We start from the raw sequence: 56,355 nt of genomic DNA on the forward strand, positions 1-56,355 counted from the left end.
GTCATCGAGAACACCACCACGGCATCCCCCAGCAAGTCCTCATGCCCCGCCAGCACCCGACGAACAGCATCACCCTCCGGAACCACACCCACCAGGCCGGCAGCCTCCGCCAGCGCCCCGTACACCCGCTCAACCTCGACCGAACCCGCCACCACAACCTCCACACCAGGACAGCAGCCAGAAACCTTCGGGGCTGCGAAAAGGGACGAGACCGCACACGAACACCAAGGGAGCGCCCGTCAGGACCGGGCCGGGGGAAGGACGAACCAGCCTGCCGCTGCGACGACAGCCCGCATCCACGGCATCCACCCCAGGCTCGGCCACGCCCCTTGGCCGGCGCTAGTCCACCACTTGGCGGCGGCTTGGCGGCCACCTGGCAGCTGGCTCCGGAACCGGCAGCGGGAGAAGGCCGGTCGAGACCGTCAGCTGATCACCACGTCCAGACCCCTCAGGTCCGCCTGGATGTCGATGGACGCGATCAGATCGTCGGCGAACGCGAAGCGGAACACCACACGCGGTACGCCCTGGTGGACGTAGGCCAGGCCCGCGTGACCGTCGATCAGTGCCGGTACGGGGGCCCACGAGAGCTTGGCGAAGGCACGTGTCACCGCGTCCGCGCCGCGGATCTCCTCGGCCATCCCCATCCCGGTCGCCAGGCCGATCCGTACCGCCGGCTCGTCGGGGCGGACCACGATGTCCGGGGCCAGCGTGGCCAGCAGCGCCTCGAAATCGCCCTCGCGCGAGGCGGCGAGGAAGGCCCGGACGAAGCCGGCCTTCTCCCCCTCGCCGCTCTCGGTGTCCTCATCGGCCGCCGCGGCGCCCCGCCCGGCGGGCGAGGTCTCGCCCTCGGCTCCGCCCTGGCGCTGGATGCGGCGCCGCGCCCGTGACGCCAACTGCCGTGCCGCGGCGGGCGATCGGTTGACGATCGGCGCGATGTCCTCGAACGGCACCGCGAACATGTCGTGCAGCACGAACGCCAGACGCTCCGCGGGCGTCAGGGTGTCCAGGATCACCAACATCGCCGCGCCCACCGAATCGGCGAGCAGCGCCTCCTGCTCCGGATCGGCCGCCCCCTCCACCCGCGGGGAGGCGTCGCCGTCCGGGACGTCGACCAGGTCCTCGCGGCGCGACTTCCGCGACTGCAGCATGTTCAGCGATACCCGCGCCACGATCGTCGTCAGCCAGCCGGACATGTTCTCCACGGCGGACGCGTCCGTCCGCGACACCCGCAGCCACGCCTCCTGCACCGCGTCGTCCGCCTCGGTCATCGAGCCCAGGACCCGGAACGCCACCGCGCGCAACCGCGGGCGATCCGACTCGAACCGCGATGCCAACCACTCGTTCCCCGTCACGACAGCACGCTCCCAACAGCAGACGATTCCGGCACAGCCCGGCTCACGCGACTGACAGTCCAAGCCCACCAAACGCGACGCCCTCACCGCAACCACGCAGCGCGACACGCGCCGTGACGCATTCGCGCCGACGCCCGATGTACACCCGCCGTTCGGCGGAGTCGGGCAACCTGCGGCCATGAACGTGCATCCGGCCCCGCTCGTGCCGCCTCTGAAGTCCGTCGACGAGCTGATGGACCTGCTCGCGGACTGCGAGGACGCGTGGGACACGCCCGACCGCACCGGGGACCCGGTCGACATCCTCCACCACGGGCTGCAGGTCGCCGCGGTCCTCGCGGGGCGCTACCCGGACGACGAGGAACTGCACGTCGCCGGGCTGGTCCACGACATCGGCCACCGGCTGCGGCCGGGAGACGAGGCCGGGCACGGCGAGCACGCCGCGCAGGCCGTCGCCGGGCTGCTCGGGGAACGGGTGGCCCGCCTGGTCGCGCTGCACATCCCCGCCAAGCGCTACCTCGCGGCGATCGACCCGGGCCTCGCGCTCTCCCCGGAGAGCGCCCGGACCCTCGACTGCCAGGGCGGGCCGATGTCCCCTGCCGAGGTCGCGGCCTTCGAGGCCGGACCCGACTTCGCGGCCGCGGTCGCCCTCCGCCGCGGCGACGACGCGGGCAAGGTCGTCGGTCTGGCCGTCCCCGGCCTCGCGCGCTGGCGGCCCGCCGTCGCCCGAGTGGCCGCGGCGGCTGCGGGCCGCTAACCCGTGATGGCCGGGTTCGCCGCCATGACGTCCTCCGCCGTCCGCCACAGTCGCGGCAGGTAGTGGACGACCTCGCCGGCCCGCTCGTGGAGGTCGCGGGTGGAGGCGATGCCGAGGTCGGCGACGGCTGACCGGAACGCCGGCATGCGGGCTTCGTGGAGTTCGGGAGCGTCGGCGGACAGGATGGCGTGGCAGCGGGCGAACGTCGCGATGATCCAGAAGACGGCCTCGCGGTGGTCGCCGGATTCGATCAGGGCCTGGCTCCCGTCGATCGCGATCGGCCGCGCGCCGGGCGTGATGTCGCTGCTGAAGAAGAAGGGCGTGCGCGCGGGGCCGAGCGCGGCTCCGGCCGCGGCCGCCGCGTCGAACGTGACGGCGAGTTCCCACAGTTGCTGCCGGACGCGGTCGGCGGGCAGCCGTTCGCATCCGAGCAGCGCCAGCAGGTCCTCGTGGGTGCCGGGGTGGCCGTACTCGGTGAGGACGTCGCGGGCGGCCCGGTAGCGCAGGCGCACGGTGGGGTTGCGCAGCGCGGCGACGAGCAGCACGTGGCAGGTCACGCCGGTCGGGAACAGCCAGGACAGGACCTGTTCGTGGAACGGGGCCGCGGGATCGACCGCCGCGAGCCGCGTCTCGACCCGGTGCCGGGCGTCCTCGCACCTGCGGCGGACCCACGCCCGGCGGGCGAACCGCGGGGCGACGTAGGCGTGCAGCTCCCGCAGCCGGCCGGTGGGGTCGTCGATGACCGCGTCCGTACGGAAGCCTCCGGCCAGATGATACGACGTCAGGACATCATCGGGAAAGGCGAGTTCGGCCCACGGCAGGTACGTGATCTCCAGGAGGGCACCGTCGTGCAGGAGTTTGCCCGGCTTGGGCGGGGCCTGGTCGTCGGTGGTCACCACGACGACGTCGACGTCCGATGAGGCCGGCAGCTCCGCTTCGCCCGGCACCCCCACGGTCGAGCCGGTGAAGTACGCGCCGGCGAAGCCGGGTCGGGGCCGGGCGTACCGCGTCACCCAGTCGTTTGCCGCTGCGCGGGCGTCCCCGACCTTCACCGTCCCGTCCGGTCGGGCTCGGGCGATCGCCTGCGGCGCGGTCGCGTGTCGCGCAAGGCCGGGTCCTCCTCGATCGGGGTCACCGTCAGGTGTATCGCACGGCGGTCGGGGTCACCGTCAGGTGTATCGCACGGCCCGGGGGCGGCCGCGGCGGACGACGCGGGCGACGGTGGCCAGGACGCGGTCGGCCTCGGAGCCGAAGGGGTTGTCGGCGATCATGTAGGTCCACGTGGAGGAGGGCCGGCGCAGGCCGAGGTCGGCCAGGTCGGCGGCGTCTGCGGCGGCGTGGTCGAGGGTGTCGCGGATGGCGTCGGCCGCCTCGTCCGACACGCGCCGGAAGTCCTCGGTGGCCAGGAGGTTGAACTGGTCCAGCGGGTTCTGGCGTCCCAGGACACGCAGGTGGATCCCCTCGCGAGCCTCGGCCAGCAGGTTGAGGTGCCGGCTCCACCCTCGGTCGAGGTGGTACAGCACGACCTCCCGCGCCAGCGCGCGCCGCTCCGCCGTCCCGGTCCACCGCCGCACCCGCTCGTCGCCCTCGCCCCAGATCCGGGCGAGGTGGTCCGCCAATGCCGCGTCGTCGGTGAGGAGCAGATCGCGGACGTCGAGGACGATCCGCCGGTGCCGGTCCGTCGCCGTGTGGTAGCGGCGTGTCGTCCGGTGCAGCTGCATCACCTTGCCCTCGGCGACGCGCTGGGCGTGGGCGTACAGCTCGGTGAAGCGGGTGTCGTCGATCAGGCCGTCCGGGCCCACCGAACGGGGACCGATGCCGAGGACGATGTTCTCGGTGACCACGTCGTCGTCCATGCTCGTGCAGAACACCGAGCCGCCAGGGTCGCCCTGGCGGCCCGACCGGCCGCGCAACTGCCGGTCCAGGCGCGCGCTGTCGTAGCGGCCCAGGCCGAGGACGAGCAGTCCGCCGGCCTCGGCCGCACCGGGGCCCAGAACGATGTCGACGCCGCGGCCGGCCATCTGCGTGGAGACGGTGACCGCGCCGAGCTGCCCGGCTTCGGCCACAATCGCCGCCTCCGCGGCGTCGTTCTTCGCGTTCAGCAGCACGGCCGGCACGCCCGCAGCGGCCAGGAGCGCGGCGAACCGCTCGGAGTCGCCGACGCTGCGGGTGCCGACCAGTACCGGCCGGCCCGCGGCGTGGGCGGCGCGCACCCGTTCGGCCGCGGCGGCGTCGCGCTGCGCCGCGGTCGCGTAGAGGCGGTCGGGTTCGTCGACCCGGACGCACGGCAGATGGGTGCCGATCACCCCGGTCCTCAACTGCAGGTCCTCGGCGAGGCGTTGGGCGGCCTCGACCGCGGTACCGCTCATGCCGGTGAGCACGCGGTAGCCGCGGACGACGGTCTCGACCAGCACCTGGTCGAGCACGTCGGCGGGCGCGGTGACCGCAAGGCCCTCCTTGCGTTCGATGGCCGCGTGCAGGCCGTCCGGCCAGCGCTGCCGGTCGGCGACGCGCCCGCGCGCGTCGTTGACGAGCCGCACCACACCGTCGGTGACGACGTAGTGGACGTCCCGCTGGACGACGGCCTCGGCGTGCAGCGCGACATGGGCCGCGGCCAACAGGTCGGCGTGCTCCGCCGCGTAGAGCTGGACGCCTCCGAAGTGCCGCTCCACGGCCTTGATCCCGGCCTCGGTGAAGGACGCGCTGCGCCGGTCGCCGTCGACCTCGTAGTGGACCCCGGCGGTCATGCCGGCGACGAGCGACGCCAACGCGCCGTCGTCTCCGCCGGGTTCGCCGTCGCCGGCGATCACCAGCGGCACCATGGCGTCGTCGAGCAGGACGGCGTCGATCTCGTCGACCACGACGGAGTCCAGGTCCGGCACGATCCGCTCGGCCGCCGCGGTGCGCTGCCGGTCGCGCAGCACGTCGAAGCCGACCTGGTGCACGGTGGTGTACACGACGTCCGACCGGTAGGCGGCGTGCCGGTCCGCCGCGTCCATCCCGTCGACGACGGCGGCCACGCGGAGGCCGAACGCCGCGAACAGCGGTGCTCCGGCTGCCGCGTCGCGGCCGGCGAGGTAGTCGTTCGCGGACAGGACGTGCACCCGGTGCCCGTCCAGGGCGAGGCCCAGCGCGACGAGGAAGCCGACGAGCGTCTTGCCCTCGCCCGTGGCCATGTCCACCACCCGGCCGCGCAACATGGCAGCCGCAGCGAGCAGTTGGACGTCGAAAGGGTCGAGCCCGAGGTGGCGGCGGGCTGCCTCGCCGGCGAGGGCGAGGAACGCGGCGAGGCTCTCGTCGTCGTCCGCGCGGCAGGTCGTGAGCTGCGCGGCCCGCTCGTGGAAGTCGTCGTCGGGGAGGTCCCTGAGGTGCGCGCGGCCGCGCACGACCGCGTCGACCACGGGCGTGAGACCACTGAGGTCCTCGGTGCCGGGTTCCTCCCGCAGCCGGCGTACCAGTGCCTGGGAGCGCCCCCACCAGGACTGCGCGTCCCGGCCCCGCCCCGCCCGATCGCCGCCGCGATCCCGATCCCGCCTCAGCCCGCCCATCGACCCACGCTAACCAACGGCGTTGCGCCGGGGAAGCCCATGCCCGAGGGTGGGGCCCGGCATGGGGGGTGCGTGGGGTGTCCCCACGCGGAGGGGGTGGGCGTGGAACCGCTGGTGATCGAGTCCGTCAGGTACACGGAGCCGTGCGGGGCCTGCGGGGCGCGCATGAAGTGCGTGGGCACGCAGACGCTGGTGGACGGCCGGCTGCGGTGGGACGTGGAGTGGTCGTGCGTCTCCTGCGGCTCGATCGCCGCGGCATGCGGCGGCGACATGCCGGCCGCACGGCGGAAGCAGATGCTCGCCGCGTACGGGCCGACCCGGTTGCGGGTCGACGGTCTCGTGACCGCGGGGGACCGCGTCGTGGCCCTGAGGGTGCTGCGGAAGGCCCTCGACCTGGATCTGACCGGCGCGAAGGCGAAGCTGAGCGCCGTACTGGCCGGCGACGTCACGGGCACGCGCCCGGAGGTCGAGTGGCTGGCGCGACGGCTGCGGGGCGCCGGGGTGGCCGCGGAGGCCGTTCCCCCGCAGGAGGAACGCTCGGATCGCGCATGACCTCTGCGTGGATGGCCTCGCGGCCCGTTGGCGCGCGGAAGCCGGCGGCGCGTCGCCCCGATGGCCGGTCGGCATGCGGGCGGGAGGGCGACGCGGACGGCCCGGGTGCGCCGGTTCGGAGCGTACGCGCCGCACAATGTGGCGCATGACCCGTTCCTCCTCCGGCTCCGCCTCGGGCTCGTCCCTCTCCCTGTGGTCGAAGGACTCCTACCTGTCGATCGGCTCGGTGGGTTCCTTCCTCTCCATCGGCTCGGTGGGCAGCGCGCTGTCGATCGGCTCGATCGGTTCCTGGCTGTCGGCCGGCTCGATCGGCTCCTCGGCGTCGCTGCTGTCCTTGGCCTCCCACGCCAGCCTCGGCTCCGCGTTCTCCAGCGGTTCCCGGTGGTCCTTCGCCGCCCGCCGCCCCTACGGCACCCCCACCTCCGCCGCGACCACCGCGACGTTCGCCCTCCTCGGTGCGGCCGGCCTCGCCACCGCGACCGCTCTCGTGCTCCGCACGCGCCGCGCGAGCCTGTGAGGTTCCCTCACGCCGGCAGGCCGGCCGGGGCCCGCCCGCCCGTGCCCCGGCGAGGGACGCCGGCCAACGGCCAGCGTGCCAACGGAGTCTGACCGGCCCGCACGCGGGCTGCTGCTCCCCAGGCCCGCGAGACCGTCCCGATGGCCTCGACTTCGCTGACGGCGTGGGGAGTTCCCGGGATGCGGGCAGAATGGGGGGATGGCGGACCATGCGGCGCTGTACGGGCTCATCGGGGCGGTGGGCGGGGCGATGCTCGGGGCCGGGGGCGCGGTGGTCGGGCCGCTGCTGCTGCACCGGCGGGAGTCCGGGGAACGGCGGGAGGCGGAACGGCGCGAGACCGATGAGCGGCGCGAGACGCAGCGCCGCGAGGCCGAGGAGCGCCGGGAGACACTGCGGCTGCAGGAGGAAATGGCCCAGCAGCAGCGGCAGTTCGAGTTGCGGGTGGCCGAACTCGAACGCCGTGCGGAGTCGGAGCGCGAGCGCACCGCCGACCTGCGGGCCCGGCAGGAGGCGGTGACGGCCCGGATGGCCCGCATGCGGGCGGCCACGCGCGAGTGGCACCTGGTCCTCGCCGACGCGTACTCCACGCTGAGCCGTGGCAAGCCGGTCGACCCCGCGGCGTTCGAGGCGTCGTGGCGCAAGGCGAGGTCCGCGGTGAACGAGGCGTTCGACGAGGCCCTCCGTGACGGTCTGTGGTTCTCGCACGCGCGGGCCTTTCGCATCCTGGCCCCGAACAGCCCGGCGATCATGGCGCTGACCCCGACCGACCAGGGCATCGACGTCACGGAGATCGGCAACTCCCTGGCCGGTGCCACCGACGCGGTCGAGCGCTGCGTCGCGGCCGGGGTTCCGCTGCCCGGGGAACTCGACGAGCCGGCCCGGCGCGAGCTGCGCCGGCTCGACATCGCCCGCAGCGCGCTGACCGCGCACATCATCGGCCGCCTCGGGGCGCTCGGGGTGTCCGTGCGCCTCCGCAGCGACGAGTGACGTCGGGCGCGCCCTCCCGCGGCCCGGGCGCGCGGCCCCGCGGATCCCCCGCCGGACGCCTGCGGAACGCCTCCGCCGCGCCACGGGTGGCCTGCCCGTATCCCCGTCACCGTCCCTCCCGGGCCGCCGTGGGAAAAAATCTCCGCGGGGATGTCGAGAATCCGTGGCCTGCTCCGTCCCCGGAGTGAAGGCGGCCACAATGGGTCGCACAGCACCGAGGAGATCACCATGGCCAAGTACCTGCTGCTGAAGCACTACCGGGGCGCCCCGGACGCCGTGAACAACATTCCGATGGACCAGTGGACGCCCGAGGAGATCTCGGCGCACATCGGGTACATGAACGACTTCGCGGCCCGGCTGGAGAAGACCGGCGAGTTCGTCGACGCCCAGGCGCTGGCGCCGGAGGGGACGTTCGTCCGGTACGACGGTGAGGGGCGCCCGCCGATCACCGACGGCCCGTTCGCCGAGACCAAGGACGTCATCGCCGGCTGGATGGTGATCGACGTCGACACCTATGAGCGGGCGGTGGAACTGGCCGGGGAGCTGTCGGCCGCTCCGGGGGCGGGCGGCAGGCCGATCCACGAGTGGCTGGAGCTGCGCCCGTTCCTGACCGAGACGCCCACCATCACCGAGTGACGACACCGATGGACGAGGCCCTGCTCCGGAGCCTCACACCGAGCGTCATCGGGGTCCTCGTCCGCCGCGGAGCCGACTTCGCGGCGGCCGAGGACGCCGTGCAGGACGCGCTGGTCGAGGCGGTGCGGGTGTGGCCGGCCGAGCAGCCCGCGGACCCGAAGGGCTGGCTGGTCACCGTCGCCTGGCGCCGGTTCCTGGACGCCACGCGGGCGGACGCCGCGCGTCGCCGGCGCGAGGAGCGGGTCGACGAGGAGCCGGAGCCCGGGCCCGCGCAGGCGGTGGACGACACGCTGCACCTGTACTTCCTGTGCGCCCACCCGTCGCTGACACCCTCGTCGGCGGTGGCGCTGACGCTGCGCGCCGTCGGCGGGCTCACCACCCGGCAGATCGCGCAGGCGTACCTGGTGCCGGAGGCCACCATGGCGCAGCGCATCAGCCGCGCCAAGCGCACCGTCTCCAAGGTGCGGTTCGACCAGCCGGGCGACGTCGGCACCGTGCTGCGGGTCCTGTACCTGGTCTTCAACGAGGGCTACTCCGGCGACGTCGACCTCGCCGCCGAGGCCATCCGGCTGACCCGGCAGCTCGCCACCTCGATCGACGACCCCGAGGTGGCGGGACTGCTCGCCCTGATGCTGCTGCACCATGCCCGCCGGTCCAGCCGGACGGCGCCCGACGGCGCCCTCGTGCCGCTGGCCGCGCAGGACCGCGGCCGCTGGGACACCCGGATGATCGCTGAGGGCGTGCGGATCCTGCAGGCGGCGCTGGCCCGCGACCGGCTGGGCGAGTACCAGGCCCAGGCAGCGATCGCGGCGCTCCACGCGGACGCGCAGGCCGCCGAGGAGACGGACTGGGTGCAGATCGTCGAGTGGTACGACGAGCTGGCGCTCCTCACCGACAGCCCGGTCGTGCGGCTCAACCGCGCCGTCGCCGTCGGCGAGGCCGACGGCCCGCGCGCCGGGCTGGCCGCGCTCGCCGTCCTGGACGACACGCTGCCCCGCCACACCGCCGTGGCCGCGTACCTCCACGAGCGCGACGGGGACCTGGCGACGGCGGCCCGCCTGTACGCGGAGGCGGCCCAAAGGGCCCACAACCTCGCCGAACGCGACTACCTGACGCGGCAGGCCGCCCGTCTCAACGCCGCCCGGTCGCACTGACGGACCGCGAGCGGGCGCCCGCACGGGGTCCGGCCGGCCCCCGGGATCCGTCTCCTCGGGTTTGCGCCCGGGTGGTCGACTTGGTCAGCCCGAGCCGCGGGGTGGGGGCGGCGTCACGCCGCCGATGGGCGCGGAACGACATTGCTCCATGCGAGTGACGCCGGGGGCGTCCCGCCCGGACCGGCCGTGACGGCTAGGACGCGCGCGTGGACGCGGCCGCCGACTGCTCGGGCGCGGATACCGCGGACCAGGCGAGAGGGTCCGCCGCCTGCATCCGTACCGCCGCGGCGCGGGCGGACCCCGAGCGCAGCACGGCCGCCGCACCCGCCGCGGCGAGGACGACCACCGACGCCAGGATCAGGGCGCGGTGGTAGCCGTGGTGGAGCATCGGCGTGACGACCAGCGGGCCGAGGATCTGGCCGACCGAGTACCCGGCGGTCAGCAGCGCCACGGACCGCGGGAACCGGAGTTCGGCCCCGGCGGCCAGCGCGAGGGTGCTGATGCCGATGAAGGTGCCGCCGAACAGCACGGCGGAGACCAGGGCCGCCGTCACGCCTCCGGTCAGGGCGGGCAGCGCTATGCCGGCCGCCTGGATGACGAGCGCGACAAGCAGCAGGTCGGCGCGCGCGTACCGGCGCCCGAGCCAGGACCAGCAGGCCGAGGACGGCACGGCAGCGAGTCCGACCAGCACCCACGCGCCGCTGCCGATCCAGCCGGGCGAACTCTGCCCGATCGCCGCGACCAGGAACGTGCCCGCGACGATGTAGCCGACACCCTCCAGCGTGTACGACGCGAACAGCACGCTGAACCACCGGCCCGCCCCGACCCGACCGCGCCCGGCCCCCGTCGCTCCCCCGGACCGCTGGCTCCCACCCACGCTGACCTGCCCTGCGGACCTGAACCCACGGCCCACGCCCACCCGACCACGCCCGGCCCCCGCCGCTCCCCCGCACCGCTCGCTCCCACCCACGCTGACCTGCCCTGCGGACCGGCCGGGTGACACGGCTGGCGCACCGTCGCCGTCCCGGCTCGTCCCCTGGCGCGGCACTGCCCCGCCGCCGGGCGGCGCCGGCTCCCGCACGGGCTCGTTCGGGGCAGGCGCGGGCTCGGGGCGCAGGCTCCACGCGGCCGCGGAGAGGGCTGCGGCCAGGGCGGCGGACGCCCACCAGGCGGCCCGCCAGCCGGCGGCGGAGTGCAGCGCGAGGACCAGCAGCCCGGACAGGGCGATCCCGGCGCCCACGCCGCCGAAGGCCCAGCCGGGCAGGTGGGCCGGGTGGGCGCGCAGGTGGCTGTGCAGCGAGGTGACGGCGATGACGAAGATCAGCGCGCTGGCGATGCCGGCCAGCAGCCGCAGCACGAGCCAGGCGGTGGTGCTGTGCGTGGCGGGCATCGCGGCGAGGGTGCCGGTGAGCACGAGCAGGGAGGCGCGCAGCACCGCGGGCGAGCGGACCAGTGCGGGTGCCAGGATGCCGGCGAGTGCGCCCGCCAGGTAGCCGGCGTAGTTCGCGGTGGCCAAGTGCGCGCCCGCGCCCGCCGACAGCCCGGCCTGGGCCTGCATCAACGGGATGATCGGGGTGAAGACGAACCGCCCGACGCCCATTCCCGCGGCCAGTGCCGCGGCGGCGCGGGCGACGTGGCCCCAGGCCGAGTGGGTCGCGGCGCCCGCCCGGGCCCCGGTCGGGTCCGGGTCCGGTGCCGCGGAGGCGCGCCGGCCCGTGGGGCGGCCGCCCTCGGAGGGCTGGCTCATGCGTGGCCCTCGCCCCAGCCCGGGTCGTTCGGGTGGGGTTCGAGGGGCGTGACCGTGCAGCTCATCCAGGGGCTCAGCGGCAGCGTGCCCAGTACCTTCTCGTGCAGCTCCTCCTCGTCCGCGGCGCGCCAGATGCCGATGCTGCGCTTCTCGCCGACCGGGCGCCACAGCCGGCCCAGCTGGTCGTGGGCGGCCAGTTCCCTGGCGCGGACCCGCTCGGCGGCGCGCCGCCGGTCAACCTCGTCCTGGCTGGTTCCCTCGGGAATGGTGGTGGTGATCTCGACCAGGAACTCCCGCATGGTGCTGCTCCCTTCGGTGAGGTGTTTCCGGGCGACGGACGCCCGGGCCGGGCGCCTTTACGGGCGGCCGGTGCGCTCGGATTCCGGCCGTTTCACGGTCGCCCCGGGGCGGCGCCCGGCCGGACCGCGACGCCGCGGCGGCTTCGCCGCGCCCGGGGCCGCCCGGTGCGGCCGCCGTGTTCTCATCGTCCGCCGGTCCCGGGGAACCCGCCACGACCGGCTTCCTTCCTGGTGCGAGGCGCAGCCTCGCAGCGACGTAGCATGATCGGCGTGGAGCTCCGCCAACTTCGCTACTTCGTCGCGGTCGCCGAGGAGCTGAACTTCGGCCGGGCCGCCGACCGGCTGCTGATCGCTGGCCCGTCCCTGTCCCAGCAGATCAAGGCGCTGGAACGCGACCTGGGGGTGCGGCTGTTCGACCGGGACCGCCGGTCCGTGGCGCTGACCCCGGCGGGCTCGGACCTGCTCGCGCAGGCCCGGGCGCTGCTGGAGCAGGCCGACGAGCTGCGGCGGCGTGCCCGGCGGCTGGCGGGCTCGGAACCGGTCAGGCTGGGTTACGTCAACTGGCTGCCACCGCGGCTGGCGGCCCGCACCTCCGCGGTGGCCGAGGTGCACCTCGACGCCTGGGTGGCCCCCTCGCACACCCAGGCCGCGCGGGTCGCCGACGGCAGCCTGGACCTCGCGGTGTGCTGGGTGCGGGCCGAGGACCTGGAGCGCCTGGGACTGAACGCCCGGCTGGCCGGCGCCGACCGCTTGTACGCCGTGAGCAGGGGCACGGACTCCGGCGAGGTCGCCGCCGGGGACACCGCGGTGCTGCTGGACGACGACACCACCTCGTGGTGGTCGTGGAACGTCTTCGCGGAGCAGCTGGCCGGGGACACCGGCGCCCGAGCGGTGCGCATCTGCGACAACGGCATCACCGGCCCGGCCTTCTTCGACCACGTGCGCGGCTCGGCCCTTCCGGTCGTCAACTGCCCCAAGGGACAGACCACTCCGCTGCCGCCGGACCTGGTGCAGCGGCCGGTCTCCGGGCCGAAGGTGCTCTGGACGTGGTCCCTGGTGTGGCGCAGGAGCGAGGTCCGTGCCCCGGTCCTCGCGGTCGTCGACGCGCTGTGCGACGGTGTCGACGGCTCCGGCCTGCACGCCCCGGACGTCTGGCTCCCCGAGGGCGACCCGTACCGGACGTGAACTGTGCTGCGGCGGCGCGCCGGTGGGCGTGCCGCCGCGCCGGCCGGAGAATGGCGGTTCCGGTCGGCGCGGCGGGGGGTACGACGCGGCGGGTGCGCCGCTCAAGCCCGGGGCCTCACCTGCTCTGCTGCACCGTCACGGCGAACAGCTTCAGCCGTGACTGGTCCGGCAGGGTGAGCGACCGGACGGTCTTGCCGGGGTCGAGCGGGAGCGTCCGGGCGTACACGTCGACCGCCGGGCCGTCACGGCCGACGCCGGCGCGGTACCGGTAGGGCGCCGCCACCGCGATGTCCTCGCCGGCCTGCGGACCGGCCGCCCAGTCGCTGAAGTGCACCGGGAGCGAGGCGGTCGAGCCGTCCGTGTAGGTGACCGCGACGGTTCCGTCGACGGCCCCTCCGCTGGCAGCGCCCAACACCCGTATCCCGCTCGCCTGCAGAGCCGGCAGAGCCAGCGACTGCCCTTGTGCGGTGACCGAGTTGAGCGCGCCGTCGGCTCCCGAGGGGAACACGAACGGCGTTCCCGCCAGGACGACGGGACCGGCGGCGGGCAGCGTCTCGGCGGCGTAACTCCAGCCGAGGCCGTCGAAGTTGCCGTCGTCGGGGTGGGCGGAGGACGCGATGGAGTCGTGGTCGTAGGCCGTGCTGAGGTCGAGCGTGCAGGCGTCGTCGCTCGGCCCGCAGCCGAGGCGTTCGACGTCGAGGGTCGCCGTCGTCGTGGCCGAGCGGCCGTCGTCGGTGCGCACCGTGAAGGTGACCTGGTGCGTTCCGGCGCTCGTACCGGCGGGAACCTGCACCTGCGGTGCGAGGTCCACCTGTGCGAACCGGCCCCTGCTGTCCGCGGTGAACGCCTGCTGCAGGTGGACGCCGTCCAGGTCGACGTCCAGCGTTCCGCTGACGGCACCGGGCGCCTGCACGAAGGCGCGCGCGGTGAAGGAGACGGTGGCCGGGCGGCCGGCGATCGCGACGGTCCGGCCGGGGGTGGCGGACACGCTGAGCGAGTACCGCGGCGGGAGGGGCGGTGCCGGGTGCACCGGGCCGGGGTGGCCGAGTGCGGCCAGGTCGATGGAGTCGGCCATGGCCTGGTAGCCGGCGTCGCCGGGGTGAAGGTGGTCGCCGCTGTCGTACCGCGGCAGCATGCGGTGCGGGTCGGCGGGGTCGCGCACGGCCTTGTCGAAGTCGACGACCGCGTCGAAGACGCCGCTGTCGCGGATCCAGTCGTTGACGCCCTGGCGGGCGGCCTCCTCGGTGGCGTCATAGGTGTTCCAGCCCTCGAAGGGCAGGACGGTGGCGCCGAGGACCCGCAGTCCCGCGGCGTGGGCCCGGTCGGCGATCTCCTGCAGGCCCGCGATGATCTTGGCGGGGTCGAGCTGGTGCGGGGTCTGCTGGATGTCGTTGATGCCCTCCAGCACGATCAGCGTCCGGGCGCCGGCGCGTTGCAGCACGTCGCGGTCGAGCCGGGCCGTCGCCTTCACGCCGGCGCCGTCGAGGAGGACGCGGTTGCCGCTGATGCCGGCGTTGAGCACGCCGAACCCGTTGGCGGGGCTGTCGGCGGAGTGCAGCCGGGCGGCCAGCCGGTCGGGCCAGCGGCGGTTGGCCCCGGACGTGGACTGGGCGCCGTCGGTGATGGAGTCGCCGAGCGTGACGACGGACCCGGCCTGGGCACTGGCCGGCTCCACGTCCACCTCGGTGACGTAGTGCCAGGACTGGGTGGTCAGCGGCAGTCCGCCCGCGGCGAGGTCGCCGGCGTGGTCGGTGCCGTCGGTGGAGTAGTACGACGTCGTCAGTCCGAGGTCGTGGTAGGTCACCGGTCCCGACGGGTCGGGGGTGAAGGTGGTGACGAACAGGTCGGCGGTGTCGGCGAGCGGCAGGTCGACGGGGTCGCTGTAGAGTTCGGCGCCCGCCGGGACGGTCACCGAGCCGCTCCCGCCGAACGTCACGTCCCGCAGGGTTCCGGGGGCGATCTCCGCGCTGCCGGGGAGCCGTTGCAGGCCGACGGTGGTGTGCGCGAACAGGACGGGCTTGGTGCCGAAGGCGTTCGACAGCTTCACGCGGATGCGCGGGCCACCGAGGCTGGTGTGGACGAGGTTGCGGATGGTGTAGCCGGCGTAACCGCTGCTGCTGACACCGCCGTTGGCGGCCGCGGACCACGTCCCGACCCAGCTGGGTGCGGCCGCGGCCGGGGCCGCGGTGCTCGCCGCGAACGCGGCGGACGACGGGTTGAAGCAGGCGGCGACGAGTAACAGGACGAACAGCGTTGCGTATCTGCGCATGGACGCTCTCCCTCCGAGCTCTGCGCGATGGTGATGGTGCTGGGACACGCTCCCTGGCAACGTTGTCAACGCTTCTGACGGGCAGAAGGTAGCAGCAGCGCCCTGCGGGGCCAAGGGCACGCGCACGGTGGAAACCGACGGGTGTCAGTGGGGGGTGCCAGGATGCGGGCATGGATGCTGCGGAGATCGTTCGGGGACTGTGGGCGCGCATGGAGGACCGGGACTGGGCCGGGGTGGGTGCCCTGCTGGCGGAGGACGCCGTGGTGGAGTGGCCGGTGAGCGCGGAGCGCATCGTCGGGCGGGAGAACTACGTGCGCGTCAACGCGGAGTACCCGGAGGGGTGGTCGATCCGAGTCCTGCGGATCGTCGCCGACGGGGACCAGGTGGTGTCCGAGGTCGAGGTACCGCACGCCACGATCGGCCTGCACCGGGCGGTGTCCTTCTGGACCGTGCGCGACGGGCGGATCGTCGCGGGGCGGGAGTACTGGAGCGAAGTGGGCTCGGATCCGGCGCCGGAGTGGCGGGCCGGCCTCGTCGAGCGGATATGACCACCGAGCGCCGCCCGGCGGGCTGCGCTCAGGGCTGCTTCCGTTTCCGCTTCCGCTTGTGGTCCGGGAGCCTCAGGCGCCGAGCCGGTCGGCCAGGCGTGCCAGGGTCGCGCCCAGCGGCAGGTGGACGCGGAACGCGGCGAGGTCGTCGCCGCGGGTGGTCCCCTGGTTGACGATGGCGACGGGCTTGCCCTGCTTCGCCGCGTGCCGCACGAACCGCAGGCCGGACATCACGGTCAGCGACGACCCGAGCACCAGCAGGGCCGCGGCGGCGTCCACGAGGTCGTAGCAGCGGGCCACCCGGGGCTTGGGCACGCTCTCGCCGAAGAAGACGACGTCGGGCTTGAGCGTCCCCGTGCCGCACACCTGGCAGGCGACGGTGCGGAACCCGGCGACGCGTTCCAGCGGCAGTTCCGCGTCGCCGTCGGCGTTCACCTGGGCCAGCGTGCCGCGGAATCCCGGGTTCGCCTGGTCGAGCAGCTCGTCCAGGTGCCGGCGCGAGCTGCGGTTGCCGCAGCTCAGGCAGAGCACGCGGTGCAGGCTGCCGTGCAGTTCGACGGCCTGCGCGGTGCCGGCCGCCCGGTGCAGCCCGTCCACGTTCTGGGTGATGACACCGGTCACGAAGCCGGCGTCGGCGAGCCGCGCGACCGCGCGGTGGCCGGTGTTGGGCCGGGCCGCGGAGATGCTGTCCCACCCCAGGTGGCTGCGCGCCCAGTACCGCTGCCGGTCGGCCTCGCTCGCGGTGAACTGCTGGTACGTCATCGGCACGCCTTTGCGGCGCCGCCCGGTCTCCCCCCGGTAGTCCGGGATCCCGGACTCGGTGGACAGCCCCGCGCCGCTGAGCACGACGACCCCGCCCCCGTCCACGAGCCCGGCCACACCCTCGAACGCCTCCACGGCGGCGAGGGGCGCACTGGTCTCCATAGAAGCAGCGTACGACGCCCGGTTCCCTGTCCACCGCCCACGCCCGCCCCTTTCCGCCTGCCCCACCCGCGCATAGGATCTGGCCCCTGCCGGGAGCGCGGTTGCTCCCCGGGCGGGAATCACCCGGTGGGGGGCCTTTCCTGATGACCGCATCGCTGCGGGCCGCGCGCGCTCTCGCGCTGCTGGCCGGCTTCCATCTGCTGGGCCTGGCCCTGCTGGCCGCTCTGGCGGTCACCGACTGGCTGCTGGTGACCGTCCTGTTCACCGCGTCCACGGCCTACCTGGTCGGAGGCTCTCTCGTGGCATCGGTGATGGTGGCGATCCCGATCCTGCGCGGCATGATCGCCTTCCTCACCGCGGGGCTGCGGCGACGCGGGCCCGGCGGGGTCGTCGTCGGCGAACGGGACCAGCCCGAACTGTGGGCGCTGGTGCGGCGTGCGGCCGCCGAGGCCGGCACGCCGCCGCCGGCCACGCTCGTGCTGACCGGCGAGGTGAACGCCGGCGTGAGCGAACGGGCCCGGCTGCTGGGCCTGCTGGCCGGCCCGCGCACTCTCGCGGTGGGGGTGCCGCTGCTGGCCGGCATGACCGTGCCGCAGATCCGCGGCGTGCTGGCCCACGAGTTCGGGCACTTCGCGCACCACGACACGCGGCTGGCGGCCGTCACCATGCGCGGGCGCGCGGCCGTCGCGACCACCGTGGAGGCGTTCCACGGCGGGACGAGCCGGGCGCAGGCGCTGGTGGGCAGCCTCTACGTGCGCTATGCGCGGTTCTTCCTGCGGTCGTCGCAGGGGGTCGCGCGCCGTCAGGAACTGGCTGCGGACCGGGCCGCGGCCAGCCAGGTCGGCCCGGCGACGATGGCGGCCATGCTGCGCCGCCTCGGCGTGCTGGGCGCCGCCCACGGCTACTACGCGGCGACCTGGGCTGCGGCCGGCGTTCCCGTCGGAGTGCTGCCGCCGTCCGGCGAGGTGCACGGCGGGTTCCGCCGGCTGCTCGCCGCCCGCGGCCCGGACGGGCTCGCCGCGCTCGCCGCGGACCGCCCTGCCCGCAAGGACGACCCGTACGACTCGCACCCGCCGCAGCGCGAACGCCTCGCCGCACTGGAGGCACTCGCGCCGGCCGGGCCCGCGTACGACCCCGACGGCCCTCCCGCGCTGGCGCTGCTGCGCGACGAGGACGCGGTCATGGCCGCCCTTGAAGAGCACACGCTGCCGGCCGAGGCGCAGGCGCTGCCGCGCCTGGCCTGGCCGGAGCTGGTGCTGCGGCGGTCGGTGGCCGACGCGGAAGGCTGGGCCGCACCGCTGCGGAAAGCCGTCGAGCGGGCCCGGCGCATGGCTCCCGTCACCGGGCGGCCGACCGGAGCGGGAGTCGCGCAGGAGGCGGAGGCCGAGGTCGGCGGGCCCGGCGCGCTGCCGGATCTGGCGGCGGTGCTCGACGCGATCGACGACGGCCTGCTGTGGATGGCGGTGGCCGACCGGATGCCCAAGCCGCCGCAGGCCGCCCGGCTCACCGGCGCCTCGGCGCGCAACTTCATCCGCCCGCGGATCTGGGACGCCGTGGCGGGGCTCCTCCTGCTGCACCTGGTCGGCCGGGGGCTGGCGGAGCCCGACACGTCGTGGTCGGCCGACCCCGGGCTGGTGCTGCCCGACGCCTGGGAGAAGGGCATGGACGCCGCCGTCGACGCGGCGCTGGCCGACACCCCGGACACGGCGCCGCTGCGCGCTCTGCTGGCGGCCCCGCCGGACGCCTGACCGCTGACGCCTGACGCCTGACGCCTGACGCAGCGGCGGTCGCCTCAACCCAGCGCGTCCGGCGAGGGCGTTCAGGACCAGCGGATGCCGAGGGCGGTGCTCTCGTCGGGGTGGGGGCCGCGGTCGACACCGAGGCGGCGCAGGGCGGCGTTGACCGGGCCGTCGGGGCCGGGGGCACGGTGCGCGAAGGAGGCGGTGACCCTGCGGTCGACGAACAGCACGCTGGACTGGAGGTCGCCGTCCACCTCGATGAACAGGACGGGGGCGGCGTAGGCGTCGGGGAAGCCGACGGAGCGCATCACCGTGGCCATGAACCAGTCGAGGTTCGCGGCCGAGTCCGGGTTCGCGGCCAGGGCGCTGCCGATCCGGCTCCAGTCGTCCTCGCCGAGGACGATCAGCGCCATTCCCTGGGCGAGGGCTTCGCGGTGACGGTCCGCCAGATGCGTCTCCGCGTCCCGCGCGACGGTCACCAGGGCCGTCCAGGGGTCGTCCCCGCCCGTCATCCCCGCACCCACCGCCTTCCCGCGCCGCAGTCCACGGGGGACGGTACGGCGCCGCCGGGCCGGAGGCAATCACCCCGGAGGGGGCGTGCGGGAGGTGTCGGGCCGGGCCGGAGCAAAAAGTAAACGGTCCGGTAGAGTTTACTTTTGTCGTGCTACCGATTCCGACTTTGCGGAGAACGCTCATGATCGTCATCACCGCCCCCACCGGGAACATCGGACACCAGGTGCTGGACCGGGTCCTCGCCTCTGACCGGCCAGTGCGCGTCGTCGTCCGCGACCCCGCGAAGCTGCCCGCCGCCGTGCGGGACCGCGTCGAGGTGGTCGCGGGTTCGCACGGCGACCCCGCGGTCCTGGACGCCGCCTTCGCCGGCGCCGGCACCGTGTTCTGGCTGCTGCCGACCGACCGGCGGGCCGCCACCGCCGAGGACGCCTACACGGGCTTCACCCGCCCCGCGGCCGAGGCGCTGCGCGCGCACGCGGTCGCCCGCGTCGTGGACGTCACGGCGCTCGGCCGCGGCACCCCGTGGGCCGGGCGGGCCGGGCACGTCACCGCGTCGCTGGCGATGGACGACCTGATCGCCGGCACCGGCGTCGCCTTCCGCGCCCTCGCCCTGCCCGGATTCATGGACAACCTGCTGCGGCAGGCCCGCGCCATCAAGGAGCAGGGCGTGTTCCTCGACATGCTCCCGGCCGACCTCAGGCTGCCCGCGGTGGCCACCCGCGACGTCGCCGCGGTCGCCGCGCGCCTGCTGCTCGACGGCTCGTGGACGGGGCAGGAGAGCGTGCCCCTGCTCGGCCCCGAGGACCTGTCGTACGCGGACATGGCGGCCGTCGTCTCCGAGGTGCTCGGCACGCCCGTGGTGTACCGGCGGATCCCGGCGCAGGCGCTCCGGGAGTACCTCACCGGGGCCGGCTCCTCGCCGGGCATGGCCCAGTCGCTGCTCGACATGATGACCGCCAAGGAGAACGGCCTGGACGCGGGCGTCGTCCGCACGGCCCGGCAGGCGATCGACACCCCCACCACGTTCCGGCAGTGGTGCGAGGACGTGCTCAAGCCCGCGGTGCTCGCCGCCTGATCGCGGGTGCCCTTCCGGCACTCCCGGCGCCCGCGGCTCGTTCGGGGGCGCCGGAACCCCGCGTGCGGTGACGCCGCGTGGGGATCCGGGGGCTGAGGCACCGTTACCCTGGGCGCGTGCACATCTGCTTCGTCTGCACCGGGAACATCTGCCGGTCACCGACCGCCGCCCTCGTCTTCGCCGAGTACCTGCGCAGGGCCGACCTCGACGACGCCGTGCGCGTCAGCAGCGCCGGCACCGGGCCCTGGCACGCCGGCGAGGGCATCGACGGGCGCGCGGGCGAACTGCTGGCACGCCGGGGGTATCCCGTCGAGCACGTCGCCGCGCAGGTCGGCGCCGAGCACCTGGACGCCGACCTGCTGCTGGCGATGGACAGCGGCCATCTCGCCGCGCTGCGCGGCATGGTCGACGACCCGTCACGGGTGCGGCTGCTGCGGTCCTTCGACCCCGGCGCGGACGGCGACCTGGACGTGCCCGACCCCTACTACGGCGGCCCCGGCGGTTTCGACGAGGTGCTTGACCAGGTCGAGGCCGCCATGCCCGGCCTGATCGACTGGGTCCGCGCGCAGTCCCGGCCGTGACCGCCCGCGGGCCGGCCGGACCCGGCGAGGGCGCGGCGGCCGCGGCCGCCCGGCTGACCGGGCGTCCGGTCTCCCGCGTCCGCCCGCTGTCGCGGGCGCTGACCGAGGCCGTGCTCGACGGCGGGCAGGCGGTGATGGTCAAGCGCGGGGACGGCGCCGGCGCGGTGCGGGCGGAGGCCGCGGGGCTGCGCTGGCTGGCCGCGCCCGGCACGGTGGCCGTGCCGCGCGTGCACGGGTACGACGAGAACTGGCTGGTGATCGACCTGGTGGCGCCCGGCCGGCCGAGCCGGGAGTCCGCGCGCGCGTTCGGTGCCGGACTGGCCGCGCTGCACGCCGCGGGTGCCGGGGCGTTCGGCGCGGCGCCGCCGGGCGGACCGGAGGAGGCGACGATCGGGCTCGCCCCGCTGCGCAACGTCCGCGGCGACGACTGGCCGCGCTGGTTCGCCCAGTACCGCCTGCTGCCCTACCTGCGCACCGCCGTCGACGAGGGCACCGTGCGCCGCGGCGAGGCGACGGTCGTCGAGGAGGTCTGCACCCGGCTGCCGGAGCTGGCCGGCCCGCCGGAGCCGCCCGCCCGGCTGCACGGCGACCTGTGGAACGGCAACGTGCTCTGGGGCGGCGACGGCCGCGCCTGGCTCATCGACCCCGCGGCGCACGGCGGCCACCGCGAGAGCGACCTGGCGATGCTGCGGCTCTTCGGCTGCCCGCACCTGGACGAGGTGCTGGACGGCTACCAGGAATTGGCGCCGCTCGCCCCCGGGTGGGCCGGCCGCGTCGGACTGCACCAACTCTTCCCGCTGCTGGTCCACGCGGTGCTGTTCGGCCGCGGGTACGCCGAGCAGGCGCTGGCGACAGCGCGCGGCCTGCTGCGGACCTGAACGCACCGCCACCCGCACCGGCCGTAGAGTGCGGTCGGGGCCCGGGCGGACGCGCCGCGGCGGCGCGGTGCACGACGACGTGCGCGCGGTCGCACGACGCGCGCCCGGCTGTCCCCGCGGCCGCACAGGCCGGCCCGAACGACCGTGCAACCCAAGGACCATGCCGTGGAGATCTGGATCAACCCGCAGTGCTCGAAGTGCCGGGCCGCCCTGTCGATCCTGGACGAGGACGGCACCGCGTACACGGTGCGCCGCTACCTGGACGACCCGCCGACCATCGCGGAACTGGAGGCCGTCCTGGAGCGGTTGGGGCTGGAGCCCTGGGACATCACCCGCACCGGCGAGAAGGCCGCGGCCGAACTCGGCCTGCGCACCTGGGAGCGGACGGCCGCCGGCCGCGCCCGCTGGATCGAGGCGCTGGCGGCCCATCCGATCCTCATCCAGCGGCCGATCATCACCGCGGACGACGAGACGGCGGTCATCGGCCGCACCGAGGAGGCCGTTCGCGAGGCGCAGGCGCGGAGCGCTCGGGCCTGAGCGCCAGCGATGAGCGGGCACGGCTGAGCGAGCGGGGATGACCGGGCGGCCCGGCGTGGCGAGGCCGAGTGCCGCCCTGCGGGATCCGGCCGCCGCAGGATTGCGGCACTCCCCCCGGTGCTCCCGCCCGGAGCGTCAGGCCCGAACGGCCGTGAGCGTGCCGTCGGGCCGGGCGTCGACCCGGGTGCCGAACGGCCGGCTGTGCCCGTCGAGGACGTCCCGCAGCCAGGCGGTGTCCTGCGGAGAGGCGGGCACCAGCCGCATCCTGCGCGCCTGCAGCGGGACGATCCGCAGTCCGGTCAGCCGGCCGCTGCCCGCCGCGACCCGCACCAGGAAGAGCAGGCGCAGGTCGTCGCGGTAGCCCTCCTGGCCGGCGATCCCCTCGTAGTCGTCGACGAGGTCGCCGCAGCCGTAGAGCACGAGCCGGTCCCGGTAGACCTCCAGCGGCCGCGGGTGGTGGGAGGAGTGGCCGTGGACGATGTCCACGCCCGCGTCGACCAGCGCATGGGCGAAGCCGGCCTCGGCCCGGGACACGCCGTAGCCCCAGTTGGGCCCCCAGTGGACCGAGGCGACGGTGATGTCGCCGGGCCGCCGCGCACGCCGTATCCGCTCGGCGAGGGCGGCCGCGGCGGCCGGTGACGGCTCCGCGACGACGTCGACGCCCGCCCGCTGCCCGGTCGCGGCCCAGTCCGGCGGGATCCCGCTCGACGGCATCCCGAAGGCGAGGACCAGGACGCGCCCGCCGGTGGGCAGCGGCACTTCCGCCGGCTGCCGCGCCTGCGCCGCGTCGCGGCCGGCGCCCGCGGTGCGCAGACCCGCCCGGGCCAGCGTGTCGAGGGTGTCCCGCAGGCCGCGGGGCCCGAAGTCGAGGACGTGGTTGTTGGCGAGCGCGCACACGTCGGGCCGGACCGCGGCCAGGCACGGCAGGTTGGCGGGGTTCATCCGGTAGTGCACGCCCTTGCCCGGCGCGAAGTCCCCGTCCGCGGTGACGGCGGTCTCCAGGTTGACCACCCGGGCGTCGGGCGCGGCGCCGTCCAGGACGGTCAGTGCCTCGCCCCACGGCCAGCGGAACCCGACCGGCCGCGGGATCGGCCCGTTCGCCTCCTCCGCCAGCTCGACGTAGGTGAGGGCGTCCCGGACGTACGGCTCCCGCAGCGCCGGGTCTCCCGGATGCGGGAGGACCTGGTCCACTCCCCGGCCGAGCATCACGTCGCCGCCGAGGAACACGGTCACGGCTCCCTCGCCCATGTCTCCACGCTAGGCCGGTCGCCGCCGGGACGGGCCGGGACGGACCGGGCGAGGCGGGCTCCGGGCGTCCGCGGCGCCGGCCTGCTCTGTTTGGGCTGGCGGCGGGCCGCGCACCGCGCTGGGCGACCCGAGGCCGGGTTGTCTGGAGGGGCGACGGCCCGGGGGCGGTCACCCGCACGGGCCTGACGCCCTGAGCGCCGACGGGAAGGGGTGGCCCGGCTGCAGGGAGGGATCCGCGACGTGAACGCGCACAGCCCGCCTCCGGGCGGCGGTCCCGAGCGGCGCCGCGCCGTCGCGGTGGGCGTGCTGCCCTCGTAAGCCTCGGTGGGGGTGTTCGCGCCGCTCCTGCCGCTGCTCTGCCGGCTGGTGCAGGGCTTCTCCACCGGCGGCGAGTACGCGGGCCCGACCACGTACATCGCCGAGTACGCGCCGGACCGGCGGCGCGGGTTCCTCGGGAGCTGGCTCGACGTCGGGACGTTCGTGGGCTGTTCGCTCGGCTCGGGGCTGGTCACGGTGCCGATCGCGGCGGTGGGCACGGCTGGTCGCCCGCAGCCGCACCTCGGCCGGGCGGCAGGCCCGCGACCTGTGGATCAGGATCCGCCGGCACCGCCGGTGACGGCGCGTCCGGTGGCGCCGGCTCACTTGTGCGCGTGGGCTCCGACGTAGAACAGCAGCCACAGGAAACCGGCGAACAGGTGCCCGGCGACGACGTAGACGAAGACGCGCAGCATCACGCCGCGCTCCTTGTACTTCTCGCTGCCGGCGCCGGGGTCCCGGGGCACGGGCGCCTGCCGGGGGGTGGCCTCGCCCTGGGAGTCGCTCATCGTGCGCCGACCGGCGGCAGGAGCCGTACTTGCATGGACTTTCCTTCTCCCAGCGGTAGCGGTTGGGCGACGAGGGAGCCGCCGTACTCCGCGGCCAGTTCCGTGACGACCCGCAGGCCGCCGCCCACGGCGGCCGGTGCGAGGTCGGGGATCCGCGGGTCCTGGTCCTCCACCGTGATCACCAGCTCGCCCGGGCCGGCGGTGACCCCGATGTCCAGGGTGGGCGAGCGGTCCGCGGCATGCTGCACCACGTTCGTCACCAGTTCGCTCACCACCAGCAGGACCGCGTCGCTGAACGCGGTGCGCGAGGTGTAGCCGAACTCGGCAAGCGCCGCGGTCACGTCGTGGCGGGCGGCGGTGACCGCCCCGCGTTCCAGCGACAGCGTCAGGTGGAAGTGACGGACCTCCGGCCGCCGGCCGCCCGCGGCGGCTACAGGCCTCACGAGAACACCCACCTCCAGCGCCTGAAAATCTCGCCATCATCATAACTGGCAAGTTGAAGAATTCTTCAACTTGCCACGATGTGTGAGCCGGGCGACAGTCCTGACCGCACTACGGCTGGCTCACGGGAACGTCGATGGGGCAGGGAGATCGCGGGCGGGTGACGTCACGAGGCGGACATCACGAGGCCGCCGTCTCGCCGGTGCCGGCCTCGCGCAGTTCGGCCAGCAGGTCCTGCTGGCCGACGATCAGCTCGGTGAGGATGCGGCGGGCGGTCCGCAGCAGGTCGGCGACGTCACCGCTGGCCAGGGAGTAGACGACGGTGTCGGCCTCGCGGACCGAGGTGACGATTCCCGAGCGGCGCAGCACCGCCAGCTGCTGGGACAGGTTGGACCGCTCGACGTCGATGTCCGCCAGCAGGTCCCGCACCGGCTTGGGCCCGTCCTGCAGCAGTTCGAGCACCCTGATCCGCACCGGATGCCCGAGCATCCGGAAGAACTCCGCCTTCGCCTGGTACAGCGGGACCGGCACGACTCTCAACTCCCGCCTCTGTTCATTCCGCCCTGCTCGCACCCATCGTAGGGGCTTGTTCACTTGAAGGCTTCTTCATGTGACTGTATGCCCGGAATCTTCCGCGTTCGCGGGGTCAGCCGGCGGCCCTGAGCTGCGCGGCGATCTCCGTGAGGCCCCGCCGTTCGGCGTGGGTGAGCGCCGTGACGCCGTCGCCGTCGGCGAGTTCCGGGTCGGCGCCCGCGGCGAGGAGCAGGGCGACGATCTGCTGGTGGGCGGTGCCGCCGTCGCCGAGGATGACCGCCTCCAGCAGGGCGGTCCAGCCGAGCCGGTTGACGTGGTCGACGTCGATGCCGGTCTCGCGGAGCACGGCCTCGACGTAGTCCACGTGCCCGCGTTCGCTGGCCGGGATGACACAGACGCCGCCGAACCGGTTGGTCAGCTTCAGGTCCGGTCCCGCCGGGAGCAGCACCCGCATCATGGCGACGCTGCCGGTCACCCCGGTCACCAGCCACGGGCTGTCGTGGCGGTCGTCCTGGGCGTTCGGGTCGGCGCCGGCGGCGACCAGCACCTCGGCGGCGGCCACGTGGTCGCCGAGGGCGGCCAGCAGCAGCGGGGTGCGCCGGTGCGCGTCGCGTGCCTCCACCGCGGCTCCCCCGTCGAGGGCGGCGCGGATCAGGTCGGGGTCGCCGCTGCTCGCGGCCTCCAGCAGCGCGCGGTCGGGGGCGTTCATGCGGTGGGGCTCCTTGCTGGGGTCGGGGTGTGCGGGTCGGACGGGCGAAGTCGCCGGGGCGGGGCGCCGGTGGCGCGCGGACGCGCCGGGCCTACGGCGCACGGTACCGGGACCGGCGGCGGGCTCGTCGGCCCGCCGCCGCCCGGCGCCGCGCGCCGCCCGGCTCCCCGCGACCGGGATTACCTGCCCAGGTCGGCTACGCCGGCCTGCGCGAACGTCTCGTCCTGGTCGCCCGACGGGGCGCCGGCGACGCCGATGCCCGCGACGGGCGCGCCCTTCGCGGTGACCGGGGCGCCGCCCGCGAGGAACAGGGTGCCCGGGATGTCCTTCAGCGTCGGGGCCTGCGCCAGGCGCTTGGCCAGCTCGGAAGTGGGGGCGTTCCAGGAGACGGCGGTGAACGCCTTCTTCTGCGCGGCCTCGTACGACTGCGGGCCGGCGCCGTCGCCGCGCAGAGTGACCAGGGTGTTGCCGTTGCGGTCCACGACGGCGACGGTGACGTGCTGGTTCGCCTTCTCCGCGGCATGCAGGGCGGCCTCGGCGGCGTGGGTGGCGGCCGCGATGGACAGGTGGTCGGTCTGCACCAGGGCGCCGTTCTTCGCGCCGGCCTTGGCGGCGCCCGCGGCGGCCGGCGCCGCCGCGGGCGAGGACGCGCTCGCGGACCAGGCGCCGAGGCCCCCGACCGTGACCGCAGCGGCCAGCACGCCGCCGGTGAGGACGCGGGTGCGCATCGAGAGCTTCTTGATCTGCTGCATGGGACGTGCTCCAAGGGATCGCAGGGGTCGGTCGGAAGGACCGCGCGGCCGGACGCACCGGCCGGAACGGCTGGGGGGAACCGCCGGGCCGAAGCACCCGCCGTCCCGCTCCGGTCTCCAGCCTGGGCCCGCAATCCCCGCCCACCCGTCATCGGACGGGGCGGAGAGCGCGGACCGCGCGGTCGACCCCGGGGTCGTCCGATCGGACGACCCCGCGGGCCCCGGAGCCGGGGACAATGAATCTGTTCGTCCCTGTTCACAGGCTTGGGAGGCGGTGCGCGGTGCACGCGAGCGGTGAGCCCGCCGCGCCGGACGCGCGCTGGCCGGCAGTGGTCATGCACGCGACGTTCTTCCTGTTGCTGGGCACGGCGATGGCCCGGTTCGCGTACCGGCACGGCGGCGAGGGGCGCGAGCCCGCGGTGATCGCGCTCGCCGCGCTGCTGGCCGTGCTCTACGCGGCCGGCCTGCACCGTCATGTCCTGCCCGCTCCCCGGCTGCCGGTGCCCTGGCCGCCAGTGCCGCAGCTGCTGTGGCTGGGCGCGGTCGTGGTGGTGTGGTCGGTGCTGGTGACGCTGGCGCCGAGCTTCGCGTGGGTCGCGGTCCCCCTGATCTACGTGGCGCTGCGCACGCTGCCGGCGCCGGCGGCGTTCGTCCTCGTCGCGCTGCTCACCGTCCTGGTGACCGCCGCCCAGCTGTCGCTGGCCCCGCGCTTCGACCTGGACCTGGTGGTCGCGCCGGCGGCCGTCGTCGGCTTCACCACTGCGGTGTTCGTCCTCATGCAGCGGCAGGACGCCCGGCAGCGGACCCTGATCGACGACCTGATCCGCACCCGCCGCGAGCTGGCCGCCACCGAGCGCCGGGCCGGTACGCTCGCCGAGCGCCAGCGGCTGTCCATGGAGATCCACGACAGCCTCGCCCAGGGCCTGTCCAGCCAGCGGATGCTGCTCCAGGCCGCCGAGCGCACCTGGGACGCCGATCCGGCCAAGGCCCGCGGCCATGTCCACACCGCCGCGTCGATCGCCGAGACCAACCTCGCCGAGGCCCGGCGCTTCGTCCACGACCTGGCCCCCGCCGACCTCGCCGAACGCGGCGGCCTGCCGCAGGCCCTGCGCGCCCTGGCGGACCGCGAGGGCGGCGACCGCCTCATCGTCCGCGTCCACATCGACGACCACACCGGCGTCCCGCTGCCCGGCGGCGTGCAGTCGGCGCTGCTACGCATCGCCCAGGGCGCCCTGGCCAACGTCCGCGAGCACGCCGGCGCGGGCACCGCCGCGCTGACGCTGACCACCCTCGACGACCAGGTCGTGCTGGACGTCGCGGACGACGGCCGCGGCTTCGACCCTGCCGCCGTGCCAGACTCCCCCGGCGGCGTCCGCGGCCACGGCCTCCCGGCGATCCGCGCCCGGCTGCGGCAGCTCGGGGGCAGCCTGACCGTCGACTCGGCGCCCGGCGAGGGCACCGTCCTCACCGCCGCCATCCCCCTGGAGGAACCGCAGTGACCGCCACGACCCCGGTCCGGGTCCTGCTCTGCGACGACCACGCGGTCGTCCGGGCGGGCCTGCTGGCCCTGCTGGACAGCGCGCCCGACGTCGAGGTCGTGGCGGAGGCGGGCACCGGGGAGGAGGCGCTGGTGCTGGCGGCGAAGTACCGGCCCGACGTGGTGCTGATGGACCTGCAGCTCGGCGCGGGCATCGACGGCGTGGAGACGACCCGCCGGATGACCGCGGCCGGCGACGGCCCGCACGTCCTGGTGCTGACGACGTACGACACTGACGCGGACATCACCCGCGCCATCGAAGCGGGCGCGACCGGCTACCTGCTGAAGGCCGAACGCCCCGAGGAGCTGTTCGCCGCCATCCAGGCCGCGGCGCAGGGCCGCACGGTTCTGTCTCCTCCGGTGGCCAGCCGGGTGATGGCCCGGATGCGCCATCCGCGGCCCACGCTGACCGGCCGGGAACGCGAGATCCTCGCGCACCTCGCCCGCGGGCTGAACAACCGCGACATCGCCGCCGCCCTGTTCATCGGCGAGACCACCGTGAAGACCCATCTGCGCCGCATCTACGACAAGCTCGGCGTGGACACGCGGGCCGGTGCGGTCGCCGTCGCCAAGGAGCAGCGCCTGCTGCCCTGACCGGTGCGGGCGGCCCGAGCGGCCCGGCGGGTCAGGCGGCGGACCCCGTGCGGGCCGCGGTGACCAGGGAGGTGAACAGCCGGAGGTCGGTGAGGTCGGTCTCCGGATGCCACTGGACGGCGAGGACGTGGCGGTGACCGTCCGACTCCGCGGCCTCCAGCGTTCCGTCGTCCGCCACGGCGACCGGCCGCAGCCCGTCGCCGAGCGCGGCCACCGCCTGGTGGTGGTAGCAGGACACCTCGGCCCAGGCGCCGAGCACCGCGGCGAGCCGGGTGTCCGCCCGGACATGGACGGTGTGGCGCACGAAGCGTGCGGGCACCTGCTGGTGGCTGCCGTCGGGCAGGTGCTGGCGGAGGGTGCCGCCGAGCGCCACGTTGATCAGTTGCAGGCCGCGGCAGACGCCGAGCACCGGCAGGTCCCTGTCCAGTGCCGCGCGGGCCAGGGCGAGTTCCCAGGCGTCGCGTTCGGGGTGCGGAGGTCCGGCGTCCGGTGTCCCGGTGGCGGCCGCCCCCGGGACACCGGGCGGCGCGTCAGCCGCTGACGCTCGGCTGCCCGTTCTCGATGTGCCCGACGAACCGCTGCGACCAGGTGGCGTCGGAGTTCGCCGTCACGGTGTGGTCGTACCAGCCCTGCCCGTAGGTGAGGGAGCTGAAGGTGTCGGTGGCCGTCGTGCCCGCCGCCACCTGGTAGGTCCAGGGCCCGTCGGAGCGGTAGGCGTTCGCCTTGATGGTGAAGGTGACGGTCGAGGAGCTGTTGTTGGTCATGATGAACTGGAGCTTGGTGGTGCCGGAGACGCTGACGGCGGAGGCGACGACCAGGAGGTCCTTGCCGGGCTTGGTGGCGTCGCCCTTGAAGCGGCGCATGAAGCGGTTGGGGCCGAAGACCGAGAGGTCGTACACCCCGTTGCCGAAGTTCGCGCCGACGTTGTAGTAGTCGGTGCTGCTCCGGCCCGGCGGCACCGTGTACTGCCAGGGACCGCCGGTCCGGTGGCCGCCGTTGGTGTAGACGGCGAAGTGGCAGCCGACGGTGCCGCCGTTGCTCATGGCGATGTGGGCCTGGATGCCGGTGCCGGAGACGGTGAAGTCGGCCAGGTCGGCGGTGGGCTGGTAGGGCAGCGCGCGGGCCTTGCGGGTGCCCGCCTCCTGGGCGGGCTGGGCGTTGTTCGCCGGGGTCGGGTTCGGCAGTCCCGAGCACTGGCCGATGTCGACGGTGGTGGCGGTGGACGGCAGCGAGGGCAGCCCGAAGACCGGGCTGGCGAAATCGAACATGCCGGTCAGGTCGCCGCACACCGAGCGCCGCCAGTCGCTGATGTTGGGGCAGGTCGCGGGCTTTCCGATCGCGGCGGTCCACTGCTCCAGGAAACGCAGCACCGAGGTGTGGTCGCTGACCTGGGAGTTGACGTAGCCGCCCCGGCTCCACGGGGAGATCGCGATCATCGGCACCCGGATCCCCAGGCCGATGGACACCCCGCTGATGAACTCGCCGGCGGTGCCCGCGGGGGGCGCCGGCGGCGGCACGTGGTCGAAGAAGCCGTCGTTCTCGTCGTAGTTCAGGAACAGGATCGTCGAGTTGAACACGCCGGGGTCGGCGTTCAGGGCGTCGAGGACCATGTGCACGAAGTGGGCGCCGTTGGCCGGGGTCCCCAGGGGGTGCTCGGAGTAGTTCTGGTCGGGCACGATCCAGGAGACCTGCGGGAGGGTGCCGGCGCGCACGTCCGCCGCGATGGCGTCGCAGATGTCGGCGGCCACGTCGCCCGGCTCGGTGGTGCCATGGGGCACCACCGACATCCCCTTGATGCGCAGCGCGCTGCCGCTGGGGGCGTTGGTGAACTGGGAGAAGTACTCCAGGCCGTTGTCGCCGTAGTTGTCGGCGGTCTGGTAGACCTTCCAGCTCACGCCGGCCTTCTCCAGGGCCTCGGCGTACGTCTGCCAGGTCAGCCCGGACTCCGATCCGCCGTCCTTGGAGGTGCTGTCGATCATCCCGCTCCACAGGTAGGTGCGGTTGGGGCCGGTCGCGGTGAGTCCGGAGGCGTGGTAGGCGTCGCACACCGTCCAGTTGTCGGCCAGCGCGTAGTGGAAGGGGATGTCGGCCCGGGTGAGGTAGCCGAGCGAGCGCAGCCCCTTGGCCGACACCCAGGCGTCCATGGCGCCGTTGTGCCAGGCGGCGTGCTGGGTGGCCCAGTCGTGGGCGAGGTCGCCGTTGCACTGGGCGAGGCGTTCGGGGTCGGCACCGCCGGCCGGGCTGGTCGCGCTGAACTGCCACGGGTAGTGCCGGCCGGTGCCGTTGGGCTGGTCGAAGACGCTGTAGCCGCCGGGGATCTCGACGGTGCTGCGGTCGGAGAAGCCGCGCATGCCCTTCAGGAGCCCGAAGTAGTGGTCGAAGCTCCGGTTCTCCTGCATCAGGACGACGACGTGCTGCGCGTCCGCCAGGGTGCCGGTCGCCGCCGGCACCGGCGCCGCGTGCCGCCGGCGCTCGGTGGTGCCGGCGAAGGTGGCGCCCGCGCCCGCGGTCCCGGCGACGGCCACGGCGCCGGCGCCCATGGCGAGGAACTTTCGTCGGTTGAGATCGGACATGGCACTCCTTGTGGGTGGGAGGACCGCCGGGGTGGCCCGGCACATGCCAGTTGCGGGTGGGACCCGGTGCCGTGTGGGGGGATCCTTCGCCGGGCCCCGTCGACCGGGGACAGTTCCTGCACGCCAGGCCCGTTGTACGCGCCACGGTTCGGGCTGGTGGTCGAGGACACGCCGTTGCCAGGTAAATCCTCCCCACCGTTGGCGGACATCACGGCGGTCTTTGCCGAGTCCGGGCCAGGTCGAGGCCAACTTGTACCCGTCTGCGGTGTCCGCAGGGTTGCGGTCGCTCCCCGGCGGGGCGAAACCCGGGTCACCGGGATGGCGGCGCCGGCGCGCGGTGCGGCGCACGCTGGGTTACCGGCGGGTATCCCGTAGTCGTGAAGATCTTGTATTCAACCAACTAGGTTCCGCGGGCTACCGTTTGGGCGGAGGTGGCCATGCTGGAAGTTCTCGGGCTGGATCAGCCGGCTGAAACACTGTATTTCGTCCTGGTCGACAACCTGCCGCTGTCCATCGAGGAGTTGGCCCGCCGCACCGGGATCGAGCCGGACGTGGTCGCCTCGGCCATGGTGCGGCTGGAGGACGGCGGGCTGATCTCGCGGCTGCCCGGCAGTCCGTCGAGCTACACGGCGCTGCCCCCGGGGCACGCGCTCGAGGTGCTGCTGCTGGCCAGGGAGCGGGACATCCAGCGGGTGCGGTCCCTGACCGAGCGCCTGACGGATCGGCACCGCGACGCGCGCCGGGACCGCGACTCGTCCGCGCTGATCCAGGTGATCACCGGCCGGGACGGCGTCGCACGCTGCGGGCAGCAACTGTTCAACCGCGCGGAGAAGGAGATCCGCGGCATCGACGCGCCGCCCTACGCCGAGTCACGCGACGGCACCCGCGTCAACTCCGCCGCCGTGATCGCCGGCCGCAGCGTGCGCAGCCGCTTCATCCACGCGCGCGACGCCCTCAACACCCCCGGCGCGATGGGGCGGGTGGAGGAGGACATCGCGGCCGGCGAGGAGGTGCGGTTCCTGCCCGAGGCGCCGATGAAGCTGATCATCGCCGACGACCAGGCGGCGCTGATCCCGCTGCTGGCCACCCCGCAGGTGCTGGACGCGTGCATCCTGGTGCATCCGTCGGCGCTGCTCGACGCGCTGTCCACGCTCTTCGAGTCGCTGTGGGCGCAGGCGCAGCCCTACATGCCGGGACGCAGCGCGCGGGTCGGCGAGGACGAGTTCGTCAACGACGAGGAGCGGCGGATCATCTCGATGCTGGCGATGGGGATGCCGGACGAGACCATCGCACGGCAGCTTGGCATCGGCTACCGCACGGTGCAGCGGCGGGTGCAGGCGCTGCTCACCCGGCTGGGTGCCGCGAGCAGGTTCCAGGCCGGGGTGCTCGCCGCGAGCCGCGGCTGGTGGATTCCCGAGCCGGAGAAGGACGACGCACCCGCCGGCGGGGAGGGAACGCCCCGTTGACCGGGTGGGCCGTCCCCGCCCGCCGGGGCGGGTGCACGCCCGGTGCCCGGCGGCCGCACCACGGTGCGGCCGCCGGGATGCCCGCTACTGGTGCAGCAGGGTGAAGTCGGCGGTCACCGCTCCTTCCTTGACGATGCGGACGGTGCGGGTCGCCGGGCGGTAGCCGGTGGCCGCCGCGATGACGGTGAGCGGATTGCTCTTCGCCGGCAGCCACAGGGCGTAGCTGCCGTCGGTGCCGGTGGTGACCGAGACGTCGCCGTTCGCCGAGTCGATCTCGACCACGGCGTCCGCCAGCGGCGCGCTCGCCCCGTCGGCGTCCTTGCCGGTGACCGTTCCGGTCAGCAGGCCCCAGCCGGCGGGCGGGACCACCGTCATGGTGACCGGCAGCGACACCGAGCCGTAGGGGGTGTCGCTGTCCACGACCAGCGCGGCCCGGTGGGCGCCCGCGTCCGCCGAGGTCATCGCCCCGGCGTCCAGGGTGATCCGCACCGTGACCGAGCCGCCGCCCTTGACCGTGAGCGTCGAGGCCGACGGGGTCAGCCACGGCACGTCGGCGTGCGGCTGGTCGTAGCCGGCCAGCTTCTGCACCGACGCCTGCGGGATGCTGTAGGCGTTCGCGCCGCCGGTGACGTACCAGCCGGGTGCCGACTGGGCGTCGAGCACCGGCGCCGCCAGGTTCGGCATCGCCGACCAGGAGTCGGTCGCCGGGTCGTAGGCGTGTGCCTCGTTGGTCAGCGTGCTGGTGCTCGCCTGGATGCCGCCGCCGACCAGCAGCTTGCCGTCGGCAGCGGTGCCAGTGGCGCCCCACAGGTCGGAGGGCGCGTCGGCGACCCGCTTCCAGGTCCCCTTGGCCGGGTCGAGGGCGTAGGTGTGCACAGAGGCCTTCGGCGCCGCGCCGTCGGGCTGGTACACGCCGCCCGAGCAGTAGACGGTGCCGTCCGAGGTGCCGCACGCCGGCCAGGAGACCGGCTCGGGGTACGGGGTGCCGGCCGACCAGGTGTCGCTCGCCGGGTCGTAGACCTGCACGTCGTTGGAGCCGCAGTTGAACATCACGCAGCCGCCGATGACGTACAGCTTGTCGCCGGCCACGGCCGAGCCCGAGGCGCCGTAGGCGGTGGGGATGTCGGCGATCTGCGACCAGGTGTCGGTCGCGGGGTCGTAGACCTCGCTGCCCGGGATCGGGTTGCCCGCCGCGTCGCGCCCGCTGGTGACGTAGAGCTTGCCGCGGATGAAGCCGTAGGCCGGGGTGAACCGCTTGGTCGTCGGGCCGGCGAGCGCCTTCCAGCCGCCCGTCGTCGCGTCGTAGGAGCCGAAGGAGCCGCTCCACACGCCGCCCGGCGACTCGCCGAGTCCGGCGTACAGGGTGCCCTGGTCGACGGCGGCGACGCCGCCGAAGGAGGCGGCGGGCAGGTCGGTGAGCGGCTGCCACGCCTGGTCGGCGGTCGCGCCCGCCGCGGCCGGCCCGGCCGCCGGCGGCGCGGCGGAGGAGGCCGAGGAAGCCGCGGTGAACGCGGTGTTGGGCGTCAGCGTGGAGGGCGTGCGGCGCGCCGCGGGGCCGGGCTCGCTGGAGGCGGGCCCGCCGAGGTTCTGCTCGCCGAGCGAGAAGGTGGCCGGCGAGCCGCCGGTGTTGCGCACCTTGACGTCGACGGTCCTGCTGCCGCCCCAGGCCACGTTGGCGCTCACCGCGGAGACGCTGTACTGCAACTGCGCGGGGTGCAGCGCGAAGTCGGCGGAGGTGACGGTGTCGGGCCGCACGTCGGCCTTGACGCTGACCGCGGGGTAGCCGAAGCCCGGCAGCCCGGCGGTGAACTGCTGCTTGCCGGTCCGGCTGGAGAACATCCAGTACAGGCCGTCGCCGACGGCCGGGTCGCCGGGCGAGGCGACGCTGCGGCCGGAGTCGGCCGGGGTGGTGACGCCGCTGACCGTCGCACCGACCACGCCGGCGCCGGTGTTGGCGTCGGTGACGCGGCCGACGAGGAGCCCGCCGGGCCGGGTGACCAGCGTCGGGGTGCCCACGGCGACGTTGTCGATCTGCCAGATGCCGGTGAGCGAGCCGGTGAAGTGGAAGCGCAGCTGCACCGAGGACTTCCCGGCGTAGGCGTCCAGCGGCACGTTCTGGTGCGACGGCCCGCCGATGACATCGGTGTGGTGCCACACCGTGGTCCACGTGGCGCCGCCGTCGGTGCTGGCGTCGACGTCGGCGGTCAGGTCGCCCAGCCGGTACAGGGACGGCAGCGCGGTGTCGAACTGCAGCTCGGGCGCAGTCTGCTTGCTGAAGTCGTAGCTGGGGCTGCGGAGTTCGGTGTCGGCGGGCTTCCAGCCCAGGGCGTAGTCGTCGACCTCGGCGAACCGGCCGGTGCCGCCGGTCTGGTTGCCGCGGTTGAGCGGGTCGTCGAACTGCCAGCCGCCCGCGTCGGTGTTGTTCTTGATCGTCCAGCCGGCCGGGGTCGCGGAGGTGGCGAACGATTCCAGGCCGCCGCCCAGGTAGTCGGTCTCGTAGCCGGGCGGGAGCGCTCCCGCGGTGTTGAGCGGCAGGGCGAGGTCGACGGTGCTCGGGCCGGTGCCGACGGCGGCCGTGGACTCGGCGGGCCGGTAGCCGGGGTAGAGCGCCGTGGCGTGCAGGGTGTAGCTGTGGTTCATCGGGACGCGCACCGAGTAGCGGCCGGTGGCCGGGTCGGTGAAGACGGTGCCGGGCACGCCGTCGAGGGTGAGCTTGGCGTACAGGCCCCAGCCGTGCTGCCCGCCGTCCTTGACGGTGCCGGAGATCTCTTGCGAGGGCACCGCGGTCAGCGCGGCGTCCTCGGTGAGCGCGGCGCCGTCGTCGACGGGCACCTGTCCGAGGTCCTTGTCCGCGTAGCCGAACGCCGAGACGGTCAGCGGGTAGGTGCCCGCCGGGACGTCGAGCCGGTAGTGGCCCTTGGCGTCGGTGGTGGCCCGGTAGTCGCCGAGGCTGACCGTGGCACCGGACACCACCGCCTTGGTGCCGGCGTCGGTCACGGTGCCGCTGACGGCGCCGTGCGGGCCGGGCTTGAAGGCGGCCGTGCCGTTGGGCGTGCCGAGGCCGGTCGGGCCGTCGTAGCCGGGCTGCGCCGCGCAGGTGTAGGCGGGGGTGCAGTCCGGGACCGTGCCGTAGCCGCAGAGGGAGCTGTCGGAGCAGCTGGCGTCGTCGCCCTGCGTCACGTCGTTGAGCGCGCCCGGCTGCTGGTAGGGGTAGGCGGCGGGATAGGTGCCGTCCACCGGGGTGCCGGCCAGCGCGTACACGCCGGCGATGATCGGCGCCGAGGCGGAGGTGCCGCCGTAGACGTTCCAGCCGTTGTCGGAGAAGGAGTTGTAGACGGCCACACCGGTGGCCGGGTCGGCGACCGCGCTGACGTCGGCGACCGAGCGCCCCTGGCAGTCGACGGCGGCCTGGAAGGACGGCTTGGGCTCCACGGCCGAGCAGCCGGATCCGGTGGCACCCCAGTGCGGCCCGTCGGAGCCGTACGTCACGCCGTTCCAGACCGACTCGCCCCAGCCGCGGCTGCTGATGTCGTGGACCAGCGAGGTGCCGCCGACCGAGGTGACGTAGGGCGAGGAGGCGGGGTAGCTGACGCCGTAACCGTCGTCGCCGGAGCTGAACACCACCGCGACGCCCGGGTGGTTGAAGTAGGCCTCGTCGTAAGCCAGGTCGTCGGTGCTGTCGCCGTACGCGCCCCAGGAGTTGGAGACGTACTTCGCGCCGAGGGCGACCGCCGTGTTCACCGCGGTGCCGAGGTCCTCGGACGTGGTGGCGTCTGCTTCGACCAGCAGGATGTGGGCCTGCGGTGCGACCGCGGAGACCATGTCCAGGTCCAGCGAGATCTCGGCGCCCCAGCCCTCGTCGGCGGCCGGGTAGGCGACGCCGCCGTGCTCGTCGACCTTGCGGAAGCAGCCGTTGTCGCTGGTGCAGGCGGGCAGGCCGTACTGCGCGCGGTAGACGTTGAGGTCGGCCTCGGCGTTCGGGTTGTCGTAGGCGTCGACGATCGCGATGGTCGCGCCGGCGCCGCCGTCGGCCGGCAGGTCGTAGGCCGACCGGAGGTCCGCGGGCGCGTAGCCGTCGGGCGCCAGGGCGGCCCCTGCCGCGTTGCGCCGCACGCCGAGCGAGGCGGTGCGGTCCGTGCGGCGGAGCGCGAAGCAGGAGAAGTGGCCGGGCTGGGGCGTGCCGCAGGCAGGGGCCGCGGTCACCTTCCCGGTGCTGGTGGCCGGCAGGGGTGCGGCGAGCGCCTGTTGGGGCAGCAGGACCGCGAGGACGGCGATGACGGCGGCGACCGCGGCAACGATGCTCCGCAGCGGGCGCAGCCGTCTCACGGACGGGCGTGGGACTGGCAAGGGGACTCCAGGAAGGGACGGACGTGCGCGGCGTGTTCGGGATCCGGGAGGCGGATACGGGAGGCGGACGGGGGGACCGGCCGGTGTCCGTGGGGGGGTGGACTGACCAGCACAAAGGTCCAACTGGCGTGATCCGCCGGTCAATGCGGGCCGCTGGCGGCTTGGCGCCGTGACGTGTTCACGCCCCCAACGGGACAAGCGGGAACCAGAGGGGTCTTTGAGGCGTCAGACCCTGAGGGGATGGCGTGAATTCAGACCGCATTCCCACAGAAACCCCCACCATTTCCCGTCGCCGGGCGACACTCCGGGGCTTCCGCCATGACGCTGCGTCGCCGAGTTGCACGCAGGGTCACTGTTGACATGACCTGAACACGATTCGCTAATTGACCCCCGGTGATTGCACGTGCATTCACCGTCGCCCCCAGAGCCGTACACGGGTCGACCCCTGCAAGAACGCATGGAGTCACACGTTGCGCAATCCGATGAGAACCAGACCTCCTCTCCGGCGGACGATCTTCGCCGGCCTGGCCGTGGCGAGTGCCACCGCCATGGCGGTCCTGGGAGTCCAGGCCCCCGCCGGGGCCGCCGCACCGGTCTCCGCTGCCCCGGCCGCCGCGACCGACGGGCATCCGCTCCTGGAACCGGCCTGCGCCGCCCCCGGCGCCGACGAGTTCACCTGTTACGCCCTGCGGCGCACCGACATCAAGGCGGCCAAGGGCGTCACCCCGGCAGCCGTCACCCCCAACGGGTGGGGCGCCACCGATCTGCAGAGCGCCTACAACCTGCCGACCGACGGCGGCGCGGGTCAGACCGTCGCCATCGTCGACGCGTTCGACGACCCGAACGCCGAGGCCGACCTCGCGATCTACCGCGAGCAGTACGGGCTGCCGGCCTGCACTACGGCCAACGGCTGCTTCAGCAAGGTCGACCAGCGCGGCGGGACCAGCTACCCCACCCCGGACTCCGGCTGGGCGGGTGAGATCTCGCTCGACCTCGACATGGTCTCCGCGGTCGCGCCCTACGCGCACATCCTGCTGGTCGAGGCGGACGACAACAGCTTCGAGAACCTCGGTTCCTCGGTGAACGAGGCCGTCGCGCTCGGCGCGAAGTACGTCTCCAACTCCTACGGCAGCGACTACCGCGGCGGCAACGGCGAGGACCCCTCCGAGACGACCGCCTTCGACGCGTACTACAACCACCCCGGCGTCGCGGTGACCGTCTCGACCGGCGACTACGCCTACGGCGTGGGCTACCCGGCCGCCTCCCAGTACGTCACCTCCGTCGGCGGCACCACGCTGACCCGTGACACCGGCACCACCCGCGGCTGGACCGAGTCGGCCTGGAGCGACGCCGGTTCCGGCTGCTCGCTGTACGAGCCCAAGCCCGCCTTCCAGAAGGACACCGGCTGCGCCAACCGGGCGCTCGCCGACGTCTCCGCGGTGGCCGAGGGCGTCGCGGTCTACCAGACCTACGGCGCCGGCGGCTGGGCGGTCTACGGCGGCACGAGCGTGTCGTCGCCGATCATCGCCAGCGTCTACGCCGACGCGGGCACCCCGGTGGCCGGCACGTACCCCAACTCCTACCCGTACGCCGCGTCCTCGGGCATCAACGACATCACCACGGGCTCCAACGGCTCGTGCACCCCGTCGTACCTGTGCACCGGCGGCCCCGGCTACGACGGCCCGACGGGCCTCGGCACCCCCGACGGCCTGGCGGCCTTCCGCAGCGGCCCGCACGGTGAACTGACCGGCACCGTCACCGACTCCAAGACCGGCAAGCCGATCTCCGGCGCCACGATCACCGCCGGCACCAACGTCGCGCACACCGGTGCGGCGGGCACCTACGACCTGACGGTCCCGGTGGGCACCTACGACGTGACCGTGGACGCCTTCGGCTACGCCGGCACGTCCGACTCGGGCGTGGCGGTGGCGGACGGCGCGACCCTCACCAAGAACTACAGCCTGTCGCCGGTGCCGAGCCAGACCCTCTCCGGCAAGGTCACCGACGGCTCCGGCCACGGCTGGCCGCTCTACGCCAAGATCACCGCGGACGGCGTCCCCGGTTCGGTGTGGACCGACCCCGCGACCGGCGCGTACTCCGTGTCGCTCCCCCAGGGGCACGACTACACGCTGCACGTCGCCGTCTCCGACCCCGGCTACCAGGCCGCCAGCAAGACCGTGACGATCGGTGACAGCGCGGCGAGCCTGGACCTCTCGGTCCCGGTCGACCCGTGGTCGGGCACCGCCCGCGGCTACACGCAGCACCTGAACGGCACCACCGAGACGTTCGACGCCACCGACGCGCCGCCGCAGGGCTGGAGTGTCGTCAACGCCGAGGGCACCACGGGCGGCTGGGAGTTCGACGACCCGGGCTCCCGCGGCAACCGGACCGGCGGTGACGGCGCGTTCGCGGTGGTCGACAGCGACCACTTCGGCGGCAGCGCCAGCCAGGACTCCCAACTGGTCAGCCCGGTCTACGACTTCACCGGCAAGAGCGCTCCCGAGGTCGCCTTCGACACCGAGTACCGGTACATCGGCGGGCAGACCGCCGAAGTCGACGCCACCTCGGACGGCGGCACCACGTGGACCCCGGTCTGGTCCACCACGACCGGCATCACCGGACCGTCCAGAATCGAAGTCCCGCTCTCCGACTTCGCGGGCAAGTCCGCCGTGCAGGTGCGGTTCCGCTTCACCGGGCACTGGGGCTGGTGGTGGTCGGTGGACAACGTCTTCGTCGGCAACCGCGACATGTCCGCCATCCCCGGCGGCCTGGTCGTGGGGTCCGTCTCGGACGCCAACACCGACGCCGGCGTGGTCGGCGCGACCGTCACCAACCAGGACGACACCACGCAGAGCGTCACCACCGTCGCCACGCCCGACGATCCGAACCTCGGTGACGGCTACTTCTCCCTGTTCTCCTCCACCATGGGCGACCACGCCTTCCACGCCGTCAAGTCCCACTACGCCACCGCCGCCGGCACGGTGAAGGTGGCCGCGGACAGCGCCGTCGCGGCGGACTTCCAGCTCAAGGCGGGCCGGCTGCAGGTCACTCCGGACTCCGTCGCCGCCACCGTCGGCTGGGGCGGGAAGACCACCCAGCAGCTCACGGTCAAGAACACCGGCGGCGCTCCCGCCACGCTGAAGCTGGGCGAGCGCTCCGGCGGGTTCAAGATCCAGGCCCAGGGCGCCCCGCTCAAGACGGTCAAGGGAACGTTCTCCCCGCTGTCCGACAAGGCGCACCCGGCGGACGGCTCCGCGCAGCCGGACCCGGGCCCGTCCGACGACGCGTGGCAGACCGCGCCCAACTACCCCAATGCCATCATGGACAATGCTGTCGGCACCTACGACGGCAAGGTCTACTCGGCCTTCGGCTACAACGGGTCCGCGGACAGCAAGGACCTCTACGTCCTCGACCCGTCCGCCGGCAGCTGGAGCAAGCTGGCCTCCGCGGCGGACACCCGGGAGGCCCCGGCGCACGGGTTCATCGACGGCAAGTTCTACGCCGTCGGCGGCTGGGGTGCCTCCGGCAGCCCGGACACCAAGCTGGAGGTGTACGACCCCGCGAGCGACACGTGGACCACGGGTGCCTCGGCGCCCAAGGCCTACGCGGGATCGGGCACGGCCGTGGTCGACGGCAAGCTGTACATGGTCGGCGGCTGCGGCGCGAGCTCGTGCGGCACCACCGACGCCAGCGCCTACGACCCGTCCTCCGACAGCTGGACGGCGATCGCCGCCTACCCGGAGCCGGTCTCCTGGCAGTCCTGCGCCGGCATCGGCGACCTGCTGTACTGCGCCGGCGGTCTGAACGGCAGCACCGAGATCGTGCACTCCTACGTGTACGACCCGGCGGCCAACAGCTGGTCCCAGGTCGCGGACATGCCCGGCACCCAGTGGGCCTCGTCCTACACCTCGGCCAACGGGCTGCTGCTGATCTCCAGCGGCATCAGCAACAACGCCCTGACCAACCGCGGTTACGCCTTCGACCCGCAGTCCGGGACGTGGAGCGCGCTGCCGAACGCCAACGTGGCGACGTACCGGAGCGGTGGCGCGGCGGGCTTCTACAAGGTCGGCGGCGGCAACGCCCCCGGCTCGCCGATCCCCGCGGTGGAACTGCTCCCCGGCTACGACCAGGTGGGCTCGTCCGACGTGACCTGGCTGGGCGAGAGCACGCAGGAGCTGACGGTGCAGCCGGGCGCGACGTCGACGGTCACCGTCAGCCTGGACGCCTCGGTCCCCGAGGTCTCCCAGCCGGGTGACTTCACCGCGCAGATCACCGCGGGCAGCGACACCCCCTACACGGTGGCGTCGATCCCGGTGGCCCTGCATGTCGACCCGCCCAAGACCTGGGGCAAGATGAACGGCACCATCCTCGGCGTCACCGCCACCGGCGGCACCGCGCCGCTGTCCGGGGCCACCGTCCAGGTGGACAGCTGGGCGTCGTCGTACACGCTGACCACGACGTCCGACGGCACCTACGCGCTGTGGCTGGACACCCGCAACAACCCGCTGACCGTCATCGTCGCCAAGGACGGCTACCAGCCGACCGTGGCCACGGTGAAGATCAAGAAGGGGGTGGCGGTCGTCACGGACTTCACGCTCAAGCGGAAGTAGGGCCGCTCGGGCGGGAGTAGTGCGCGCATGACGTGCGGGCGCATCCCCGATGGGGTGCGCCCGCATCGCGGCGGACCGGTCCGTGGGGGGCCGGTCCGCCTCACCCGCCGCTGGAGCGCTTCACCGCGAAGACGATGATCGCGATCACCGCGGCGACAGCCAGCAGCACGAACAGGCCGGTGGCTCCGAGTCCGCCGGAACCGCCGTGCGAGTGCCCGTAGCTGTGGTGGTGGCTGCGGTAGGCAATGAAGGTGAGTGCGTGGTCCCCGTTTGGCATGTCCGCGAGTTTACGGGCGGGTGGACGCTCGGCTGTCCGTGAGCTGTGCGCGTGCTGTCACAACGTTGTCACCCCGTCAGAGCCGTCCCGGCGGGTCCGCGCACGTCACGACGCGGCCTCGTCCTCGGCCCGGGTGTGGGCGACGAGCGCGTTGGCGTGGCCGTGGCCCAGGCCGTGCTCGTTCTTGAGCCAGGCGACCAGTTCCATGTGCCGGGTCAGCGGCGACGCACGGATCAGCTCCTTCCACTCCGCGATCGGCCGGCCGTGCTTCTTCTCGATGGACGGAAAGTAGCTGGCGGGGCCGCGCTGTTCCGTGGTCATGTCGTGCTCCCTGTCTGCCGGTGCGGACGCCTGTCGCCCATGCGGATCCGCATCGGCCACAGGGTAGACCGCGGGTCCGCGGAAAACTCATCGGAGCGGCGGAAGCACGATAGACAAGCACTTATATAAGTGCTGATACGATACGCCCCATGACAACCGAGCCTCCCGCCGCCGGATCTCCGGCCGCCGGGTCCTCCGCCGCCGGGCCTCCCGCCGCCGACCCGACGCGGCAGAACCTGTGGCGGCCGCTGCGCCTGCTCCAGTCGTCCATGGACGCGGACATCGCGCGGATCTACCGGGAGCAGCGGATCGAGGGGCTCAAGCCGACCTTCGTCATGGAACTGCTCCGGCTCCACGTGCACGGGCCCATGACCATCGCGGAGCTGGCCGAGTCGGCCCAGCACACGCACTCGGCGCTCAGCCAGAAGGTGACCGCGATGCGTGCGGCCGGCTGGGTCCGCACCATGGTGGGCGACGACGCGCGCACCAGGAAGGTCACGCTCACCCGCAAGGCCGAGCGGGTCGTCGGCCGCCTCGCCGCGGAGTGGCGGGCCACCGAGGCCGCCCTCGCGGAGTTGGAGGCCGAGATCCCGTACCCGCTGTCGCAGGTCGTCTCCGACATCGAGCGGGCGCTGGAACGCCGGAGCTTCCACGACCGGATCGCGGCGAAGCTGGCCGAGGATCCCGCGTGGGGCTGACGCTGAGGCGCACGCTGGTCGACACGGGGCCGCTGCGGTCGTCGCCCGCGTTCCGGCGGTTGTGGATCGGCCGCGCCCTGTCCGGCTTCGGCAGCCAGATGACGCTCGTCGCGGTGATGGTGCAGGTCTGGCGGATGACGGGGAGCACGGCGTGGACGGGCGCCGTCGGGCTGGCCCAGGCGATCCCGCTCGTCGCGCTCGGGCTGTTCGCCGGCTCGCTCGTCGACCGGGTGGACCGCCGCAAGGTCTATCTGCTGGCGACGAGCGGGGAGGCCGCGTTCTCCCTGCTCCTCGCGCTCCAGGGCTTCGTCGGGCACCTGCCCGCCGCGGGCGTGCTGGGGCTGGTGGCGCTCCAGTCGTGCTGCGTCGCGTGCGCGGGCCCGGCCTCGCGTACCTTCGTCTCGCACCTGCTGCCGAAGCCCCAACTCGCCGCGGGACTGGCCCTGGAGCGGATCGCCTTCCAGGGCGCCATGCTGATCGGCCCGGCGCTGGGCGGCGTCATCGCGGGCGGGCTGGGAGTGGGGGCCTGCTACCTGGTCGACGCGGTGACGTTCCTGGCCGCGCTCCACGGTGCGTTCGGACTGCCGCCGATGGGGGCGGGGGATGAGGCCGTGCGGCCCGGTCTGCGGGGGGTGCGGGACGGGCTGGCGTTCCTCGCCCGCACGCCGGTCGTGCGCGGGGCCCTGCTCACGGACCTGGCGGCCACCGTGCTGTCGATGCCGATCAGCCTGTTCCCCGTGATCAACGCCGAGCGCTTCGGCGGGAACCCGCGCACCCTGGGGCTGTTCCTCACCGCGATAGCCGTCGGGGGCGTGACGGCGTCCGTGTTCTCCGGCACGTTCACCCGGCTCCCCCGTCCAGGCCTGACCATGCTCTGCGGATCCGCCGCCTGGGGCGCGGCGTTGACCCTCTTCGGGATGGCGCCCGGCGCCTGGGCGGGCCTGGCCTTCCTCGTGGTGGCCGGCGCCGCGGACACCGTCGCCGTCGTCTCCCGCACCACCGTCGTCCAGACCCACACCCCGCGCGAACTCCTGGGCCGCGTGAGCGCCGCCGAGCAGATCGTCGGCCAGGCCGGCCCCGACATCGGCAACATGCGCGGCGGCCTCGTCGCCGAGGCCACTTCCGGCCCCGCGGCTCTCGTCAGCGGCGGCCTCCTCTGCCTCGCCGCCGTCCTCCTCCTCGCCTCCACCACCCCCGCCCTCCGCAACCCCACCCAGACCTCCCCGTCGCCCCCTCCCGCAGAGCAGCCCGCGACCTAGCCAGGCAGCCCCCATTCCCATGGCCCACCCCGTCAACTACCTGGTGCGGCACTAGACTTCCGCGCATGCTGCCACAGTTGCGGTGCGGGCAGGGGGTCGTGCATGCCAACGGGAGGCGTCGAGTTCTCGTGCACCTGCCCGTGTGAGGACTGCCGGCGCGGCGGGGACGCCGCACGGGACGAGTTCTCCGTCGACGTCCGGGAAGTCGAGGCCAACGCGCGGGGTGACGGCTGGACCGCTCGCGGCGACGGAGTGAGTTACTGCCCCCATTGCGGGGCCGTGGTGCGGGTCATCACCCATCGCGTTCCCCTGGAACTCCAGGGGCTTCCTTGCTCGCGGTGCCGGGAGACCGTCGAGTACAGGGTGGATCTCCAGTGCGTCACCACCGATGCCCGCCGGTTCAGCTTCACGGCGACGGTCACCTGCCCGGCCTGCTCGCAGAAGTCGGTGTTCCGCCGGCTGATCGACGGACTGCGCCGGGTGCGCCGGATCCACCTCGGCCCCACCGGCATGGAACTCGAGTTCCAGAACGACCGGATCGGCGACTGACCGCCCGCTGACCTCTGTTTCTCCTCAAATGTGCACTGGCCGGCCGTCCGGGTGGGCAGGATGGAGGCAGCGGGGGAGATTTCCAGGGGAAGGGAGTGCCGCGATGAGGGAATGGCTGGCCAAGAAGGGCGGGCGGCTGCTCGTCATGGTGTCGGAGCGGCGGCGGCTCGCGACGTTCACGGACTCGGAGGCGCACCGGCGGGTCGCGCCGGATCGGGACAGCCTCCTGCCCGTCAACCACACCCGCATGAGCGGAACTTCGGGCGGGTTCGGGCCCTTCGTCGGCTGAGGCCGGGGCCACCGGCCGGTCAGTCCCACCAGAAGTACCACTCATCCTCGTCCACCAGCATCTCGGCGTAGTCGGCGACGCTGCCCACGCCCTGCCAGATGTTGTCGGGGCAGAAGGCGAGGTGCTCGGCGGCGACGGCCAGGGCGGCGTCCGCGGTGGCGGGAGGGGCGGCCACGCTGAGGCGGAGGGTGTCGAAGCCGACCCCGACCACGCGGACGCCGAAGCGGCGCTCCCAGTCCCCGACGACGGCCGAGAACCGCGCCGTGTCGTTGTCATGGTTGAGCGGGCCCGACCAGCCCACGGAGGTGAGGGCTGCCGCGCCGGTGGGTGCCGCGACCAGGCCCAGCCGCACGTGCGGCTCCTCGGCGAGGAGTTGGTGTGCGAAGGCTTCCGCCAGCAGGTCGGGGTCGTGCCGCGGGGGCGCGGCCGGAGCCAGGCCGGGCCACCCCTGGCCGAAGGGGGCGGTGGCCTCGGTGCGTTCCTCGTCCTCGTCGCCGTCGTCGGGCCACCAGCCCGCCAGCACGGCGGCCGGATCGTGACTGTCCGGCGAGGTCAGCCGGTCGAGGAACAACTCGCCGCAGGCCCACGGCCGGTAGTCCGGATCCGCCTTGTCCAGCGCGTCCAGCAGCAGCGGGTACAGACCGGAGCGGGCATGCTCGGCCCGCAGCGCGCGGTAGAGGTCCGCGGTGGCCGGCCGGTCGCTCAGCCACAGGACGGGGGTCTCCCCCTCGCCTTCGTCCGGCAGGACGAGGCGTCCGGTGGGCAGCGCCACGGACAGGCCCCGTCCCTCGCCGCCCTCAGGGCCGCGGAAGAGCTTCTGCAGGTCGTCGGGGAGTGCTTCGAAGATCATGCCGCGGACGGTATCCCCCGCCACTGACAGGGGCGTTGGGCCGGGCGGGGACGCCCGGAGCCGGGCCGGTCGGAGGCCGGCCCGGCGCAGGGCGAACGGTGGCGGCAGGTGTCAGGAGATCTCGAACGCGCCGAGGTCCGGAGCCTTCCCCTTGTACGGCAGGCCCACGTCGGTGCCCGCGTCGATCAGGTCGCTCGTGGCCGCCGGGTGGAGGTAGGGCACGTTCGGCAGGCTACCGTCCGGCTGGCGCTTCACGTCCCAGCCGGAGGTCGACACGCTCTGGAACTGGGTGTCCGCCAGGGCGATTCCCAGATCCCACGAGTTGTCCGCGGAATCCGTGCCGGTCATGTTCGACGTCAGCGTCCCCTTGTACGCGATGTCGTTGCGCAGGGTCCCCAGCCCGGTGGCGGTGCCGTCGTGCGCGACGCCGAGCATGTTGAAGTCGGGGTGGTTGTCGTAGCCGGTGTCGTTGAAGAAGTCGTCGGCCACGGTGTGGTGGTTGGCGTAGAAACCGGACGCCTTGTTGCCGAAGGCCACGCAGTCGCGGACAGTGTGCTTGACCCCGCCTGCGACGTATGTGCCGCCGTACCCGCCGGCCTTGAATCCGTTGCCGTCACCGGCGCTCGTCCTCGTCCCCGGGACGTACCCGTTGGACCAGGTCCACGACTGCTCGATGGTCACCGAGGACAGGGCGTTGATCAGGTCGAACCCGTCATCGGAGTTGTTCCACGAGCGGTCCCCGCGGAAGACGTTCCCGGGGTTGTTCGCCGGAATGTGGGCGCCGAATCCGTCGGCGTTGGTGCCGGGGCCGCTGGAGCTGTTCGGGTCGTAGTTGTCGTGGGAATCCGAGTTCAGCACGAGGTTGCCGCCGCCGGTGTTGAGGAACAGGCCCGGGCCCATGATGTCGTGGATGTCGAGCTGCTCGTAGGTGTTGTCGCTGCCGGAGTTCCACACGCCCCACGACTCGTGGTTGAGGGTGTTGTTCTGCGGAACTCCGGTGATCTCCAGGCCCTTGAGGTGGATCCAGCTGCCGGTGACGTCGAATCCCTTGATCCGGCAGTCGTCGGTCATGTGCGAGAAGTCGAAGACCGGCTTCTCCCCCGGAAAGGCCCAGTAGCTGATCGGGCTGCCGGACGTGCCGCTCTTGTTGAGCGTGACGGCGTCGACCCGCGCCGTCTGGCTCGCGCAACTCGTGTTCGCCTGCGTGTAGGTGTACGTGCCGCCGCGGAAGTAGACGGTGTCGCCGGGCTGCGCGACCTCCTGGGCGTGGGCGAACGACGCCCAGGGCGCGCTCCTCGTTCCCGCCGCGCCGTCACTGCCGCCGGGCGCGACGTAGTACACGGCGCCGCTGTCCGGATGCGGGTTGTGGCTCGCGGCGCTGCTCACGGCCGCCGAGTCGACGACGAGGGCGCCGGCGCTCACGAGGACCGCCGAGCCGAGCAGAACACGTGCCGCACCTCTGGATGGTCTCATTCGCTCACTCCGAATCGTCTGGTCCTGCGGATGGTCCTGCGGATGCGGCCCGGCGCCGCCCGCCCCGAGGGCGTGGTCGCGGCCGGGCCCGAACGGGTATTACGGACGGGATGCGGGCGCGGGCGCCCAGGGGACGCCGAGTTCCCCGAACGTCGCCAGTCGCTCGGCCGACGCGCGCACCGCCGCCTCGACGCCGATCACCTGCACGCTCGCGTCGTCGCCGCCGCCGTCCCCGTGCTCCCCGTCCGAGTGCCGGACCCACGCCGGGTCGATGGGCAGCGGATCGGGCGCGGTGCGCACGGCCTCGAGGACGCGCATGAAGCCGCCGCACGCGTCGAGGCCGGACTGCAGCGGGACGCGGTCGTCGTCGAGGTGGGCCAGCAGGTTCTGCAGCGGTGAGGTCCTGCTGTGCCGCTCCCGCATGCCGTCGAACGCCAGCAGGTCCGTGGTGTAGTGCAGTGTCGCGTGGCCGTGGGTGCCGTACACCATCAGCACCGGGGCGGCGGCGGTCTCGGCGCACAGCGTCACCGCGGCGGTGACGACGGTCCCGTGCCCGGTGCGCAGGCGCACGCACGAGGTGTCGTCGGCCTGGATGTCGCGGGCGTGGAACAGTTCGAGTTCGACGGCGTCCACGTCGTCCCAGCCCGTGCTCGCGTCCAGCTGCAGCGCGGTCGAGATCATGTGGGCGAAGGGGTTGGTGAGGGCGCCGTCGACCACGGGCCTGCCGTCGACCTCGCGGCGGCCCGCCCAGGCGGCGCGGCGGTAGTAGCCGTTCGGCCGCGACCACGCGCCGTATCCGCCGATGCCCCTGATCCGTCCGAACCTGCCCTCCGCCATCAGCCGGCCGAGCCGCACAACCGCCTGCGAGCCGAGGCTCTGGAAGCCGGTCTGGCACACGCGGTCCGCGGCCCGGCCGAGCCGGACGAGTTCCCGCCAGTCCTCGGCGGTGGGCAGCGGCGGCTTCTCCACCAGCAGGTGCGCGCCGGCGCCGAGGACCTGCCGTGCCAGCGGCAGATGGGTGTGGATGGGCGTGGCCACGATCCCGATGTCCGGACGGGTGCGGTCGAGCAGCCTGCCGAGGTCGGTGTCGAACGGCCGGTCGCCGGCGAGCGCCCGGCCCTCGGCGTCCAGGGGACGCACATCGCAGACGCCGGCCAGCCGGACGGCTCCCGCCGCCTCCAGCGCGGCGATCTCCTGCAGATAGGTGCGTCCGTAGCCCGAGGCGCCGGCGAGCACCACGGTCCGGGTCATCGTGTCTCCTTTCACAGATGGCGGTCGAGCCACGTCATCGCGACGGCGTCCTGCCGGGGCCCGCCGCCTTCGTGGCCGTTGAACTCGTACACCTCGATGGTCCTGTCCGGGTGGGCCCAGGCGTTGAAGGCCGCGAAGACGGTGGACGGAGGACACGTCTGGTCCTCGAGCCCCGTCGAGAACAGGGCAGGGGCCGTGGCGCGTGCGGCGAAGTGGACCCCGTCGAAGTAGGCGAGGGTCCGCAGGACGCGGGCGGCGGACTCCTGCCGCGCCTGCAGGTAGGTGCCGATCTCCCGGTACGGGGAGCGGTCCGTCAGCGTCACCGCGCGCGGAAAGTCGCACAGGAACGGCACGTTGGAGACGACGGCCGCCAGGTCGGGCACCAGCCCGGCCACGGCGACGGCGATCCCGCCGCCCTGGCTGGTGCCGAGCACGGCGGTCCGCGCCGCGTCCGCCGCCGGGTGCGCCCGCGCCACCTCCACGGCGCGCACGGCGTCGGTGAACACCCGCCGGTAGTAGTAGGTTTCGGGCGCGTCGACGCCGCGGGTCATCATGCCCGGGGCCGCGGGTGCGGAGGGGTCCGGGTCGGGTGTCTCGGCGCGCAGGTGGCCGCGGGTGTCCATGACGAAGTGGGCCCGGCCGGTGGACGCCCACAGCGTGTGGGTGTGCGGGAGTCCGCGGCCGCCGTTGTAGCCGATGAACTGGACGATGACGGGCAGGGGGCCGGTGGCGTGCGCGGGCACGGACAGCCATCCCTTGACGGGGTGGCCGCCGTGCCCGCGGAACGTCACGTCGAAGGTCCGCAGGGTGGAGATCCCGGTGTCCACCGGGTCGAACCGCGCGTCGAGCGGGTGCTGCCGCGCCTCCTGCAGGGTCTTGTCCCAGAAGGCGTCGAAGTCCCCGGGTTCGGCGGAGGTGCTTTGGTGGGTGCGGAGGAGGGGAAGCGGAAGGTCGAACTGGGCCATGCGGTCACCCGCGCGCTTCGGTGAGGAAACCCGCGGCCGGCAGGTGCGCGCCGGCAATCTCGTCGGCGACCAGGCCGGCGACGGTGGTGGCGCCCCCGGCGTCGAAGTGGGTCTGGCTGCGGCCGGCGGGCAGGTCCGCGTAGAGCTGCCAGGAGGCGTCGGGGCCGAGCCGTTCCATCAGGGCCTCGCTGTCGGCGGTGAGGTCGAGCAGCGTCACGCCGTTCTGCCGGGCGACAGCGCGCATGACCGCGGGAAGGTCCACGCCGAGGCTGTTGACGATCCGTCCGGTGGCGGTGATTTTCCCGTCGGCGCCGAAGAGGTGCCGCACCGGCGGGGTGACCAGGACCGGCCTGCCGCCCTGCGCGCGCACACCGTCGACGAGGCTCAGCAGGTTCGCGCGGTAGGTGTCCTCGGGGGTGGTCTTGTCGTTGTGCGCGAGCTGGATGAACACCTCGTCGCCGGGCCGGATCCGGGGCTCGAGCGTCGCGAAGAGCTTGGGGCTGGACAGCCAGGAGACGGTGCTGGAGCCGGAGACACCCCAGTTGGCGACGTCGATGCCGGCGCCGAAGTACTGCGGCAGTTCCTGCGCCCAGCCCCGCTGGACGGTAGTGAGCCAGTCGCACGCGGTGGAGTCGCTGATCACGAACAGCCGCGGGGCGTGCGGGCGCGCCGTCACCTGCAGTCCGGCGAGCGCGGGTGACGTGCCGGTGAGACGGATCTGCAGGCCGGGGGTGCCGTCGCCCTCCTGGCCGTCGGGCATGCTCTCCGGGGTGCGCACGTCGACGGTGACGTTCCGGACGGCGAGGCGGCCGGCCGCGGTCGCGACGGGGGCGATCACGGTCCTGTTCGCCTCGACCTCCACTCCGGTGTCCGCGGCGGCGGTGCGGCTGCCGAGGGCCACGTGCACGTCGTACGCGCCGGGCGGTACATCGAAGGAGCAGGTCAGGCCGGTTCCGTCGGTGCCCTGGACGCAGTGCTGGGCGATCTGGTCGCCCGGCAGCGGCGCGCCGGGGGCCGCGACGGCGGTTCCCGGCAGAGCGGTCGCGGCCGTCGTGACCGCGACCGCGGCCAGCAGGCGGGTGATCCCGTTCATGGGTACTCCCTTGAGGGTGTGGGCGAGGGGCCGGTGCGGGAGGCGGGCGCGGGCCGCCGGGTCACGGCGCCTGGTCGGGGGCGACGGCGAGCAGCGCGATCATCGCCAGGGTGTTCTGCGCGAACCCGTTGGTGCCCATGCCCGGGACCTCGTCGACCTTGCTGAACGCGGCGGAGCCGTCGATCTGCGTGGGCGCGGACCAGGGCGTGCCGCCGCCGTCGTTGAAGAACGCGTCCCAGCCGCGCTGCTGCACCGCCGGCTCGCCGGTCTGCTCGCCGGCCCAGGCGGTCATCCGCGAGTAGAAGACGCCAGGCGCGCTGGTGCTGAACTTGAAGCCGAAGTGCGCGGTGATCTCCGCGGCGGGCGCCTGCACGTAGCGGCAGAACTCGAGCAGCTTCGCCCGGAACTCGGGTACGTCGACCAGCCCGGTGGTCTCCCACATGATCTGCTCGCCGCAGAACACCATGGTCAGGTTGACCTTGCCCCAGTCGCCGCCGAGCTTCAGGTCGCTGATGTGGCCGGTGGCGGGGTCGTAGCCGACGGCGCCGCCCTGCTGGCCGGTGAAGAGGCCGGCCGGGAGCGCGGCGATGTCCCGCATGCCGGTGACGATGCGGTCGCGCCACTTGGTGTCGCCGGTGCGCTCCCACTCGGTGAGCCAGTTGCTGACCAGCGCGTACCAGTCGGGGCCGATACGGATCACGGTGGGCACGCCGGCGGGGGTGGCCAGGTAGTCGCGCAGGGGCGGGTACTTCAGCAGGGTGGTGTCCAGTTGGAGCGGCACCCGCATGGCGTCGCCGACGAACTCGTCGGCGGTCAGGTAGTACATGAAGCGCTTGGTGTAGGCCTCGGAGACGCGGGGCTCCTTGCCGCCGTCGGCGTAGTGCTGCACGTCGTGCCGCGAGCCGAGGCCGGCGAACGGCCCGGTGCGGATCATGTCTGTCTCGGTGACGTGCCGGGTCATCGCGCGCGCGAGGTGGAAGGTCTGCGGGTCTCCCGTGCGCAGGAACTGGTACCACAGGGCCGCGTCGGATCCGAGCTCGGCGTTGTCCCAGGCGTAGCCGCCGACGTCGTACCGCCAGACGTGCCGGTCGCCGTCGTAGCTGTGCATGACGTCGCCGTAGTCCCAGAACCCGTACCACTGGCGCTGCTCGACCTGCCCGGCGTAGAACGCGACGTTGCTCGCCAGCGAGTCCTCCAGCTGCCTGCGCCCCGAGGTGCTGCGGTCGGGCAGGCTCCACCGGCCGAACACACCGACGCCGTGGTACGTCGTCGGGTCGGCGACCAGCTGCGGGCGGGAGGCGAGCGCGCCGGCCAGCACGCCGACGGCGTCGCGTGAGGGCGTGGTGTCGAGCGCCCACAGCTGCATGTCCGTCGACCGGGCCATGCCCGTGGACAGGCCGAAGCCGTAGCGGTCGTCCTCGTAGGCCAGGTCGAGGCCGTGGCTCGCGGCGTCGTAGGCGCGCAGGTCCATCGCCCCGGCGTGCGGAGACCAGGACCACAGGGTGACCGTCGCGGTGTCGCCTGCGGCGCCGCGGATGTCAAGGGCGCGCGGGAACTGCTGCCAGAAGTCCCGCAGGCCCAGGCCGAGTCCGCCGCTGACGCCGCCGACGTAGCCGAAGCCGGGGGCGCGGTCGGCGAAGCCGGCGTGCTTGAGCCATGCGGACGCGGCGGACGTGCGCTTCCACACCACGGCCTGCGCCGCCGAGTGCTGCACGAGGCTGAAGTCGGCCCAGGCGGGAAGGTCCTGCCAGCCCTTCTGCACCGTCGCGTCCCACGCCGACACCGGCGGCGTCGCGGTGCCGGCGATCTGGGCGGCGCGCACCGCCGCCCCCGGGTCGCGGCGCAGGCCGGTCAGGCCGACCACCGACTCCCCCCACACGCCCTTGTCGGGGCCGGCGAAGCGGATGTGCCGGTTGTACGGCTGGTCGCTCATCGGCACGTCGAGCTGCAGGCCGAGGCCGCGGACGAAGTCCTTGGAGGGGTCGCCGTCCCAGACGAATTCGTGCATCACGCGGAGCGACTCGTCGCCCGCGCCCAGGTACACGCGCATCGTCCAGGGCAGGATCGCCCGGCCGCCGTTGCCGTACCGCGGCGGGGTGTCCTGCCGGTAGTGGCCGGCCAGCCTGACCACCGCGCGCACCGGCCCTGACTGCTCGATCTCGGCGCTCTCGACGACCCCGCTCCACGAGGTGTGCCGGGTGCTCGACGTGTCGTCGGGCTGGTCCTGCAGCATCAGCACCAGGCGGCCGTCGGCTGCGGTGGTGCGCCCCGAGCGGGCGATCGTGCGGATCACCACCGGGCCGCTCGCGGCAAGGCGCAGGTCCAGTACGCCGTTGGCGAGGCGGATCTCGTCGCCGCTGCGGGCGACGGTCACCGGCTGCTTCGGGGCGGCCGGCGTCCCCGGCGCCAGGTGGTAGCCGTCGGTGAGGGCTGCGGTGGAGGACACGGCGTGGCCGGTCCACTTCAGCGTCCCGTCGGGCCAGTAGGCCAGCGGCCAGGACTGCACGGGCACCTGGTCGCCGCCGCTGTCCTGCAGCGCGAACGCGGTGCTTGCGGCGACCTGGCCCTGCGGCCAGGGGACGCCCCAGGCCGCACCGGTGGTGGCGGCGGGCCGGCCGTCCAGCCAGTGCAGGTCCACCCCCTGGGCGGCTCCGGCCGGAGCGGAGGCCGGCGGTGTGCCGGCGGCGGTCGCGCGGCCGGCGGAGCCGAGGGCGAGAGCCGCTGCGGCGATCGATGCGCCGCCGAGGAACGTACGTCGGTTGAGCGGGGACCCCTCAGGCATGGACAGACTCCAGTCAGGTCGGAACTACGCGAAAGGGAGCGCGGAAGCGGGTGGCGAGAGAGCCGGGATGTGTTGCGCATGCCGACAGCGGCGTCTCCGGGTGGTGGCGAGCGGAGTAGGCCGTGTGTCGGACAGAGCGCGAACGATGAATCGTTCTAAGCCCGCCCGAGAGTGGTGTCAAGCCATCGCGCAGAGTCCGCGGAGAGGCACGAGCACGCCCCTCGCTGCGCCGGCCACCCCCCACACGCCATCTGAACTGGGGTTACCCACCGCCGACTTGCAGGACATCGGTCGCCCATCCGATCAGGCGAGGGCAGGCCAGGCCGGCAACGGGCCGCCGGCGAGCGCGACTTCGGCATCGAAGGGCGCCCAACTGGCGTGCAGGATGAACCGATTCATGGATCAGATCGCCTCAATTCCGGCGAATCACCGACCGGACCGCGGATCCTACCTGCGATTTGTGTCAGACCCGTTGACGCGAGGTCTGAAAACGTTTTAACTACCGCTCACCCAGCACCCGATGGTGAGGAGGCGCCGTGGCGGCGCTGATACGGGAGCTCCCAGGAAAGGCGACGGCCTCCGACGGCCATCATCGTTCGCCGGATGCTCCGATCAAACGAAAAGGTTTTCACAGGCGTCGCAGTTGGACGCTGTTTTTGCTGATGGTGCCGGGGCTCGCCTACTTCCTGGTCTTCCAGTACGGCGCGCTGATCGTCAACGTCGTCGCGTTCAAGGACTACGTGCCGTTCGCCGGCCTTTGGGGCAGCCCCTGGACCGGCTTCGGCAACTTCCAGCAGCTCTTCGGGGACAGCGCGTTCTGGCACGCGGTCCTCAACACCGCCTGGATCGCGCTGCTGCAGCTGGTGTTCTACTTCCCGGTCCCGCTGGCGCTCGCTCTGCTGCTGCACAGCCTGACCTGGTCGACGGTGCGGCGCTTCGTGCAGTCGGTGGTGTACCTGCCGCACTTCATCTCGTGGGTCATCGTCGTGGCGATGTTCCAGCAAGTGCTTGGCGGCACCGGCATGTTGAACGGGTACCTGGGTGACGCCGGCCTGCACACGGTCGACATCATCGGGAACCCGGACGCGTTCAAGCCGCTGCTGATCGCCCAGGTGATCTGGAAGGACACCGGCTGGGGCACGATCATCTTCCTCGCCGCGCTCTCGCAGGTCGACGAGCAGCTGTACGAGGCGTCCGCGATCGACGGCGCCGGCCCCTGGGGGCGGTTCTGGCACGTCACGCTGCCCGCGATCCGCCCGGTGGTCGTGCTGCTGCTCATCATGCGGCTCGGCGACATCCTCTCGGTCGGCTTCGAGCAGATGCTGCTGCAGCGCGACGCGGTGGGCCCGCAGGCAGCGGAGGTCATCGACACCTTCGTCTACTACCGCGGCATCGTCGGCGGCGACTACGGACTGGCGGTCGCCGCAGGCCTGTTCAAGGGCGTGATCGGTGCCGTGCTGGTCTACGCGGCCAACAAGATCGCCCATCGGCTCGGCGAGCAGGGGGTCTACAAGTGAGCGCGACCGTACGGCCCGGCTGGATGGAGAAGCCGAAGCCCGTCACCCAGTCCGCCAAGGCCGTGGCGCTCGCCGTGGTCGTCGCACTGGTCTGCGTGCCCTTCCTGATCGTCGTCTCCACCTCGCTCGCCTCGCAGCGGGAGGTGGTGGCCAACGGCGGCTGGGTGCTGTGGCCCGAGCACCCGACGCTCAGGGCGTACCACGACATCCTGCAGGGCGGCATCGTCACCCACGCGCTCGGCGTCAGCCTCGGTGTCACCCTGGTGGGCACCGCGCTGAGCCTGCTGTGCACGGTGACTCTCGCCTACGCGCTGGCGCGCCCCCGGGTCACGGGCGGCAGGCCGGTGCTGCTGCTCATCCTGTTCACCTTCCTCTTCCCGCCCGGCATGATCCCGAGCTTCCTGCTCGTCAAGAACCTGGGCCTGCTCAACAGCTACTCCTCGCTGATCCTTCCGCTGCTGGTCAACGTCTTCAACCTGATCGTGCTGCGCGGGTTCTTCCAGGGGATCCCCGAGGAGCTCTACGAGGCGGGGCGGCTCGACGGCGCCGGCGACCTGCGGGTGCTGTGGTCGATCGTGCTGCCCCTGTCCAAGGCCGCACTCGCCGTCGTCGGCCTGTTCTACGCCGTCTCGTACTGGAACTCCTGGTTCTACGCCTCGCTGTACCTCAGCAGCGACCACTGGCCCCTGCAACAGGTGCTGCGCACCTACGTCGTGGCCGGTTCGGGGCTGACCGACACGACGCTGGGCGACGGCGCGGTCAACGCGCCGCAGACGATCCAGATGGCCGTCGTGGTGATGGCCACCGTGCCGATCCTGCTCGCCTACCCCTTCCTTCAGAAGTACTTCACCAAGGGCGTGCTCACCGGCGCCATCAAGAGCTGACGTCCCGGCCCCCGTCCCCGCACCCCCTCGAACGGCCGCACTCCCTCGAAAGGCCACCCTGCCATGTCCAGAATGTCCCGGCGCACCCTGCTGCGCTCCATCGCGGCGACCGGTGCCGCGGTCTCCGTCCCCGGACTGCTCAGCGCCTGCTCCTCGACCACGTCGGGCGGCGACGTGTCCAACGCGGGCAAGAAGCTCGCCCCCTGGCCCGCGTTCCACCCGGCCGCCGGACCGACGCCGGACCTGGCGCCCACCACCGCGGGCGTGCAGGCCGGCTTCACCTCCTACCCCTCGAACCTGGTCAGTTCGGTCTCGCGCACCCCGGGTGACGGCTCGACGATCAAGGTCATGTCGGTCACCTTCGGCACGCCGCCCAAGCCGGAGGCGAGCAACCAGTACTGGAAGGCCGTGGAGAAGGCGCTCGGCGTCAAGATCGAGTACACCGTCATCCCCACGGACGACTACCAGGCCAAGATGGCCACGGTGATGGCCGGCGACCCCGGCTCGCTGCCCGACATCATCAACATGTTCTCCGGCTTCGTCCTGCCGCGCGAGGCCCAGTTCGTCCAGGTGCGGGCCGAGGACCTGACGCCGCACCTGTCGGGCGAGGCCGTCAAGGACTACCCGAACCTGGCCGGGATCCCCGCCCAGGCGTGGCGCGACATGGGCCGCATCGGCGGCAGGATCTACGGCATCCCGCTGGAGCGGCCGATCCCC

At 73.5% G+C, this 56,355-nt stretch carries 48 protein-coding genes and 2 pseudogenes (1 of these 50 only partly in view); 25 read left to right on the forward strand and 25 right to left on the reverse strand.

Annotation, left to right across the window (positions count from 1 at the left end; all coding sequences use genetic code 11):
* Positions 1–422: 422 nt before the first annotated feature.
* On the reverse strand, positions 423–1,352 hold the full coding sequence (locus ACH4TG_RS36435; protein WP_398246970.1) for a sigma-70 family RNA polymerase sigma factor: 930 nt from the start codon (positions 1,350–1,352) through the stop codon (positions 423–425).
* Positions 1,353–1,530: 178 nt separating this feature from the next.
* On the opposite strand from ACH4TG_RS36435, the gene ACH4TG_RS36440 reads away from it, so the two are divergent.
* Positions 1,531–2,106: an HD domain-containing protein gene (locus tag ACH4TG_RS36440; RefSeq protein WP_398246971.1), complete on the forward strand. Its 576-nt coding sequence runs from the start codon at positions 1,531–1,533 to the stop codon at positions 2,104–2,106.
* Here the strand turns inward: ACH4TG_RS36440 and ACH4TG_RS36445 are convergent.
* Together ACH4TG_RS36445 and secA2 are read right to left on the reverse strand one after the other, a co-directional pair.
* Complete coding sequence (locus tag ACH4TG_RS36445; RefSeq protein ID WP_398246972.1) at positions 2,103–3,158, reverse strand: hypothetical protein; 1,056 nt, start codon at positions 3,156–3,158, stop codon at positions 2,103–2,105. The two genes, ACH4TG_RS36440 and ACH4TG_RS36445, sit on opposite strands and share 4 nt — an antisense overlap.
* Before the next feature lie 117 nt (positions 3,159–3,275).
* Positions 3,276–5,654: an accessory Sec system translocase SecA2 gene (gene secA2, locus ACH4TG_RS36450; protein WP_398246973.1), complete on the reverse strand. Its 2,379-nt coding sequence runs from the start codon at positions 5,652–5,654 to the stop codon at positions 3,276–3,278.
* Positions 5,655–5,756: 102 nt separating this feature from the next.
* Here secA2 and ACH4TG_RS36455 point away from each other — a divergent pair, with 102 nt between their 5' ends.
* The 5 genes from ACH4TG_RS36455 to ACH4TG_RS36475 all read left to right on the forward strand — a co-directional run bounded on the left by ACH4TG_RS36455 (position 5,757) and on the right by ACH4TG_RS36475 (position 9,500).
* Positions 5,757–6,206: a hypothetical protein gene (locus ACH4TG_RS36455; protein ID WP_398246974.1), complete on the forward strand. Its 450-nt coding sequence runs from the start codon at positions 5,757–5,759 to the stop codon at positions 6,204–6,206.
* 145 nt (positions 6,207–6,351) lie between these two features.
* A complete protein-coding gene (locus tag ACH4TG_RS36460) occupies positions 6,352–6,723 on the forward strand; it encodes a hypothetical protein (protein ID WP_398246975.1) in 372 nt (123 codons plus the stop codon).
* A gap of 198 nt (positions 6,724–6,921) precedes the next feature.
* On the forward strand, positions 6,922–7,710 hold the full coding sequence (locus ACH4TG_RS36465; RefSeq protein WP_398246976.1) for a hypothetical protein: 789 nt from the start codon (positions 6,922–6,924) through the stop codon (positions 7,708–7,710).
* Positions 7,711–7,938: 228 nt separating this feature from the next.
* The gene (locus ACH4TG_RS36470) at positions 7,939–8,346 is read left to right on the forward strand and encodes a YciI family protein (RefSeq protein ID WP_398246977.1); all 408 of its coding nucleotides are present in this window, start codon (positions 7,939–7,941) and stop codon (positions 8,344–8,346) included.
* Between the two features lie 8 nt (positions 8,347–8,354).
* On the forward strand, positions 8,355–9,500 hold the full coding sequence (locus ACH4TG_RS36475) for an RNA polymerase sigma factor (protein ID WP_398247060.1): 1,146 nt from the start codon (positions 8,355–8,357) through the stop codon (positions 9,498–9,500).
* A gap of 193 nt (positions 9,501–9,693) precedes the next feature.
* On the opposite strand, the gene ACH4TG_RS36480 is transcribed toward ACH4TG_RS36475, so the two are convergent.
* Both ACH4TG_RS36480 and ACH4TG_RS36485 read right to left on the reverse strand, forming a co-directional pair.
* Positions 9,694–11,100 carry a YbfB/YjiJ family MFS transporter gene (locus ACH4TG_RS36480; protein ID WP_398247061.1) on the reverse strand — a complete coding sequence of 469 codons (1,407 nt, stop codon included), beginning with the start codon at positions 11,098–11,100 and terminating at the stop codon, positions 9,694–9,696.
* 143 nt (positions 11,101–11,243) lie between these two features.
* Positions 11,244–11,546, reverse strand: a complete 303-nt coding sequence (locus ACH4TG_RS36485; protein WP_398246978.1) for a muconolactone Delta-isomerase family protein — start codon at positions 11,544–11,546, stop codon at positions 11,244–11,246.
* 261 nt (positions 11,547–11,807) lie between these two features.
* On the opposite strand from ACH4TG_RS36485, the gene ACH4TG_RS36490 reads away from it, so the two are divergent.
* A complete protein-coding gene (locus ACH4TG_RS36490; RefSeq protein WP_398246979.1) occupies positions 11,808–12,731 on the forward strand; it encodes a LysR family transcriptional regulator in 924 nt (307 codons plus the stop codon).
* Between the two features lie 115 nt (positions 12,732–12,846).
* Here the strand turns inward: ACH4TG_RS36490 and ACH4TG_RS36495 are convergent, their stop codons facing one another.
* The gene (locus tag ACH4TG_RS36495; protein ID WP_398246980.1) at positions 12,847–15,000 is read right to left on the reverse strand and encodes a GDSL-type esterase/lipase family protein; all 2,154 of its coding nucleotides are present in this window, start codon (positions 14,998–15,000) and stop codon (positions 12,847–12,849) included.
* A gap of 170 nt (positions 15,001–15,170) precedes the next feature.
* Here ACH4TG_RS36495 and ACH4TG_RS36500 point away from each other — a divergent pair, with 170 nt between their 5' ends.
* Entirely contained in the window at positions 15,171–15,548 is a 378-nt protein-coding gene (locus ACH4TG_RS36500) for a nuclear transport factor 2 family protein (RefSeq protein ID WP_398246981.1), read from the forward strand.
* Between the two features lie 72 nt (positions 15,549–15,620).
* Here ACH4TG_RS36500 and ACH4TG_RS36505 read toward each other — a convergent pair whose 3' ends face one another.
* On the reverse strand, positions 15,621–16,472 hold the full coding sequence (locus ACH4TG_RS36505) for an NAD-dependent protein deacetylase (protein ID WP_398246982.1): 852 nt from the start codon (positions 16,470–16,472) through the stop codon (positions 15,621–15,623).
* A 143-nt stretch (positions 16,473–16,615) separates the two neighbouring features.
* Between ACH4TG_RS36505 and ACH4TG_RS36510 the strand changes: the two genes are divergently transcribed.
* A complete protein-coding gene (locus ACH4TG_RS36510; RefSeq protein ID WP_398246983.1) occupies positions 16,616–18,220 on the forward strand; it encodes a M48 family metalloprotease in 1,605 nt (534 codons plus the stop codon).
* Positions 18,221–18,291: 71 nt separating this feature from the next.
* Here ACH4TG_RS36510 and ACH4TG_RS36515 read toward each other — a convergent pair whose 3' ends face one another.
* Positions 18,292–18,723, reverse strand: a complete 432-nt coding sequence (locus ACH4TG_RS36515) for a hypothetical protein (RefSeq protein WP_398246984.1) — start codon at positions 18,721–18,723, stop codon at positions 18,292–18,294.
* 182 nt (positions 18,724–18,905) lie between these two features.
* Between ACH4TG_RS36515 and ACH4TG_RS36520 the strand changes: the two genes are divergently transcribed.
* The 4 genes from ACH4TG_RS36520 to ACH4TG_RS36535 all read left to right on the forward strand — a co-directional run bounded on the left by ACH4TG_RS36520 (position 18,906) and on the right by ACH4TG_RS36535 (position 21,795).
* A complete protein-coding gene (locus ACH4TG_RS36520) occupies positions 18,906–19,799 on the forward strand; it encodes an NAD(P)H-binding protein (RefSeq protein WP_398246985.1) in 894 nt (297 codons plus the stop codon).
* 116 nt (positions 19,800–19,915) lie between these two features.
* Entirely contained in the window at positions 19,916–20,380 is a 465-nt protein-coding gene (locus ACH4TG_RS36525; RefSeq protein WP_398246986.1) for a low molecular weight protein-tyrosine-phosphatase, read from the forward strand.
* Positions 20,377–21,258 (forward strand): fructosamine kinase family protein, encoded by an 882-nt coding sequence (locus ACH4TG_RS36530; RefSeq protein ID WP_398246987.1) that lies wholly within the window; start codon positions 20,377–20,379, stop codon positions 21,256–21,258. Before ACH4TG_RS36525 ends, ACH4TG_RS36530 begins: the two co-directional genes overlap by 4 nt.
* Positions 21,259–21,423: 165 nt before the next feature.
* A complete protein-coding gene (locus ACH4TG_RS36535) occupies positions 21,424–21,795 on the forward strand; it encodes an arsenate reductase family protein (protein ID WP_398246988.1) in 372 nt (123 codons plus the stop codon).
* Between the two features lie 135 nt (positions 21,796–21,930).
* Here the strand turns inward: ACH4TG_RS36535 and ACH4TG_RS36540 are convergent, their stop codons facing one another.
* A complete protein-coding gene (locus ACH4TG_RS36540) occupies positions 21,931–23,043 on the reverse strand; it encodes a CapA family protein (RefSeq protein ID WP_398246989.1) in 1,113 nt (370 codons plus the stop codon).
* Positions 23,044–23,337: 294 nt separating this feature from the next.
* Here ACH4TG_RS36540 and ACH4TG_RS36545 point away from each other — a divergent pair.
* A pseudogene (locus tag ACH4TG_RS36545) lies at positions 23,338–23,586 on the forward strand (MFS transporter); the annotation flags it as partial.
* Positions 23,587–23,681: 95 nt separating this feature from the next.
* Here ACH4TG_RS36545 and ACH4TG_RS36550 read toward each other — a convergent pair.
* The 5 genes from ACH4TG_RS36550 to ACH4TG_RS36570 all read right to left on the reverse strand — a co-directional run bounded on the left by ACH4TG_RS36550 (position 23,682) and on the right by ACH4TG_RS36570 (position 26,294).
* A complete protein-coding gene (locus ACH4TG_RS36550; protein ID WP_398246990.1) occupies positions 23,682–23,867 on the reverse strand; it encodes a DUF6126 family protein in 186 nt (61 codons plus the stop codon).
* A complete protein-coding gene (locus ACH4TG_RS36555) occupies positions 23,864–24,310 on the reverse strand; it encodes an ATP-binding protein (RefSeq protein WP_398246991.1) in 447 nt (148 codons plus the stop codon). The genes ACH4TG_RS36550 and ACH4TG_RS36555 overlap by 4 nt, the downstream gene beginning before the upstream one ends.
* Before the next feature lie 178 nt (positions 24,311–24,488).
* Positions 24,489–24,839, reverse strand: coding sequence for an ArsR/SmtB family transcription factor (locus ACH4TG_RS36560; protein ID WP_398246992.1), 351 nt, complete (start codon positions 24,837–24,839; stop codon positions 24,489–24,491).
* Between the two features lie 115 nt (positions 24,840–24,954).
* Positions 24,955–25,551, reverse strand: coding sequence for an ankyrin repeat domain-containing protein (locus ACH4TG_RS36565; protein WP_398246993.1), 597 nt, complete (start codon positions 25,549–25,551; stop codon positions 24,955–24,957).
* 179 nt (positions 25,552–25,730) lie between these two features.
* Positions 25,731–26,294 (reverse strand): heme-binding protein, encoded by a 564-nt coding sequence (locus ACH4TG_RS36570; RefSeq protein ID WP_398247062.1) that lies wholly within the window; start codon positions 26,292–26,294, stop codon positions 25,731–25,733.
* Between the two features lie 290 nt (positions 26,295–26,584).
* Between ACH4TG_RS36570 and ACH4TG_RS36575 the strand changes: the two genes are divergently transcribed.
* Positions 26,585–27,802 carry a sensor histidine kinase gene (locus tag ACH4TG_RS36575; RefSeq protein WP_398246994.1) on the forward strand — a complete coding sequence of 406 codons (1,218 nt, stop codon included), beginning with the start codon at positions 26,585–26,587 and terminating at the stop codon, positions 27,800–27,802.
* Complete coding sequence (locus ACH4TG_RS36580; RefSeq protein WP_398246995.1) at positions 27,799–28,434, forward strand: response regulator; 636 nt, start codon at positions 27,799–27,801, stop codon at positions 28,432–28,434. Before ACH4TG_RS36575 ends, ACH4TG_RS36580 begins: the two co-directional genes overlap by 4 nt.
* A 31-nt stretch (positions 28,435–28,465) precedes the next feature.
* Here ACH4TG_RS36580 and ACH4TG_RS36585 read toward each other — a convergent pair.
* Both ACH4TG_RS36585 and ACH4TG_RS36590 read right to left on the reverse strand, forming a co-directional pair.
* Positions 28,466–28,915: pseudogene (locus tag ACH4TG_RS36585) on the reverse strand (gamma-glutamyl-gamma-aminobutyrate hydrolase family protein); the annotation flags it as partial.
* A gap of 49 nt (positions 28,916–28,964) precedes the next feature.
* Positions 28,965–31,007: a phosphocholine-specific phospholipase C gene (locus tag ACH4TG_RS36590; RefSeq protein WP_398246996.1), complete on the reverse strand. Its 2,043-nt coding sequence runs from the start codon at positions 31,005–31,007 to the stop codon at positions 28,965–28,967.
* Between the two features lie 437 nt (positions 31,008–31,444).
* On the opposite strand from ACH4TG_RS36590, the gene ACH4TG_RS36595 reads away from it, so the two are divergent.
* A complete protein-coding gene (locus ACH4TG_RS36595; RefSeq protein ID WP_398246997.1) occupies positions 31,445–32,473 on the forward strand; it encodes a helix-turn-helix domain-containing protein in 1,029 nt (342 codons plus the stop codon).
* 84 nt (positions 32,474–32,557) lie between these two features.
* On the opposite strand, the gene ACH4TG_RS36600 is transcribed toward ACH4TG_RS36595, so the two are convergent.
* Positions 32,558–36,799, reverse strand: coding sequence for a carboxypeptidase regulatory-like domain-containing protein (locus ACH4TG_RS36600; RefSeq protein WP_398246998.1), 4,242 nt, complete (start codon positions 36,797–36,799; stop codon positions 32,558–32,560).
* 503 nt (positions 36,800–37,302) lie between these two features.
* Here ACH4TG_RS36600 and ACH4TG_RS36605 point away from each other — a divergent pair.
* Positions 37,303–41,430, forward strand: a complete 4,128-nt coding sequence (locus ACH4TG_RS36605) for a carboxypeptidase regulatory-like domain-containing protein (protein ID WP_398246999.1) — start codon at positions 37,303–37,305, stop codon at positions 41,428–41,430.
* Positions 41,431–41,530: 100 nt separating this feature from the next.
* Here ACH4TG_RS36605 and ACH4TG_RS36610 read toward each other — a convergent pair whose 3' ends face one another.
* Positions 41,531–41,707 (reverse strand): hypothetical protein, encoded by a 177-nt coding sequence (locus ACH4TG_RS36610; RefSeq protein ID WP_398247000.1) that lies wholly within the window; start codon positions 41,705–41,707, stop codon positions 41,531–41,533.
* Between the two features lie 105 nt (positions 41,708–41,812).
* On the reverse strand, positions 41,813–42,028 hold the full coding sequence (locus ACH4TG_RS36615; RefSeq protein WP_398247001.1) for a DUF4287 domain-containing protein: 216 nt from the start codon (positions 42,026–42,028) through the stop codon (positions 41,813–41,815).
* A 149-nt stretch (positions 42,029–42,177) separates the two neighbouring features.
* On the opposite strand from ACH4TG_RS36615, the gene ACH4TG_RS36620 reads away from it, so the two are divergent.
* The 4 genes from ACH4TG_RS36620 (at position 42,178) to ACH4TG_RS36635 (ending at position 44,823) form a co-directional block, all read left to right on the forward strand.
* Positions 42,178–42,726 (forward strand): MarR family winged helix-turn-helix transcriptional regulator, encoded by a 549-nt coding sequence (locus ACH4TG_RS36620; protein ID WP_398247002.1) that lies wholly within the window; start codon positions 42,178–42,180, stop codon positions 42,724–42,726.
* A complete protein-coding gene (locus ACH4TG_RS36625; protein ID WP_398247063.1) occupies positions 42,723–43,985 on the forward strand; it encodes an MFS transporter in 1,263 nt (420 codons plus the stop codon). Before ACH4TG_RS36620 ends, ACH4TG_RS36625 begins: the two co-directional genes overlap by 4 nt.
* 363 nt (positions 43,986–44,348) lie before the next feature.
* Complete coding sequence (locus tag ACH4TG_RS36630) at positions 44,349–44,534, forward strand: hypothetical protein (RefSeq protein ID WP_398247003.1); 186 nt, start codon at positions 44,349–44,351, stop codon at positions 44,532–44,534.
* A 103-nt stretch (positions 44,535–44,637) separates the two neighbouring features.
* Entirely contained in the window at positions 44,638–44,823 is a 186-nt protein-coding gene (locus tag ACH4TG_RS36635) for a hypothetical protein (protein ID WP_398247004.1), read from the forward strand.
* Positions 44,824–44,842: 19 nt separating this feature from the next.
* On the opposite strand, the gene ACH4TG_RS36640 is transcribed toward ACH4TG_RS36635, so the two are convergent.
* The 6 genes from ACH4TG_RS36640 to ACH4TG_RS36665 all read right to left on the reverse strand — a co-directional run bounded on the left by ACH4TG_RS36640 (position 44,843) and on the right by ACH4TG_RS36665 (position 53,237).
* On the reverse strand, positions 44,843–45,673 hold the full coding sequence (locus tag ACH4TG_RS36640; protein ID WP_398247005.1) for a DUF4253 domain-containing protein: 831 nt from the start codon (positions 45,671–45,673) through the stop codon (positions 44,843–44,845).
* Between the two features lie 111 nt (positions 45,674–45,784).
* Entirely contained in the window at positions 45,785–47,146 is a 1,362-nt protein-coding gene (locus ACH4TG_RS36645; protein ID WP_398247006.1) for a right-handed parallel beta-helix repeat-containing protein, read from the reverse strand.
* Positions 47,147–47,245: 99 nt separating this feature from the next.
* Positions 47,246–48,397 (reverse strand): Gfo/Idh/MocA family protein, encoded by a 1,152-nt coding sequence (locus tag ACH4TG_RS36650; protein WP_398247007.1) that lies wholly within the window; start codon positions 48,395–48,397, stop codon positions 47,246–47,248.
* An 11-nt stretch (positions 48,398–48,408) separates the two neighbouring features.
* Positions 48,409–49,362: an acetylxylan esterase gene (locus ACH4TG_RS36655; RefSeq protein ID WP_398247008.1), complete on the reverse strand. Its 954-nt coding sequence runs from the start codon at positions 49,360–49,362 to the stop codon at positions 48,409–48,411.
* A 4-nt stretch (positions 49,363–49,366) separates the two neighbouring features.
* Positions 49,367–50,455: a GDSL-type esterase/lipase family protein gene (locus ACH4TG_RS36660; RefSeq protein WP_398247009.1), complete on the reverse strand. Its 1,089-nt coding sequence runs from the start codon at positions 50,453–50,455 to the stop codon at positions 49,367–49,369.
* A gap of 61 nt (positions 50,456–50,516) precedes the next feature.
* Positions 50,517–53,237: a hypothetical protein gene (locus tag ACH4TG_RS36665; RefSeq protein WP_398247010.1), complete on the reverse strand. Its 2,721-nt coding sequence runs from the start codon at positions 53,235–53,237 to the stop codon at positions 50,517–50,519.
* A gap of 662 nt (positions 53,238–53,899) precedes the next feature.
* Between ACH4TG_RS36665 and ACH4TG_RS36670 the strand changes: the two genes are divergently transcribed.
* The 3 genes from ACH4TG_RS36670 to ACH4TG_RS36680 form a co-directional block, all read left to right on the forward strand.
* Positions 53,900–54,754: an ABC transporter permease gene (locus tag ACH4TG_RS36670; protein ID WP_398247011.1), complete on the forward strand. Its 855-nt coding sequence runs from the start codon at positions 53,900–53,902 to the stop codon at positions 54,752–54,754.
* On the forward strand, positions 54,751–55,638 hold the full coding sequence (locus tag ACH4TG_RS36675) for a carbohydrate ABC transporter permease (protein ID WP_398247012.1): 888 nt from the start codon (positions 54,751–54,753) through the stop codon (positions 55,636–55,638). Before ACH4TG_RS36670 ends, ACH4TG_RS36675 begins: the two co-directional genes overlap by 4 nt.
* 63 nt (positions 55,639–55,701) lie before the next feature.
* Positions 55,702–56,355 carry the 5' portion of an extracellular solute-binding protein gene (locus tag ACH4TG_RS36680; RefSeq protein WP_398247013.1) on the forward strand. Its footprint extends 996 nt past the window's final position, so the window shows 654 of its 1,650 coding nt (coding positions 1–654); it begins with the start codon at positions 55,702–55,704; the stop codon falls past the right edge of the window.

Source organism: Streptomyces sp. NPDC020917, from assembly GCF_044333795.1.
GTDB lineage: Bacteria > Actinomycetota > Actinomycetes > Streptomycetales > Streptomycetaceae > Actinacidiphila.

What these genes read in the sequence shown, in the direction of transcription:
- ACH4TG_RS36595 (WP_398246997.1), top strand. Translation starts at nt 31,445, where the DNA reads ATGCTGGAAGTTCTCGGGCTGGATCAGCCGGCTGAAACACTGTATTTC.
- ACH4TG_RS36655 (WP_398247008.1), bottom strand. Translation starts at nt 49,362, where the DNA reads ATGGCCCAGTTCGACCTTCCGCTTCCCCTCCTCCGCACCCACCAAAGC.
- ACH4TG_RS36470 (WP_398246977.1), top strand. Translation starts at nt 7,939, where the DNA reads ATGGCCAAGTACCTGCTGCTGAAGCACTACCGGGGCGCCCCGGACGCC.
- ACH4TG_RS36475 (WP_398247060.1), top strand. Translation starts at nt 8,355, where the DNA reads ATGGACGAGGCCCTGCTCCGGAGCCTCACACCGAGCGTCATCGGGGTC.
- ACH4TG_RS36495 (WP_398246980.1), bottom strand. Translation starts at nt 15,000, where the DNA reads ATGCGCAGATACGCAACGCTGTTCGTCCTGTTACTCGTCGCCGCCTGC.
- ACH4TG_RS36645 (WP_398247006.1), bottom strand. Translation starts at nt 47,146, where the DNA reads ATGAGACCATCCAGAGGTGCGGCACGTGTTCTGCTCGGCTCGGCGGTC.
- ACH4TG_RS36635 (WP_398247004.1), top strand. Translation starts at nt 44,638, where the DNA reads ATGAGGGAATGGCTGGCCAAGAAGGGCGGGCGGCTGCTCGTCATGGTG.
- secA2 (WP_398246973.1), bottom strand. Translation starts at nt 5,654, where the DNA reads ATGGGCGGGCTGAGGCGGGATCGGGATCGCGGCGGCGATCGGGCGGGG.
- ACH4TG_RS36620 (WP_398247002.1), top strand. Translation starts at nt 42,178, where the DNA reads ATGACAACCGAGCCTCCCGCCGCCGGATCTCCGGCCGCCGGGTCCTCC.
- ACH4TG_RS36490 (WP_398246979.1), top strand. Translation starts at nt 11,808, where the DNA reads ATGATCGGCGTGGAGCTCCGCCAACTTCGCTACTTCGTCGCGGTCGCC.
- ACH4TG_RS36480 (WP_398247061.1), bottom strand. Translation starts at nt 11,100, where the DNA reads ATGGGCGTCGGGCGGTTCGTCTTCACCCCGATCATCCCGTTGATGCAG.
- ACH4TG_RS36590 (WP_398246996.1), bottom strand. Translation starts at nt 31,007, where the DNA reads ATGTCCGATCTCAACCGACGAAAGTTCCTCGCCATGGGCGCCGGCGCC.
- ACH4TG_RS36500 (WP_398246981.1), top strand. Translation starts at nt 15,171, where the DNA reads ATGGATGCTGCGGAGATCGTTCGGGGACTGTGGGCGCGCATGGAGGAC.
- ACH4TG_RS36605 (WP_398246999.1), top strand. Translation starts at nt 37,303, where the DNA reads ATGAGAACCAGACCTCCTCTCCGGCGGACGATCTTCGCCGGCCTGGCC.
- ACH4TG_RS36615 (WP_398247001.1), bottom strand. Translation starts at nt 42,028, where the DNA reads ATGACCACGGAACAGCGCGGCCCCGCCAGCTACTTTCCGTCCATCGAG.
- ACH4TG_RS36465 (WP_398246976.1), top strand. Translation starts at nt 6,922, where the DNA reads ATGGCGGACCATGCGGCGCTGTACGGGCTCATCGGGGCGGTGGGCGGG.
- ACH4TG_RS36515 (WP_398246984.1), bottom strand. Translation starts at nt 18,723, where the DNA reads ATGACGGGCGGGGACGACCCCTGGACGGCCCTGGTGACCGTCGCGCGG.
- ACH4TG_RS36670 (WP_398247011.1), top strand. Translation starts at nt 53,900, where the DNA reads ATGGTGCCGGGGCTCGCCTACTTCCTGGTCTTCCAGTACGGCGCGCTG.
- ACH4TG_RS36505 (WP_398246982.1), bottom strand. Translation starts at nt 16,472, where the DNA reads ATGGAGACCAGTGCGCCCCTCGCCGCCGTGGAGGCGTTCGAGGGTGTG.
- ACH4TG_RS36650 (WP_398247007.1), bottom strand. Translation starts at nt 48,397, where the DNA reads ATGACCCGGACCGTGGTGCTCGCCGGCGCCTCGGGCTACGGACGCACC.
- ACH4TG_RS36510 (WP_398246983.1), top strand. Translation starts at nt 16,616, where the DNA reads ATGACCGCATCGCTGCGGGCCGCGCGCGCTCTCGCGCTGCTGGCCGGC.
- ACH4TG_RS36610 (WP_398247000.1), bottom strand. Translation starts at nt 41,707, where the DNA reads ATGCCAAACGGGGACCACGCACTCACCTTCATTGCCTACCGCAGCCAC.
- ACH4TG_RS36565 (WP_398246993.1), bottom strand. Translation starts at nt 25,551, where the DNA reads ATGAACGCCCCCGACCGCGCGCTGCTGGAGGCCGCGAGCAGCGGCGAC.
- ACH4TG_RS36550 (WP_398246990.1), bottom strand. Translation starts at nt 23,867, where the DNA reads ATGAGCGACTCCCAGGGCGAGGCCACCCCCCGGCAGGCGCCCGTGCCC.
- ACH4TG_RS36460 (WP_398246975.1), top strand. Translation starts at nt 6,352, where the DNA reads ATGACCCGTTCCTCCTCCGGCTCCGCCTCGGGCTCGTCCCTCTCCCTG.
- ACH4TG_RS36520 (WP_398246985.1), top strand. Translation starts at nt 18,906, where the DNA reads ATGATCGTCATCACCGCCCCCACCGGGAACATCGGACACCAGGTGCTG.
- ACH4TG_RS36485 (WP_398246978.1), bottom strand. Translation starts at nt 11,546, where the DNA reads ATGCGGGAGTTCCTGGTCGAGATCACCACCACCATTCCCGAGGGAACC.
- ACH4TG_RS36540 (WP_398246989.1), bottom strand. Translation starts at nt 23,043, where the DNA reads ATGGGCGAGGGAGCCGTGACCGTGTTCCTCGGCGGCGACGTGATGCTC.
- ACH4TG_RS36640 (WP_398247005.1), bottom strand. Translation starts at nt 45,673, where the DNA reads ATGATCTTCGAAGCACTCCCCGACGACCTGCAGAAGCTCTTCCGCGGC.
- ACH4TG_RS36440 (WP_398246971.1), top strand. Translation starts at nt 1,531, where the DNA reads ATGAACGTGCATCCGGCCCCGCTCGTGCCGCCTCTGAAGTCCGTCGAC.
- ACH4TG_RS36660 (WP_398247009.1), bottom strand. Translation starts at nt 50,455, where the DNA reads ATGAACGGGATCACCCGCCTGCTGGCCGCGGTCGCGGTCACGACGGCC.
- ACH4TG_RS36665 (WP_398247010.1), bottom strand. Translation starts at nt 53,237, where the DNA reads ATGCCTGAGGGGTCCCCGCTCAACCGACGTACGTTCCTCGGCGGCGCA.